A 57,105-nucleotide genomic window follows, 5' to 3' on the forward strand; every position below is an offset into this window, starting at 1 on the left:
AAATAGACGGCAGAAAGTGGCAGTAATACTGTCATTTTGATGCTGATTTGATCCTAGCACGCTTTGATCGAATGAGCACAAGAAGTCTATTTGTATTTTGTATTCCAGAACTGCCAGATGAAAAAAGAGGCGCACCGGGGCGCGCCTCTTTCCGAAAAGGGTGGGGGACGATGTCAGGCGGTTCTGGCGTTTCGCGCCCCGGCTTCCGTCGTGGTCTCGTTGCCGAGGATAAAGGCGCGCCGCATCGGCTTGATCACGAACAAGGCCAGCAACGCCGCGGTGGCATTGAGCGCAACGGCGACAACGAATACCGCCTGCCAGCCGTAGCTTGCGGCAATAATGCTCGCCAGCGGCACCAGCAGCGAGGCCGTGCCCTTCGCCGTGTACAACATGCCGTTGTTGGTGGTGGCGTATTTCACGCCGAACGTATCGCCGCTGGTCGCCGGAAACAGGCTGTAGATTTCGCCAAACACCCCGAAATACACGGCGGTCGAGAGCACGAACACGATCGGAATGTGACCGTATACCGACAGTGTCAGCAGCATCAGGGCGGCGGTGCCAAACGCGATGAACATCGTATGCTCGCGTCCGATGGTGTCGGAGACCCAGCCGAAGAACGGCCGGCCAAAACCGTCGAAGATCCGGTCGAGCGAAATCGCAAAGGTCAGCGCGGCCATCTGGAAGCCGACCAGGCTCACCGGTTCATTGGCGATCTTGAAGTCGTGGGCGATCGGCGCAATCTGCGCCGCCGCCATCAGGCCGCCGGCCGCGACCATCACGAACACCAGATACATCACCCAGAAGACCGGGGTGCGCAGCACCTGTGGTGGCGTGAAGTCGATCTTGGTCTGCGGAAGATTGAGCTGTTTCTTCTTCGCCGGCATCGCCCTGGAGGGCTTGCGAAGGAGAAACGCAAGGAGGCAGACGATGGCGCCTTGCCCGATCCCGAATGAGAAGAACGCGGCCTGGTAGCCGCTGACGGCGATCATGTTGGCGATCGGCACCACCGTGATGGCTGCGCCCGCGCCGAAACCGGCGGCGGTGGCGCCCGCGGCCAGGCCGCGGCGGTCGGGAAACCATTTGAGCGCATTGCCGACGCAGGTTCCGTATACCGAGCCAGCGCCGATTCCGGCGATGATCGCGGCGATATAGAGCAGCACCAGCGAGTTGGCGTAGGAGTTCATGACCCAGGCGATGGTGATCATCACGCCGCCAAACATGACGACGGCGCTCGGACCATATTTGTCGACGAACCACGCTTCGACCGGAACCAGCCAGGTTTCGGTCACCACGAACAGCGTAAAGGCGAGCTGGATCGCGGCACGGCCCCAGTGATATTTCGCGTCGATCGGATCGACAAACAGCGTCCAGCCATATTGCAGGTTTGCGATCATCGCCATGCAGACGATACCCATCGCAAGTTGCAGCCAGCGAAAGTTCTTGCCCTCTGCCATCGGGGTCGATTGTGTGCTAGCGGTCATGGTTCCTCCCCGGGGCACGCTTTTGTTTTGACATCGAGCGTTGCCGGTGCCGCATATTGGTATGTGATATGCCACAGTGCAAGCCATATTCTTGGGAACGTTTTGGCCTTGCCCAATATGCCGCAGTGGCGTTCCGGGATCGGAACGGGGGACAAAAAAGACCCCGGAAACCGGGGTCTTTGGCTAAGCAGATTCGCTTTTGGGCTCGATCAGGCGGCCGGAATCACGTTCGCTGCAAGCGGCTGTCAGAGGCCGGAATATGGCAGATCGCCATTGCGGATCGCGATGCGGGCGCTCGCCATCAGCAGGCGATCGATCGTCGCCATCAGGCGGCCGAATATTGTCGGGGCTGGCGCGAGGCCGAAAGTGGCAGTCTTGGACATGTCGTCCCCTTGTTGCGGGTAAACGGATCGTGGTTGTCCAAGCATAGGTATACCAGATGCCAGCGGCAATTCATTTGTTTGCATGGCAGCATGATATTTATTGCAATGCACCATGACGAGCTTCGAGAGAGGTCAGGCGCTTTGCTTCGGCTTAAAACAAAAGGGCCGCCGGAAAACCGGCGGCCCTGAGATGGCTGGAAACGCGCTTTGTCCGGTTATTCGGCCGCGACCTTTCGCGGCGGGTCGAGCGCGCCGGAATCGTGGATCTCCGCCACCTGATGGTCGGTAAAGCCGAGAACCTGGCGCAGGATTTCGTCGGTGTGTTCGCCCAGCAGGGGGGAACGCTTCACCTCGGTCGGGCTGTCCGACAGTTTGATGGGATTGCCGACCGACAGATATTTGCCACGCTCGGGATGGTCCACCTCGACCACGGTGCCGGTGGCACGCAGGGACTGATCTTCCGCCAGTTCCTTCATCGACAGGATCGGACCGCAGGGAATGTCGTCCTTGTTGAGGATATCCATCGCCTCGAACTTGGTCTTGGTCATGGTCCATTGCTCGATGCGCGCGAAAATCGCGTTCAGGCGCGACAGCCGGGCCGGGGGCTTGGCATAATCGGGATGGGACTTCCAGCCGGGCTCGCCGATGATATCGCAGATTTTCTCCCAGACCGGCGCCTGGGTGATGAAATAGATGTAGGCATTGGGATCGGTCTCCCAGCCCTTGCACTTCAGAATGCGGCCCGGCTGGCCGCCGCCGGAATCATTGCCGGCGCGCGGCACCGCATCGCCAAACGGAATGCCCTCGCCGAACTGGCTATATTCCTTGAGCGGCCCGTGGGCGAGGCGCTGCTGATCGCGCAGTTTGACGCGCGCGAGGTTCAACACGCCGTCCTGCATGGCGGCGGTGACTTTTTGTCCCTGGCCGGAGACGGTGCGCTGGTACAGCGCGGTGACGATGCCGAGCGCCAGATGCAGTCCGGTGCCGCTGTCGCCGATCTGCGCGCCGGTGACGAGCGGCAGTCCGTCGCGAAAACCGGTGGTGGAGGCGGCGCCGCCGGTGCACTGCGCGACGTTCTCATACACCTTGCAATCCTCGTAGGGACCAGGGCCGAAGCCCTTGATCGACGCCACGATCATCTTCGGGTTGATGGCGTGAATCTTTTCCCAGGGAAATCCCATGCGGTCGAGCACGCCGGGGCCGAAATTTTCCACCAGTACGTCGCAACTCTTGATCAGCGCGGTCAGGACTTCCTTGCCCTTCGGATTCTTGGTGTCGAGCGTGATCGAGCGCTTGTTGTGGTTGAGCATGGTGAAATACAGGCTGTCGACATTCGGGACGTCCTGCAATTGGCCGCGCGTGATATCGCCGACGCCGGGACGCTCGACCTTGATCACGTCGGCGCCAAACCATGCCAGCAATTGCGTGCAGGTCGGGCCAGACTGGACGTGGGTGAAATCGAGAATGCGAACGCCCTTCAGCGCCTTGGTCATCTGTTCTCTCCTAAGATCTCTAAATATGTTGTCGTCATGCCCGCGAAAGCGGGCATCCGGTATTCACCGTCGATTCAGTTGGGCACAGCCTTCGTCTCACGATAATTCGGTGGTTACTGGATTCCCCGCCTGCGCGGGGAATGACGCCGATGGGTTGCTTCTCACTTCTTCTTCAGCTTGCTTTGCGGGTTGAGGTTGCCGATGCGGCCGCTCTCGCTGCCGGCGGCCGGATCAAGCACCGCGTTGATCAAAGTGGGCTTGCCGGAATCCATCGCCGCGTTGACCGCGCGCTTCAGCTCGTCCGGTGTCGTCGCATTGACGCCGATGCCGCCGAACGCCTCCATCATCTTGTCGTAGCGCGAGCCCTTGACGAACACGGTAGGCGCCACATCCGGACCGCCTGTGGGATTGACGTCGGTGCCGCGATAGATGCCGTCATTGTTGAAGATGACGACGCAGACCGGCAGATTGTAGCGGCAGATGGTTTCGACCTCCATGCCGGAGAAACCGAAGGCGCTGTCGCCTTCGACCGCGAGCACGGGTTTGCCGGTCTCGATCGCGGCGGCGATGGCGAAGCCCATGCCGATGCCCATGACGCCCCAGGTGCCGACGTCGAGACGCTTGCGCGGCTGGTACATGTCGATGATGCCGCGCGCGAGATCGAGCGTGTTGGCGCCTTCGTTGACCAGGATGGCATCCGGCCGCTCCTTGATGATGGTGCGCAGCGCACCCAGCGCGCCGTGGTAGTCCATCGGCGCGTTGTTGTTCATCAGGCGCGGCGCCATCTTGGCGATATTATCGTCCCTCTTGGTCCGCACCGCATGGGTCCAGTCGGCCGGCGGCGCTGGCCACTTGCCGTCGATGCCTTCAAGCAAAGCCGACACGCAGGAGCCGATATCGCCGACCACGGGGGCGACGATTTCGACGTTGGAATCCATCTCCTTGGGCTCGATGTCGATCTGGATGAACTTCTTCGGTGCGTCCCCCCAGGCCTTGCCCTTGCCGTGCGACAACAGCCAGTTGAGGCGGGCGCCGATCAGCATCACGACATCGGCATCCTTCAATACCGTGGAACGCGCCGCCCCCGCGCATTGCGGATGCGTGTCGGGCAACAGGCCCTTGGCCATGCTCATCGGCAGGAAGGGAATGCCGCTTTTTTCGACCAGCGCGCGGATTTCCTCGTCGGCCTGCGCATAGGCGGCGCCCTTGCCGAGAATGATCAGCGGGCGCTTGGCGCTCCTGAGCACATCGAGCGCGCGCTTGACCGCTGATGGCGCCGGAATCTGGGCCGGCGCGGCATCGATGACCTTGACGAGGGATTTTTGGCCGGCCTCCGCGTCCATCAACTGGCCGAAAAGCTTGGCCGGCAAATCGAGATAGACACCGCCCGGGCGTCCCGATACCGCCGCGCGGATCGCGCGCGCCAGACCAATGCCGATGTCGGCGGCATGCAACACCCGGAACGCCGCCTTGCAAAGCGGCTTGGCGATCGCGAGCTGATCCATCTCTTCATAGTCGCCCTGCTGCAGGTCGACGATCTCGCGTTCGGACGAACCCGAGATCAGGATCATCGGAAAGCAGTTGGTGGTGGCATTGGCCAGCGCCGTGAGGCCGTTGAGGAAGCCGGGAGCGGAAACGGTGAGGCAGATGCCGGGCTTCTTGGTCAGGAAGCCCGCGATCGCAGCGGCGTTGCCGGCGTTCTGCTCGTGCCGGAACGAGATGACGCGAATGCCCGCGGCCTGGGCCATACGGCCGAAATCGGTGATCGGAATGCCGGGCACACCGTAGATCGTGGTGAGGCCGTTGAGCTTGAGCGCATCGATGATGAGGTTGAAGCCGTCCGTCTGCTCACGCTCGGCTTCGGCTTTGTTCACGTCAATGCTCTGTACTACTGCGGACATTCCGCTTCTCCCTGATCTTCTTGATGCGGACGAGTTCGTCGTCTGGTCGGTTGTCGTCCAGCACGGACGGTCGTTGATTAAAACAGCTCCTGGCCGTGCGCTTCGACGTAAGCGGCAAGGCCGAGGGTGTGGTCGCGGGCGCGCTTTTCCGCCAGTTCGGTATCACGCAGTTCAAGCGCCTCGATGATCGCCATGTGCTCGGGCAGGGACGTTGCGGTGCGGTCGACGCGTCCGATCGTCAGCTGCCGATAGCCGCGCACGTGCAGCAGGATATCGTTGGTCATATCGACCAGCACCGGCGACTCGCTCAGCGAAATCAGCGCCTGGTGAAAGGCGATGTTGGCTTTCGAATATTCCTCGACGTGATCCTGCGGCAGCCGATCCTTGCCGAAATCCTTGAAAAAGTCGCGCAGCGCGGAAATATCCTTCTTGCGCGCGGTGGTCGTGATCAACCGCGCGGCCATGCTTTCCAGCGCGGCCCAGGCGCGGATCATGTCGACGATCTCGTTCTTGGTGCGGCGCACGACGACAATGCCGCGGCGTGGCACGGTCTTGACGAAGCCGTCCTGCTCCAGCATCGCGATCGCTTCGCGGATCGGAGTCCGGCTGACGCCGAGGCGCTCGGACAACGCGCGCTCGTCGAGCATCACCGGCTCGGGCGTCGCGTAGATGTCCATCTTCAGGATGGCTTCCTTCAGGGCCTCATAGGCCTTGTTCTTGAAACTCGTCTCCGGCACGATCCGGACGATTGCAATGTCTGCCTCGGCCATGGTGGGCGGCGCCTTGGTTTGCTTCCGTATGGGCACGACGAATCTCCTCATTGGGAGACGTCTTATATCAAAACAATAAACTCAATTATTTTTGGCATACCAAATGCCAGAATGTCAAGTTACCTATGATTTCAACACTTCCGTGTCTTGACAAGTTCGTTTCTGGCATACCAAATGCCATAATGAGCTAGCTTTCAGCGGCCGGAAAACGACCGCAGCGGACGCGGACCCATGTCTGCCATCACCGTGGACCAATTGAACGTGCGCTGGCAAGTGCGGTCCTGATGCCCGCATCCGCCGCCGGCGAACCAAAAATAGACCTCAAGGAGGAAACTGATGTCGAATTCCAAAGATGCGGTGCGCAAAATACTCGATCTGGTCAAGGCGGACAAACGCACCAGCCTGACGGCTCCGGAAGGCAAGCTGGTGTGCGATGCTTACGGCATCCCGGTTCCGAAAGAAGGCGTCGCCAAATCCGCGGAGGAAGCATCGAAGATCGCGACTGCGATGGGTTTCCCGGTGGTCATGAAGATTGTCTCGCCGGATATCCTGCACAAGACCGAAGCCGGCGGCGTGATGGTAGGCGTGAAGACCGCCGCCGATGTCGCCACCAATTACGCGACCATCCTGGCCAACGCCAAGAAGTACAAATCCGATGCCAAGATCGAAGGCATCCAGGTCCAGCAGATGCTGCTGGGCGGCACCGAAGTCATCATCGGCTCGATCACCGACGCATCGTTCGGCAAGCTGGTGGCGTTCGGCCTCGGCGGCGTGCTGGTGGAGGTGCTCAAGGACATCACCTTCCGTCTCGCTCCCGCCACCAAGGACGACGCATTGTCGATGCTCGATGGCATCCAGGCCCATGACATGCTCAAGGGCGTGCGTGGCGGCGATCCCGCCAATCGCGACGCGCTGGCCGACATCATCGTCAAGGTGTCGCAGCTCGTCAGCGATTTCCAGGAAATCGTCGAGCTCGATCTCAACCCGGTATTCGCCACCAAGAAGGACGCGATCGCCGCCGACGTGCGCATCGTGGTCGACTTCGACTACAAGCCGCGTCCGGCGCCGCGCCCGACCGAGGAAATCGTCACCGCGATGAACCGCATCATGCAGCCCGTGGCGGTTGCCGTGATCGGCGCCTCGGCCGAGGATGGCAAGATCGGCAACTCGGTGATGAAAAATCTCATCAACGGCGGCTACAAGGGCGACATCTATCCGATTCATCCCAAGGCCGCCGAGATCCTGGGCTACAAGGCCTACAAGAGCGTCAAGGATGTGCCGGGTGTGATCGACACCGCGGTGTTTGCGATCCCCGCGAAATTCGTCGCCGGCGCGCTGGTCGAATGCGGTGAGAAGAAAATTCCTGGTGCTGTTCTGATTCCGTCGGGCTTTGCGGAAGCGGGTGCGCCCGAATTGCAGGCCGAGATCGTCGAAATCGGCAAGAAGTACAACGTCCGCCTGATGGGGCCGAACATTTACGGTTTCTATTACACGCCGGCCAACCTCTGCGCGACGTTCTGCACCGCCTACGACGTCAAGGGCCACGCGGCGCTGTCGTCGCAGTCCGGCGGCATCGGCATGGCTATCATCGGCTTCTCGCGCTCCGCCAAGATGGGCGTCTCCGCGATCGTCGGCCTCGGCAACAAGTCTGATATCGACGAGGATGATCTGCTCGCCTTCTTTGAGCAGGACCCCAACACCAACCTGATCGCCCAGCACTGCGAGGATCTCAAGGACGGCCGCGCTTTTGCCGAAGCCGCCAAACGGGTTTCCAAGAAGAAGCCGGTTATCGTGCTCAAGGCCGGCCGGACCTCGGCCGGTGCCAAGGCTGCGTCCTCACATACCGGCGCGCTCGCCGGTAACGACAAGATCTATGAGGACGTGTTCAAGCAATCCGGCGTGATCCGCGCCCGCTCGCTGCGGCAATTGCTGGAGTTCGCGCGCGGCGTGCCGGTGCTGCCGACACCGAAGGGCGAGAACATCCTGATCATCACCGGTGCGGGCGGCTCCGGCGTGCTGTTGTCGGACTCGGTGGTCGACAACGGCATGTCGCTGATGGCGATGCCGCCGGACCTCGACGCGGCGTTCCGCAAATTCATCCCGCCGTTCGGCGCCGCCGGCAATCCGGTCGACATCACCGGTGGCGAGCCGCCGATCACCTACGTCAACACCGTGAAGCTAGGCCTGTCCGATGAGCGTATCCATGCGCTGATCCTCGGTTACTGGCACACCATCGTTACTCCGCCGATGGTGTTCGCGCGCAACATGGTGGAAGTGAAGAAGGAAATGGAAGCCAAGGGCTTCGTGAAACCGATCGTCGCTTCGCTCGCCGGCGACGTGGAAGTCGAGGAAGCCGCCGAGTATCTCTACCAGAACGGCATCCCCTCCTATGCCTACTCGACGGAATTGCCGGTCGAGGTATTAGGTGCCAAGTACAAATGGGCGCGCGGCGCGGGCCTGCTGTAATATTCTGAAGTGACGCGCGCAAGAATGCCGCCCTGGTTTCCGGGCGGCATTTTTCATGCGCGTTGTTATGTGCCGTTGTTCCCGTGACGTGGAACTCAACGCGCCGCAATGACGTCGCGGTTCCCGATGGAACCGGGTTATTTTTCGGAACATCGCTCCAGTCCGACGGTTGACCGGCATCGTCAATTTACTGGAGGGTTAGGATGAAGAACCGTCTTACCGTTTCGTTGCTCGTGGCGTCATTGCTAGCGTCCAGCGCCGCGTTTGCTCAATCCACCACTGCGACAGGCGCGGTGAACGGCGCCCGAACGGGCGGCGAAGCTGCCGGCCCGGTCGGTGAGGTCGTCGGCGGAACCGTGGGTGCCGCTGTTGGTGCAGCCGTGGAAATTCCCAACGCCGTAATTACGTCGATCCTGGGCGAGCCCGCTCCTTCGGTGACAGTTCGGGAGCGTGTCGTGGTAGGCGGGCCTTTGCCGCCAACTGTCGAACTGCGGCCGGTCCCCAACTACACCGAATATCGCTACGCGGTCGTGAATGATCAGCGGGTGATCGTGGACCCGCGCACCCGCAGGGTGATCAGGATCATCGAATAACCGAGCGATAAACTTGTGCATCCTCGCGGGACCAGTTCCCGCGAGGATTTTTATGCCGGGAACTACAACGCTTCCCGTACGCCGAGGCCGAGCATGAAACGCTCCCGGATCTGCACCGGATCCCTGCGGGTGGCTCCGGTGCCCGGCCTGTCGTCGATGCGCACCCCGATCAGCGTCGGTCCGGAAGCCGACAGCGATTGATCGACCAGGCGTTCGAAATCCTCTTCATCCGCCGCCCAGGCGCTGTTCGCCAGACCGCAGCCGATCGCGATCGCGACGATGTCGGATACTGTCGCCGCCGGGGTCGGTTGCGCGCCGGTGATCTGGTAGATGCCGTTGTCCATCACGATCATGGTCAGGTTTTTCGGCTTGAGCGTCGCGATGGTCGACAGGCACCCCATCTGCATCAATATCGAGCCGTCTCCCTCAAGCGCAAACACGCGACGCTCTGGCTGGGCCAGGGCGACACCGAGCGCGATCGGGAAGGCGAGGCCCATGCTGCCCAGCATGTAGAAATTCTGCGGGCGTTGACCGGCGGCCCACAGGTCGAAATTGGTATTGCCGATGCCGCCGATAACGGCTTCCTCGTTCTTCAGTTTCGCGACCAGCCGGGAGGTGAGATCGAACCGGTTCATCACCTTGGTGTTGCGGGCAGCGGTGTTTGCTGGCTTGCTCATGCGATCGCTCACTTGTCGAACACTTTGCCGCCGGTCAACAGCGGCGACAGGATCAGCGCCACCGGCGCCTGCGTGGCGATCGCCTGCTTGATCGATCGATCGACGATGAACTCGAACTCATCGAGCCGGGTCGCGGTGTGATGCTCCATCGCCAGCGAGTCGAGCACTGGCCGCATGGTACGGCAGACCAGCGATTGCCCATAATTGAATTCGCCCAGCGTTCCGCGTTCGGACACGAACATGATCAGCGGAATCTGATAAGGGATCGCCAGCGACGCCAGCACGTTGGCCAGCGTCGCAAAGCCGGAGGTCTGCATCAGTACCGCGCCGCGCAAGCCCCCCATCCACGCACCGGAGACGATGCCGACCGCTTCCTCTTCCCGCGCGGTGGGAAATGTCGTGAAGAACGGGTCGGCGTGAATATCCCTGATCAGCGTCGTCAGCACGCGGTCGGGAACATAGGGCACAAGACGGATATCGTTGCGCTTGAGCGTTTGCAGCACCACCTCGTGCCAAGTCCTGTCAGGAGAAGTCCTCTCGTGAGAAGCCTTTTCATGCAGGGTCTGGGACGATTTTTGTCCCTCGGCAGCCGCCATCGAATTCTCCCTTAGCCTGCGAGGATCTTGGCCCGCAAATTGATCGCGACCGTCCGCTCAAGGCGCCGAAACTTGACGCGATCGGCGGGATTGTCAACATGTCCCGATCGTACCCGTGATCTGCGCCATACCGCGATGTCGCCGGCATGCGGGCGTGCGATAAGACGCGCGATAAAACAGATAAAAGAAAACCAGAATATCGGGAGGGATGCCTTGAAGAGGTGGTGCCAGATCGCGGCCGCGGCAATGGCGCTGTCCGTTGCGGGCGGTATCGCGTCTGCACAGTCGCCGTTTCCATCCAGGGCCGTGCATATTTTTGTGCCCTATTCTGCCGGCGGCGGCGTCGATATACTCGCGCGTACGCTGGGCGATGTGGTCTCCCGGCAATGGGGCCAATCGGTCGTGGTGGAGAACCGGCCGGGTGCGGGCGGCGTGGTGGCGTCGCAGGCGCTGGTGGCATCGTCACCCGACGGCTATACCCTGATGGTGGTGGCGAGCGGTCACGCCACCAATCCGTTTCTGTACCCCAAAATTCCCTACGACACCTTCAAGGATTTCACGCCGATTTCGCTGTTGGCGTCGTCGCCCAATATCCTGTTGGTGCGCGCCGATTCCCCGTTCAAGACGCTGGGCGACGTGATCGCGCTGGCGCGGGCGAAGCCGGGCAGCCTGTCCTTCGGTCACGCCGGGAACGGCACGTCGACGCATCTGGCCGGCGAGCTTCTGAAGGACCTCGCCCGGATCGATATTAATGCGATTTCCTACAAAGGCGGCGCGCCGGCGGTCAACGATCTCCTGGGCGGGCAAATTCCAATGTCGTTCAACAACGGGCCGGAATCGGTGGCACAGCTGGAGGCCGGCACGCTGCGTGCGCTCGCCGTCACCACAATCGCGCGGGCGCCGTTTCTGCCCGATGTGCCCAGCATGGCGGAGACCGTGCCCGGCTATGATACCGAGGTGTGGTGGGGTCTGCTCGGACCCGCCGGCATGCCCCCTGACCTGATCGCGAAACTCTCGCGTGATTTCGTTGCGGCGCTCAACACCGACACAGTAAAGGAACGTTTGAGCAGGCTGGGCGCGTCACCGATCGGCGGCTCGCCGCAGCAACTCGACGCCAAGATCCGCGCCGACTACGCAAAATGGGGCCCGATCATCAAGGCCGCCGGCATGAAGGCCGAGTAATTTGGAAACGCCGATGATTCCCGCCTGTCTGCCGCCGCGCGACGTAAGCCGTCCCAAGGTACCGCCGCCGCCGAACGCCTGCGACACGCATGCCCATGTGTTCGGGCCGTCGGAGCGGTTTCCCTATGCCGAGGACCGCAGCTACACGCCGCCGGATGCGCCGCTCGAAAAATACTTGGGCATGCTCGATACCATCGGATTTGCGCGCGGCGTGCTGGTGCAGGGCAGTGCCCATGGCCGCGACAATTCCGCCATGCTCGATGCGCTCACGCGTTGTCCTGACCGCCTGCGCGGGGTCGCGGTGGCGGACGCCGATATTTCTTGGGACGATCTACGCGCGTGGAACGACATCGGCGTGCGCGGCTTGCGCTTCAATCATTTTTTCCGCGACGGGCAGTTGCACTATCGCGGCGGCGTGCCGCTGTCGGCAGCCGAGAGGTTGGCGCCGGTCATGGCCGAACTCGGCTGGCATCTTCAGCTGTGGATCGATGTCAAGGATCTGCCCGGCACCATCCCGGTTCTGAAGCAACTCGGCCTGCCGGTGGTGATCGATCACATGGGCCGGACCGATGCGCGCGCCGGTACGGCGACCGAAGGTTTCCAGAGCCTGCTGCGCGCGGTCGGCGATGGCTGGTGCTGGGCCAAGCTGTCAGGCGCCTACCGCATCAGCCGCGAGGCGCCGGATTATTCCGACGCGCGGCCATTTCATGAAGCGCTGGTGCGGGCGAATCCGGAACGGCTGGTATGGGGCGGCGACTGGCCGCATCCGCGCGTCGAGGGCGAAGTGCCTGATGCCGGACGCCTGTTCGAATTGTTTCAGGCGTGGACGCCCGACCAGTCAGCGCTACATCGCGTCCTCGTGACCAATCCGGCCAGGCTCTATGGATTCCCGAACTGAAGGTCTCATCAACGATGTCCGTCAACAGCAAGCGCGTGTTCTACGTCAAATATCTGCCCAACGAGATCTATAGCAACATTCTTCGGGGGCGGCCCGATGTGCGGCTGGATCGGCTCGAGAATGACAGTCCCGACGAAGTCTCGGCACCGATCCTGGCCGCGGCGCATGCCTATCAAATCGGCGCGGCGCGCGACGAGCTGGCGAAACATTTCCACGTCGATCGGGATCTGCTGGCCCGCGCGCCGAACCTCTTGATCGTCTCCAGCAATGGCGCGGGCTTCGACCCCGTCGATGTCGAGGCCTGTACCGCCGCGGGTGTGCTGGTCGTCAACCAGTCCGGAGGCAACGCCAATTCCGTCGCGGAGCACGCCTTGGGTATGCTGCTGACCTTGTCGAAGCGCATTCTCGAGGCTGATCGCGCATTGCGGCGCGAGGCCAATGTGAACCGCAACGCGTTGATGGGGACGGAAGTGCAAGGCAAGACCATCGGAATTGTCGGGCTTGGCAATGTCGGCCGCCGTATCGCCGCACTCTGCAAGGGCCTGCTCGGCATGAAGGTGCTGGCCTACGATCCCTATCTTACGGCAAGCGAGATGGCGGAGCGCGGCGGCGACAAGGTCGAACTCGACGAACTGCTGCGCCGTTCGGACTATGTGTCGATTTCCTGCCCGCTGACCAAGGACAACCGCGGCATGATCGGTGCGCGCGAATTCGCGCTGATGCAACCGCATGCGTATTTCATCACCACCGCGCGGGGATTCATCCACGACGAGGCCGCGCTCACCGAGGCGCTGCGCAACAAACTCATTGCCGGCGCCGGCCTCGACGTCTGGGCCAAGGAACCGCCGCCGCCGGATCATCCGCTGCTGCAATTCGACAATGTGCTGGCCAGTCCGCATACCGCGGGAGTGACCAGGGAGGCGAGAATCAATATGGGCCGCATTGCCGCCGAGCAGTTGCTCGACGCGCTCGACGGCAAGCGGCCGCCGCGCCTGATCAACCCCGAGGTATGGCCGCGCTATGTCACGCGGTTCGAGCGGACGTTCGGATTCGTCCCGGGATAGCGGTTCGACGGAAATCGCGCGCCATTTTCGTAGAGAAGATTTCGACCGTTGCGGGTCAAATCCGGGCAAGAAAACCACTGCCGCGTCCGAGCCGGACGATGGCCATGTTGCTATTTTCGAGATGCCCTCGACTCTCCGGTAGAGCGGGATCATCTCTGTGGTGTGCGCGGCCGTTGGCTGGTTGGCCGTTTCGGTTCGCGCAGAGGGAAGCCGCGATATGCAAGAGTTCACTTCATTGCTGCGCTCCGCCCGATCCCGGATCGGACGTCGGCTGCGGCTGATCGTCGCCATCGCGGCCGCCAGCCTCCCGGCCGCCGGCGCCTAGCGTCAATACTGGTGCACTGATCCAGCTGCTGTTTCGTCCGCGCCTGATGGCATGCTACGCAGGAGTCGCGTCGGTCGGGTCGGAGAATCATGTTCGGTATCCACGGAATCTGGCTCTTCATCGCCTCCGGGCTGCTGCTCAACGTCACGCCCGGGCCTGACACGGCCTATATCGTCGGCCGCAGCATTCAGCTGGGATGGCGCGGTGGCGTGGTCGCGGTGCTCGGCATCGAAGCCGGCTGTCTTCTTCACGTGTTCGCCGCGGCGATTGGGCTCTCGGCGCTGCTGGCGGCGTCGTCGATGGCGTTCACCTTGGTGAAATGGGCCGGCGCGGCCTATCTCTGCTTTATGGGCGTGAAGATGTTGCTGGCACGGGCTCCGATGCCTGCCGCTACTACGGTAAACGGAACCGGCGCGATCTCGCTACGTCAGGTGTTCCTGCAGGGCGCGCTGACCAATGCGTTGAACCCGAAGGTGGCGCTGTTCTTTCTGGCCTTTCTGCCGCAATTCGTGGTGACGGATTCGCCGCACAAGGCCGCCGCCTTTACGCTGCTCGGCCTGATCTTCATCTTCAATGGCACGCTGTGGTGTCTGGGCGTTGCGGTGTTCGCCGCAGGCGCCGCCGGCCGGATCCGAAAATCCGCTCAAGCCTTCGCCTGGATCAATCGCGGATTGGGCGGGCTGTTTGTCTATCTGGGCTTCCGCGTCGCCATGACCCAGACACGCTGAAGCCCGGCGGCCCCGATTTCACCCTCATCCCGTCACGGGAACGGTGAGCCGCTCGATGGTTTGAATGTGACGCGCGAGCAGGCTGCAGGCCTGATCAAGGTTGCGCATGCGCAGCGCCTGCAGAATCAGGCGATGATCCTGATTGGAGCGCGGCCGCCAGCCGGCATTGCGCGCCATCGCGAATACCAACCGGGAATTGGCCAATTGCAATCCGTCGAGGCTGGCGAGCAGTCGCGGCATCGCGCAGGGCGCCACCAGCGCCTGGTGAAACGCGCGGTTGGCGGCCTCGAACTCCTGCAGCGTCTCGGCATTGTCGCCTTCGATCAGCGCGAGTTCGATCTTCGCCAGATGCGCCGGCGTCAGCTTCGGCGCGGCGTTGCGCAGCGCGACCACTTCCAGCGCGGCGCGCATCTCGGCGATCTCCTTCACCGAATTGGCATCGAGCGGCGCCACCCGCACGCCACGGCGCGGCACGCCGACGACAAGGTGTTGCGCTTCCAGCTGCCGAAATGCTTCCCGCACCGGGACGTGGCTTGAATTGAATTCCCGCGCGATATGATCCTGCCGCAGCGGCGCGTCGGGCGGGAGCGCGCCGCTGATGATCCGTTCGCCGATGTCATCGGCAATGCGGCTCGCCATCGTGGTGTTATCGTCGGCCATGATCATAGATTATCTATCGTAAAAACGGGTGCACTTGGGCAGTGTGTCGAGTAGCATCGATCCATCGGCGCATATTATAGATAATAGGTAACTTTATCTATAATAGAAAACAGAAGGGTGATCTGATGCTTGATGCTGCGGAGATGACAGGGAATGACGACCACAGCATCGACCCGGTCCGGCACGACTGGGATCGTTCGGAGGCCGAAGCTCTCTATGACCTGCCGTTTGCCGACCTGATGTTTCTGGCGCAGAGCCTTCATCGCCGCAATTTCGATCCGAACCACGTCGAGACCGCGAGCCTGCTCAGCATCAAGACCGGCGGCTGCCCCGAGGATTGCGGCTACTGCTCGCAGAGCGCGCATTACGACACCGGCCTGAAGGCGACCAAGCTGATGAAGCAGGCCGATGTGGTCGCTACCGCGCAGCGTGCCCGGGATGCCGGCGCGAGCCGTTTCTGCATGGCGGCGGCGTGGCGCAATCCGAAAGACCGCGATCTCGACGAGGTCTGCGGGATGGTGAGCGCGGTCAAGGGCCTCGGCATGGAAACCTGCGTCACGCTCGGCATGCTGACGCCGGCGCAAGCCACACGCCTGCATGACGCCGGGCTCGACTTCTACAATCACAACGTCGACACTTCTCCGGAATTCTACGACAAGATCATCACCACGCGCACGCTGCAGGATCGCATCGATACCCTGGCGCATGTGCGCGATGCCGGCATCAAGGTCTGCTGTGGCGGCATTGTCGGCATGGGCGAACAGGTCGAGGACCGGCTCGGCATGATGGTGCTGCTCGCCAATCTGCCGGCTCATCCCGAGAGCGTGCCGATCAATCTGTGGAACGAGGTCAAGGGCGTGCCGGTCAACGACACGGCCGAGCGTCCCGATCCGATTTCGCTGGCGCGCCTGGTCGCGGTCGCCCGCATCCTGATGCCGCGCAGCGTGGTACGGCTGTCCGCCGGACGACAATACATGACCGATGAACTGCAGGCGCTGTGCTTTCTGGCGGGCGCCAATTCAATCTTCATCGGCGACGTGCTGCTGACCACCAAAAACCCGCAGCGCGACCGCGATACCAATTTGCTGGATCGGCTTGGCCTCAAATCCCGCCTCAATCAGGTGAAACCGGAGAGCGCGCAGCCCGCGCGGGACTGACGCCTGCCCGAAGGCGAACCATGAACCATCCCCATACCGACAAGGCTGCAAGTTATGTCACGGCCCTGCGGGACCTGAAAGACGATGACCGTCTGCGCAGCCTCAGGCCGCGCGCAGGGATCGATTTCGCATCCAACGATTATCTCGCGCTCGCCAGCGCACCGCGGATGAAACAAGCCGTCGCGGCGGCGCTGCAGGCCGGCACTCCGATCGGGGCCGGCGGGTCGCGGCTGTTGCGCGGAAACTGCGAGGAGCATGAACTTCTTGAGGCCGATGCCGCGAGATTCTTTGGCGCGGAAACCGCGATTTTCTTTGGCAACGGCTATGTCGCCAATTTCGCCGTGCTGACGACGCTGCCACAACGCGGCGATCTCTTGGTTCTGGATTCGCTGGTGCATGCGAGCATTCACGAAGGCGCGCGCGCCGGCCGGGCCGATATTCGCGACAGCCGGCATAACGATCCGCAATCGGTCGAAGACACCATCCGCGACTGGCGATTGCAGGGCGGAGCGGGGCGGGTCTGGATCGTGGCCGAAAGTCTCTACAGTATGGACGGCGATTTCGCGCCGCTCGAACAGCTCATCGCGATCGCGGACCGGCATGATGCATTCCTGATGGTGGATGAGGCCCATGCCACCGGCGTCTACGGCCAGCAGGGACGGGGACTGACCGCTCTTTATGAGGGGCGCGAAAATCTGGTGGTCGTTCATACCTGCGGCAAGGCGCTGGGCGCGGCCGGTGCACTCGTTACCGCGACGCGCGTGCTGCGCGATTTCATGGTCAACCGCTGCCGCCCGTTTATTTTCTCGACCGCGCCGTCGCCTCTGATGGCGGTCGCGGTGCGGGAGGCGCTTCTGATCCTGCAGCAGGAGCCGGAGCGGCAGCAACGCCTGACCAACCTGATCGCGTTCACGCGTCGCCAGATCGGGGCGCGTGGCGGCTGGCATTCGCACGGCTCGCAGATCGTGCCCTATATCGTCGGCCACAATGCGCGGGCGATGGCATTGGCTTCCGCACTGCAGGCACGCGGGTTCGATATTCGCGGCATCCGGCCGCCGACGGTGCCGGCAGGCACGGCGCGGCTGCGAATCTCCCTGACCAATAACGTAAGTGAAGACGACGTGCGCGCCATGCTCGATGCCGTGATCGAGGAGACGAGGGAACCGGCTCGATGAATCAGCGGATCGTGGTGGCTGGCACCGACACCGAGATCGGAAAGACGGTGTTCTGCGCGGGGCTCACAGCACTTCTCGGCGCGAACTACTGGAAGCCGATTCAGGCCGGTCTCGAAGGCGAGACCGATTCACAGATCGTCGCGCGGCTCGGCGGGCTCTCTGACGACCGCATCATGCCGGAGCGCTACCGTCTCAAAACGCCGGCATCGCCGCATCAGGCCGCTTCCATCGACGGCGTGCGCATCGCCATGGAGACGCTCGATGTGCCCGATCCCGGCGAACGTCCGCTGGTGATCGAGGGCAGCGGTGGATTGCTGGTGCCGCTCGATGGCACCACGCTTTATATCGAGGTGTTTGCGCGGTGGCGACTTCCCATCGTGCTATGCGCGCGCACCGCGCTCGGCACCATCAATCATTCGCTGCTGTCGATCGAGGCGTTGCGGCATCGCCAACTCGACATTCTCGGGATCGCCTTTATCGGCGAGGGCAATCCCGAAAGCGAGCGCGTCATTTGCGAGATCGGACGGGTCAAACGGCTCGGACGATTGCCCCGGCTGTCTCCGCTCACCGGGAGCAAGTTGCGCGCCGCGTTCGAGGCCGCGTTCAAATCGGACGATTTCACGCCATGACATCCGGCAAAAAATCGCCGATCTGGCATCCGTTCACGCAACACGCGCTGCAGGACGAGATGACGAAGATCGTGCGCGGGGAGGGCGCGTATCTCTATGCCGCGGATGGCCGCCGCATCATCGATGCGATCGCGTCCTGGTGGGTCGTGACCCACGGCCATTGCCACCCCTATATCGTCAACGCCATTCAGCAACAGGCCGGGCAGCTCAACCAGATCATATTCGCCGGCTACACCCATGAGCCGGCCGAACAGGTCGCCGCCGCGATCCTGAAACTCGCGCCCCGCGGCCTCGACCATGTCTTCTTCTCCGACAGCGGTTCGACCAGCGTCGAAGTGGCGCTGAAAATGGCGCTGGGCTACTGGCACAACATCGGCCAGCCGCGAACGCGCATTGTGGTGATGCAGCACTCCTATCATGGCGATACCATCGGGGCGATGTCGGTCGGTGCGCGCGGCGTGTTCAATGCCGCCTATGGACCCCTGCTGTTCGACGTTACCACGATCCCGTTTCCGGCCGCCGGCCATGAACAGGCCACGCTCGATGCGCTCGAGGCCGCGGTTCGCCGTGAAAGTCCAGCGGCATTTATCGTGGAGCCGCTGATCCTGGGGGCGGGCGGGATGTTGATGTATCCCCCCTCCGTGCTCAGGGAGATGAAGCGCATCTGCGAGGGGTCGAACGTTCTGTTCATTGCCGACGAGGTCATGACCGGCTGGGGCCGCACCGGAACGTTGTTTGCCTGCGAGCAGGCGGAGGTGTCGCCGGACATCGCCTGTTATTCAAAGGGTCTCACCGGCGGGTCGCTGCCGCTGGCGGTGACGCTGTGCCGCGCCGAGATTTTCGATGCGCATTTTTCGAAAGACCGCACCCGCACGTTCTTTCATTCGAGTTCATATACCGCCAACCCGGTCGCGTGTGCCGCCGCCAAGGCGAACCTCGATCTGTGGCAAGAGCCGGAAACCCGAACCCGCGTCGCTGCCGTCGCAGCGATGCAGGAACAGGCGATCGAACCGTTTCGCATGGACGCGCGATTCAACAATGTCCGCCGCACCGGCACCATCACGGCGCTTGAACTCGAAGCCCGCGACGGCGGTTATCTGGCCGGCATCGGCCCCAAGCTTCAGGCGTTTTTCAACGGCCGCAATCTGCTGCTGCGGCCGCTTGGCAACACCATCTATGTGATGCCGCCCTATTGCGTCACCGCCGCGGATCTCGATGAGATCTATGCCGCGATCAGGGACGCGGCGGACGCGCTGGTGGCGTAAGCGGTGCTCGCCGTCGGCATCATTTTGCGGCCGCGGACATCGTCGGCGCGATCGAATGCAGCAAGACCGGATAGCGTGCAAAAACCTGGCCGATGCGTGTTGCGGCAATCCGCAAATCGTCGAGCCGCCGGTCGATCAGCTGGTCGACCGGCAGCTTGCCTGAATAGCCTGAGGTATTGACCGCGGCCACAACCCGGCCGGTCTGGTCGGTGATGGGAACCGCAAGCGCGGTGATGCCGTAGTCAAGCTGATCGACCACGGCGCTATAGCCGAGCCGCCGGGTTTGAATGAGTATCTGCCGGAGCCGGTCGATGTCGGTGACGGTGTGCTCGGTCAGTTTGATCGGCCTAAGATGGCGCAGATAGCCCTCGACCTGGTCGTCTCGCAGGCGAGAGATCAACACGCGGCCCATCGATGTCGCATAGGCGGGATAGGTGACGCCGATGCCTGCGGTGCGGCGGGCGGCGCGTTGTTCGGAGCAGTGCGCGATATAGAGGACGTTGGATCCGTCGAGAACGCTCACCGAGGAAGCATCGCCGAACAGGTCGACCAGCCGGCGCAGCTCCGGCATCAGCGCCTCGTCGACACCGGCGGCGCGGGTATAGGCGGCGCCGAGCGTGAGCACATGCGCGGCGAGAACGTATCGCTTGTTGACGAAGCGAAGGTAGCCGAGCGCTTCAAGCGTATGAAGGCTGCGCCGCGCCGTCGCCGGCGACACCCGGATTCGGCTCGCGACCTCCGAGAGCGTCATCTGCGAATAGGCTGCATCGAAAGCTCCGAGCACGGCCAGACCGCGCGCGAGCGCTTCGACGAACTCGACCTTGCCAGGTCGGGGGGCCGGTGTCTTGCGGCCACCGGGCCGTGAAATCGTGCTGGCTCTTTTAATGGCGGTTGCCCCTTGGTTTGGTCGCAGGAGACCGGCTGCGCCGGTGCCAGCCCGCCGCCGTGCTTGACAAGCCGGGGCCGGTTGGTAAGCGTATAACACATATCGAAGTTTTTTTCGCTAGGCGAAAACTAAAATAGCGGCCAGCGCCGGAGGAAAGTCGTGAAAATCGGTCCCGCCACCCAGCCGACCACCGGCATTTCCGGGTCCAACCCGGACACGATCGTGATCCGCGGTCACGACCTGGTCCACGATCTGATCGGGCGGATCTCGTTCACCGATCACGTCTGGCTGCTGGTCTGCGGGACGTTGCCCACCGAGGTGCAGCGCAGAATTCTCGATGCGACGCTGGTGGCGATCGCCGAACATGGGCTGGTGCCGAGCGTCCAGGCGGCGCGCATGACACTCGCCGCCGCACCGGAAGCGTTGCAGGGCGCGGTGGCCGCGGGCTTGCTCGGCTGCGGATCGGTCATTCTCGGTGCCTCGGAGGCCGCCGGACGCTTGTTCAGCGAGGTTGTCGCGCTTCATGACAAAGTTGGCGGAACGCTCGAGCAAGCGGCGAGCCAAATCGTCGGCCGTTATCGCACCGAAAAGCGCGCGATTCCGGGCTATGGCCACCCGCTGCACAAGGGCTTTGATCCCCGTGCGGCGCGATTGATTGAACTCGCCCGCGAACTCGGTGTGTTCGGCCGTCATTCCCAGGCCGCGCTCGCGGTCGAAAGCGTGCTGCCGTCCGCGATCGGCAAGCCTTTGGTGATGAACATCTCAAGCGCCATCCCCTGCGTGTTGCTGGACGCCGGCTATCCCCTGCTGGCGCTGCGGGGCGTGCCGATCCTGGCGCGCACCGCGGGCCTGATCGGCCACCTGCTCGAGGAGCAAACCCATCCCATCGGCTTTGCGATGTCGCATGCGGCGGCGTCCGCCATCACCTATGACGGCCCGGCCCCAGAGGGCTTTGTCGCCAACGAGAATTGAAGGAAACAGGTCGCATGTATGGCGTCCTCAATGGCGTACGCATCGTGGAGCAGGGAACCTTCATCACCGGTCCCTGCGCCGGCATGATGCTTGGCGACCTCGGTGCTGACGTCATCAAGGTCGAGAGCACGGGGAGCGGCGATCCCTATCGCAGTTTCAGGAACGGTTTCTACAGCGCGCATTTCCAGGCCTATAACCGCAACAAGCGCGGCATATCGCTCGACATGAAGCGCGACACTGACCGGGATGTGTTTTACGACCTGATCCGGCAGGCGGACGTCTATGTGCAGAACTTCCGCCCCGGCGCCGCGGCACGGCTCGGCGCCGATGCGCAGACGCTGCAGTCGATCAACCCGCGCCTGGTTTATTGTTCCATCAGCGGCTTTGGACCCGATGGGCCCTATGCGAAGCGGCCGGTGTATGATTCTGTGGCGCAGGCCACCAGCGGCTTTCTCGGGGTCGCGATCGATCCGGACGAGCCTCGCTTCATCGGACCGGCGCTCGCCGATGCGATCACCGGGATCTACGCCTCGCTCGGCATCGCCGGCGCGCTGGTCGAGCGATCGAGGACCGGCAAGGGCCGCCTGATCGAAATCTCGATGCTGGAAGCGATGATGCATTTTTCGGTCGAGCCGTTCACGGGTTATTTCGCGCTCGGCGAAATCCCGAAAGGCACGGATCGGCCGCGGCTCGCCCAGGCCTTCATTGTGTGCTGCCGTGACGGCCGTCTGTTCGCGTTTCATTTGTCATCGCTGGACAAATTCTGGGACGCGCTGATCGAGGCGACCGGCGCGAGACATCTTGCCGATGATCCGCGCTTTGCGGTCCGGCAAGGCCGCATCGACAATTACCGGGAATTGTCCGAGGCGCTCGGCGTGATTTTTTCCGCCCATGACCGCGATCACTGGGTCGCACGGTTTGAAGGGTTCGACGTGCCGTTCGGGCCGGTCAACTCGATACCGGAAGCGATCGGGGATCCGCAGGTCGCGCATCTTGGCATGATCGTGCCGGTGGAGGGGCGCAGCGAAGGCGCGCGCCAGTCGGTGCGGCCGGCCTTTACGTTTGACGGCGAGCGCGCCACGGGGGTTGATGCAGCTCCGACGATCGACGAGGATGGGCACGCCATCCGCGAGGCGCTTGCGCGCAATCGGGCGGCATGGCCGGAACGGATCAGGCCGGACACGCTGGCAAAGAGCGCATGAGGGCCGGGTCAACCGGCGACACTGAGGGGGAGGCGAATGGCGACGTTAGCGGCAGTCCTTGCCACGACACATCATCCTTTTTACCTGAAAGCGACGACCGCGCCGCCGGAGCAGCAGATGCCTCAGGCGATGGAGTGGAAGCGCAAGGTGGAGGCGTATCGCGAAACGCTGACGCGCGCCAAGCCGGACATCCTGGTGATGGTCGGCGCCGACCATTTTCACCAGTTCTTTCTCGACAATTACCCGACATTCCTGATCGGCAAGGCGCCGCGCTACGACGCCACCTTCTACAATGAAGAGCGTGAGTTCGGACTGCCGAAATACGTGCTGCAGGGACACGAAGAGCTGTCGAATTTCATGCATCAGGGGCTGCTCGATCGCGGTTTCGACTTCGCCTTCAGCCATGAGCTGAAGCTCGATCATTCGATTATCTGCCCGATCATCACGACGCGTCCGCAGGCCGATCTGCCGGTGGTGCCGATCTACACCAACATCTTCGCGCCGCCGCTGCCGTCGCCGAAGCGCTTCTGGGACCTCGGCCGCGCCATTCGCGAGATCATCGACGCCTATCCTTCCGACCAGCGCATCGCCGCGGTCGGCTCCGGGCATCTGTCACTCGAGCTCGGCGGTCCGCGCCAGTTCGGGGAGCATGGTCCCGATCCGGAATTCGACCGCCAGGCGATCGCATGGCTGGCCAGCGGCGACATCGAAGCCATTCTCGAAAATGTGACGCGGGACAATCTGGGGACGCACGGCAACGCGACGCATGGCTTTATGGACTTGATCCTGATGATGGGGATCGCCGGTCCGCAGAAGGCGAGCTATGTCGACAACCTCGATCTCTTCCACACCATGGAAGCCTATCTCACCTGGTATCCGGAAGGAGCCGCGGCATGAGCAAGTATTACGTCGACAAGTTCCTTTTTACGGTCGATCGCGATCCGCAGCTGCTGCGGCGATACAAGGAAGATCCGAGATCGCTGGTTCTGACCTGGGAACAGTCGATTGGGCCGAAGCTCAACGACGCCGAAACCTCCACGGTCCATTTCCTCACCGACAGGGAACGCGAGATCCTGATCAACCACGATTACGTCGCGCTGTTCGAGATGGGCGCGCATTTCTTCCTTTGCCTGACGATTTTCATTGCGCTGTATGACGAGGAGTGGACCAAAAAGCACGGTCCGCTGTCGTTCCAGCGCGAATACGGCGCCAAACTGAAGCACTGGCTGGGGCGTGACTATCCGTCGGTCGCCGTCTAGCGACCAGGCGCCGGATTCAAGACAAAAAACGCAGGCGAAACTGCCGCGATACGACAAAACAATTTGTCAGGGGAGAACGAACCGATGAGCGCGCAGAGCCTGGAATACGAGCAACCCGCCGCATTGACACGCTGGTGGCAGTTGGCCCTCGCGATGGTCGCGATGATGGCGGCGTCCAGCCCGCAATATGTGTGGGCGCTGTTTGTGCCGCCGCTGCAGGCGAAGCTCGGCGTCACGCTTTCGGCCCTGCAGGTCACGTTCGCGCTGTTCAGCATCTGCCAATGCGGCCTCGGGCCGATGCACGGATATTTTGCCGAAAAATTCACGCCACGGCAGTTTGCGGCGATGGGCGGCGCGCTGGTCGGCGCCAGCTGGGTGCTGTCGTCTTACGTTGTTGAGCTTCCGTTGCTGTATGTCACCTATGGTGTGCTCAGCGGCATCGGTACCGGCATGATCTATGTCGCCACGGTCGAACTGGTGAGCCTGTGGTTTCCGGAACGGCGGGGTTTCGCGATCGGTATGGTGGCCGGCAGCTACGGCTTCGGCGCTGTCATCACGACCTTTCCGATCGCTGCATCGATCCAGGCTTCCGGATACCAGCAAACCCTGATGATATACGGGCTGGTCCTTGGCATTGTCTCGATCCTGGTTGCGCTCGGTATGCGTCATCCCCCGATCGAGCCGGGCCGCCAGCATCGCGAGAATCTGGCCGCGGCTGATCTCGCGAAACGCAATTACACATCGGCCGAAATGCTGCGCACGCCGATCTTCTGGCTGATGTTTGTGATGATGAGCATGATGGCGACCGGAGGCCTGATGGTGATTTCGCAGATCGGCGCCTTTGCGCGGGATTTCGGTGTTACCAAGGACACCCTGGTTCTCGGCATGGCCGCACTTCCGCTGGCGCTCACCATCGATCGCGTTGCGAACGGATTGACCCGGCCGTTTTTCGGCTGGGTGTCCGACCGGATTGGCCGCGAGAACACCATGACGGCAGCTTTTCTGCTGGAAGGCGCGGCGATCTTCCTGATGCTGATGTTCGGCAGCAATCCGGTGCTGTTCGTGTTGTTGTCCGGCGTTATCTTTTTCGGCTGGGGCGAGATCTATTCGTTGTTCCCGGCGATCCAGGGCGACCTGTTCGGGCAAAAGCACGCGGCCAACAATTTCGGCTTTCTGCTGGTGGCGACAGCCGTCGGCTCGATCCTCGGCGGACCGCTCGCGGCACTTCTGTTCGAACAGAGCCATTCCTGGACTCTTGTCTTCTCCATCGTCAGCGCTCTCGACGTTCTGACCGCGGTGCTGGCCCTGGTCGTGCTCAAGCCGATGCGCCAACGGTTCCTTGTGGGAGATGCCGTCCGCCCTGAACCGGCCGCGTCGCTGCTCTGAAGGTTTCGAACTTCACGACCGGATCCGACGTCCGCGGTTACAATGTGAAATTAGCGTTCCGGTCGGGTGCGCGGTGGAGAAGATGTTGCAACGGCAGGCGGAGCGTTTTGCGATTGCGGCAGATGATAATGAAAGCCGTCTTTACCGGAAGGTGATCCTGCGGATCATCCCCTTCATCTTCATCTGCTACGTTCTGAACTATATCGATCGCGTCAATGTCAGCTTCGCCAAATTGCAGTTTCAGAGCGATCTGAACCTGACCGATGCGAGTTACGGACTGGGCGTTGGTCTGTTTTATGTCGGCTACATCCTGTTCGAAGTGCCGAGCAATCTGCTGCTGCAGAAAATCGGTGCGCGCAAGACCATCACCCGGATCATGTGCCTGTGGGGCCTCATTTCCGGCGCCATGGCATTCGTCTCGCGGCCGGAACAGTTCTATCTCGCCCGCATCCTGCTGGGCGCCGCTGAGGCCGGGTTCTTCCCCGGCATTATTCTCTATCTCACATTCTGGTTTCCAAACCGGATGCGCGGGCGGGTGATGTCGTTGTTCGTCCTCGCCATCGCGGTGTCTGGGATGGTCGGAGGGCCGATCTCCGGCTTGATCATGCAACACCTCGGCGGTTTTCAGGGGTTCAAGAGCTGGCAATGGCTTTTCCTGATCGAAGGAATGCTGCCGGTCATGATGGGGATCGCGGCTTTCTTCGTGTTGGACGACCGCCCGCGAGACGCGAGATGGTTGTCGGACGGCGAGAAGGATCTGCTCACGGCCAATCTGACGATCGAAAACCGGACCGATGGCCATTCCGGCGCTCAAGCCTTGCTGTCGGCGCTGCGGAGGCCGAAGCTGTGGATGGCAACCTTCGGCTATTTCTCGGTCACCTGGGCCGGGACGGTCCTCAATTTCTGGACGCCGACGATCATCCAGCGTTCGGGTGTGGCCAGTATATTCCAGGTCGGCATGCTGTCGGCGGTTCCCTATGCGATCGGCGCTGTCGGCATGCTCGCGCTGTGCCATCACTCGGATCGAGTGCTGGAACGGCATGGCCATTTCTTCGCCGCGGTGTTCATCGCGGGCTGCGCGGCGCTCGCCGTGGCCTATGCCTCCTGGAATTCTGCGCTCTCGATCATCTGTCTTGCGGTGCTGGCGGTCGGCTATCTCACAGCCATCGCCCTGTTTTGGACCATTCCGACCAGCTTTCTTTCCGAACAGGAGGCGCCAGGCTGCATCGCCTTTATCAGCAGCGTCGGCCAGATCGGAAGCCTGGTCGCTCCGACGCTGTTTGGCTATGTGTCTGACCGGACCGGAAGCCTTGCCATGGGCGCCGGCGTCGTTGCCGCTGTCCTGATCGCCGGCGGGTCCGCGGTTTTGAGCCTGAGGTTCTTCCGTATGAATACGGGCTGACCAACCACGGCTGGCGCCGCCGTCGCGCTCTTTCGGCTTCAAGAGTGAAGCTTCAGCAAGGTGACCGAATACCGGCCAGCATCATGGTTAGCCGTTTATGTTCCCGTTAGGGGCTACTTCATTAATTTGAGCTAATCACCAGGGGTCTGGCGCCACTCCGGCGACGGCTATTCCTGCGATAGGTGCTCAATGCTTGGCAATCTGCGAATTTCCTCCAAGCTCCTGATGATAGTGGGTCTTTCGGTGATCGGCATCGCCGCGGTGGCCGGCGTCGGTCTCTCGGCGCTCTGGGACAATCTGCTGGAGGATCGCAAGGCGAAGCTCCAGGATGTCGCTCTCATGGGCCGTCAGGCTCTCGAACTCGATTATCAGGCCTCGAAGAAGGCAGGGCTTTCCGAAGCCGAAACCCTGGAACGCGGCAAGACACTGCTGCGCACATTCCGTTTCGGCAAGGACGATTATCTTTACGCCATCAGCGGGCAGGGCGTGTCGCTGGTCAATCCCAACCCGAAGGTCGAAGGCAAGAATCTATATGACTCGGTAGATTCCGACGGCGTCTATTTTATCCGTGATCAGATCGCGCTGTCCGCCAAAGGCGGCGGCATCATGAGATACCGCTTTCCTCGGCCCTCAGGCGACGTGCCGCTTCCGAAGATGTCCTATGTCACCGACTTCAAGCCCTACGGCTGGGTCATGGGTGCCGGCATCTATATTGAGGACGTCTATGCGATCTTCTGGGCCCAGGCGCTCCAGGTGGGCATGCTGGTCGGTCTTGCATTGCTGGTGATGGGCGGCATGTTCTTCCTGCTCGGTCGCAGCATCGTGCAGCCGATCAACGCGATGACCGCGGCGATGCGAAAGATCGCCGATGGCGAGACCTCGACCGCTATCCCGGCTCAGGAACGGCGCGATGAAGTCGGCGCCATGGCGCAGTCGGTGCAGATCTTCAAGGACAATATGATCGAGGCGACCCGGCTGCGTGGCGAGCAGGACGTTTTGAAGGCTAAGGCGGACACCGACAGGAAACTTCTGCTCAGCAAAATGGCCGATGATTTCGAGAATGGCGTCCGCGCCTCGCTCGACACCCTGACCGGTGCTGCGACGGAAATGCAGGCGACCTCGAAGAGCATGTCCACCACCGCCGGGGAAGCCAGCCATCAGGCGACCACCGTGGCCGTTGTGGCCGAGCAGGCATCGGCCAATGTGCAGACGGTCGCTGCGGCGACCGAGGAATTGTCGTCGTCGGTTTCGGAAATCGGACGTCAGGTCACGGAATCAACCCAGATCGCGGGTCAGGCCGTCGCCGAGGCCAATCGTACCAACGTCACGGTGCAGGGGCTGTCGGCCGCAGCACAGAAGATCGGCGACGTTGTCAAACTGATCAGCGACATCGCCAGCCAGACCAATCTGCTGGCCTTGAACGCCACGATCGAAGCGGCCCGTGCCGGCGAAGCCGGCAGGGGTTTTGCGGTGGTCGCCAACGAGGTCAAATCGCTCGCCAGCCAGACCGCAAAGGCGACCGATGAAATATCGGCGCAGGTTGGCGCCATGCAGGGCGCGACCGCGGATGCGGTCCAGGCCATCGAGAGCATCGGCCGCACCATCGGTGCCATCAACGAGATTGCTTCGGCGATTTCAATCGCCGTCGAGCAGCAGGGTGCCGCGACCCGGGAGATCGCTCGCAGTGTTCAGGAAGCCGCGCAGGGGACCGGCCAGGTGTCGAGCAACATCTCCGGTGTCAACCAGTCCGCCGACAAGACTGGCGCCGCGGCCAACAAGGTATTGTCCTCGGCGGAGCAGCTGAGCGGTCAGGCAGCAACCTTGCGCGCCGACGTCGATCGCTTCGTCGCCAACATCCGCGCCGCCTGATTGTCGCTGCTCGAAACCGCCAAGCCTCTCATCCCCGGGGAATGAAGGGGAAGATCGTGCGTATCGGACCGTGTCCCTCGCCTGGTAGCGGCCGGCCTCGCTCGCGGTGACCGTTCCAGATACCATCGAGCGGTAACATCACGCTGTTCTCAAGGATTCGTTATCGCGAAGTCCGCGTGCCAATCCGTTGGCTCGGTGCCCACTGTTGTGATCCCTGCATCTGTCTATAACCTGAAGCCATGAACCTGATAGCCTGAGGCCTCGGTGCGCGTGTAGCACATCGCGGTGGAACCGCCCGGAGCTGATGGCGGTTCGGATGTACAAAGCTGTACACGGGTATCATAGACGCATGACACACCTGCGGGCTAACCCGATAGCTATCGCAGGCGACGAGCCACAAATGGTGCTCATAGCAGGGCGCTCATGAAAACGGCCGACGAGACTTTGCGAGGTGGGAAGTCGGTCGGCGCGGGACATGGCCGCAGCCGTGCCATGTCCTTGGGCGCAGTGGCCATTATTCTCGGCCTGGTCGCTTGCCTCCATCTTGGGTTCTGGGCCCTGAAAAATCCGGCGACAACCGCGGCGTCGGTAGAAGACCGGCTGGCGAGCGTTTCGTACAACCGGTTCGCGGGCGCCCCTTCCTCCGGGCTGACCGTGCCCGAGGCGCGGATTCGTGCCGATCTCACCGCCATCGCCGGGCAAGCCAGGGCGGTGCGTACTTATGCCTCGACGCAAGGCCTGGAGCGCGTTCCACCGATTGCGGCTGAACTCGGGCTCACGGTCACGCTTGGCGCCTGGATCGACAATGACAATGCCCGAAACGAGCGTGAGATCGTCTCAGCCCTCGATCTGGCAAGGCACAATCCCAACGTCACGCGTCTGGTCGTGGGCAATGAAACCGTGTTCCGGCACGAGCGCAGCGTGGCCGATCTGATCCGGATCATTCAGCGCGTGAAGCGCGACAGTCCGGTTCCGGTGGCGACCGCCGAAAACTGGCAAACCTTCATCCAGCATCCAGAGCTTGGCGACGCCGTCGACCAGATCTTTGCCCATATCATTCCCTACTGGGAGGGCGGGCCAAAGGCGTCGGCGGTGGAGCGGTCGCTGGAGATTTACGACAGGCTGCGGGCCACATTCCCCGGCAAGACCATCGTCATCGGAGAGCTCGGTTGGCCGAGCGCGGGCCGCAATTACGAGCAGTCGATGCCCGGCTCGATCACCCAGGCCGTGGTGTTACGGGATTTCGTTGCGCGCGCAACTGCACTCGGCATCGACTACAATATCGTCGAGGCAATCGACCAGCCAGAGAAATTGTTCGAGGGCAATGTCGGTCCCTATTGGGGCATCCTCGACGCGTCCTTGCGGCCCAAATTTGCCTGGACCGGGCCGCTGGTGGATGCCGAATACTGGAAGGCGGCCGCGTGCGCCGTCCTCGTCGGCCTGTTGCTGTCACTCTCTGTTCTGTTGCTTCCCGGGGCGACGGTCGGACAGGTGATGTTGCTGGCCGGCGCGGACCATGTGATCGGTGACTGGTGTGCCAGCGTGCTCGGATACTGGCATGCTCACTATTTCCTGCATGGTGAGGTGATCGCGTTTGGCGTCGGGTTGCCGCTGCTGGGGCTGCTAGCCCCGATCCTGCTCTCGCGCGTAGGCGAATTGGCGGCGGTTACCTTTGGTCGCAATCCTGAACGGCTTCTGGCGATATCGCCGCCACGCCCGGACGCTGCCACGCCAAAGGTCTCGATTCATATTCCCGCGTATCGGGAGCCGCCGGAGATGCTGTTGCGCACCATCGAGTCGGTGGCGCGGCTCGACTACCCGGATTTTGAATGCGTGGTTATCATCAACAACACGCCGGATCCGGCGTTCTGGCAGCCGATCGAGACGCGCTGCCGCGAACTCGGGCCACGTTTCAAGTTTCTGCGCGTCGAAAATCTCCAGGGGTTCAAGGCCGCAGCGTTGCGGCTCGCAATGGCAGAGGCTGCGGCCGATGCCGAGATTATCGGCGTCATCGATGCCGACTATGTGGTCGATCCAAGGTGGCTCGCGGATCTGGTCCCGAGCTTTGCCGATCCCGAGGTTGGCCTTATCCAGGCTCCGCAGGATCATCGCGACGGCGATCGCAGCCTGATCCACGCCGCCATGAACGCCGAATATGCCGGGTTCTTCGATATCGGCATGGTCGAGCGCAACGAGTTCAACGCCATCATCGTTCACGGCACCATGTGCCTGATCCGCCGCACGGCGATGGCAGCCGCCGGCGGCTGGTCGAGCGACACGATTTGCGAGGACAGCGATCTCGGGCTGACGATCATGGAACTCGGCTGGCGCGCCCACTACACCAACCGCCGTTATGGCTGGGGGTTGCTGCCGCAGGATTATCAGGCCTTCAGGGTTCAGCGGGCCCGTTGGGCTACAGGCGCGGTGCAGATCGTGAGGAAACACTGGCGCAAGTTCCTGCCGGGGACCAGCCGGCTCGACCATGATCAGAAACGCGAATTCCTGCTGGGCTGGCTCAACTGGTTCGTCGCCGAAAGCATTGCCGTCGCGGCGGCGCTGCTCAATCTGATCTGGGTTCCGTTCATCGCGCTTGATATCGTCGCCATTCCCGACGTGCTGCTGACGTTCCCGATCATCGCGGCGTTTCTGGTGACGCTGGTTCATTTTGCCTGCGCTTACAGAATGCGCGTCGCGGTCTCGTACTGGCAGATGCTGGGCGCGATGATCGTATTCATGTCGGTGCAATGGACGGTTGCGAGTGCGGCCTTCACAGCCGCGCTTCCGGCGAGCCGCAGCTACTTCCATCGTACCCGAAAGGGCGGCGGCGCGCCCGTAACTACGCGCATTGTGGCGATGCCGGAAATGCTGCTCGGCGCGCTGCTGGCCGCCGGCGCCATCACGATCTATGCCGTCAATATCTACCGTCATCTCGAGGCCGACCTGTTCGCGACGATCCTGCTGCTTCAGAGCCTGCCGTTCCTGTCGGCGGTGGCACTGGTCTGGCTGGAGCGCTTCGGCGATCAAAGATCAATATCGGCTGCGCGAGCGGCGATTTGAGACGCCGCTTCGGCGAACAGGAAGATCGTGCTACGCAGCGACACTGTCCGATGCTTCAGCGATTTCTGCTGCGCGGTACTTCACTCATCGTCTGCTTGAATTCGCGGAGCAGCCAGTCGACAAACGATTTCACCTTCGGCAGCTTGGCGCGATGCTCTTCGGTGACGATATGGTATGCCAGCGGAGACGGCAGCCGGATCGCAAACGGTTCGACCAGCCGACCCGTGGCGATATCGGACTTTACCACGGCGCTGCGCCCCATCACCACGCCCATGCCTTCGATCGCCATCTGAAACGACGGGTAGAGCAGATCGCAGGAGATTTCGTTGGCCGCCGAGATTTGCGGGATTCCGGCCTCTTCCAGCCACAACGGCCAGTCGTCCCGCAGGATTAAGGGCGACGAGGTGTGGATGCGGGTGTGGTGACGCAGGTCGCCGGGAACGCGCAGCGCATGGGTCCCGCGCAGCAGTCGAGGGCTGCAGACCGGAAATACTTCCTCGTCATTGATCTTCCATGTCGCCATTCCCGGCCAGTCGCCGAGGCCGTAGTGGATGGAGACATCGTAGTCCTCGTGCAGGGCGTTGCCGAACGGGACCAGCGTGCGCAATCGCACGGCAACATCAGGATTGCTCTTGCGATAACTCGGCAACAGCGGAATCAGGCATTTGATCGCGAAGGTGCCGAGGCAGCCGATCGTCAGTTCGTCGCCGCGGTGGCGACCGATGGCGCGATCGGTCGCCACCATGATCTCGGTGATCACGTTGCGCGATGAACGCAGATATTCATGGCCGGTCTCGGTCAGCCGTATGGTGTTGCTCTCGCGGACAAACAGTCTGTCACCCAGGAATTCCTCGAGGGCGCGGATGCGCTGGCTGATGGCGCCCTGTGTCAGGTTCAGTTCGATCGCGGCCCGGCTGAAGCTGAGGTGGCGCGCTGTCGCCTCAAAGGCGTAAAGTGCTGACAGGCTTGGCAAATTTTTCCGCATGATGTCAAAATCCAATGAGGTATTAGTATTTCTAATACCTCCGTTAGAATTTGTCGATTGAGCCGCCACCCCTGATCCGTCAGAACCGAAGGGCAGCCGCGAAGGAGTTCGCGGTGTTAACTGCTGCCTGGATCGGATCGACGGGTGAATTCACAAACCACGCATCGGGCGTCGCTCATCGTTCGCGACGGAACCTCGATTTCATACGCTATGACAGGCGCGAGCCGGCATCGCCGGGTCGCACTGATACATTCTCTGGCGCTCGACGGTGAGTTCTGGCGCCCGGTCGCCGATATCCTCTCTAAGGATGCCGCCGTCCTGACGATCGACTGCCGCGGCCACGGCGCCTCCGGAACGCCGCCCGGGCCTTATTCCGTCGAGCAGTTCGCCGACGATCTTGCTGACGTGCTGGACGGCATCGGCTGGCCGACGGCGGCCATCGCCGGCGCATCGATGGGCGGCTGCGTCGCGATCTCATTCGCGGCACAATATCCGTCGCGGACGACGGGCCTCGGACTTTTTGACACCACGGCCTGGTATGGCGCCAACGCGCCGAAGCAGTGGGAACAACGGGCCGAGCGCGGCGTCGCCGACGGTATGGCGAGCCTCGTCGAATTCCAGAAGACCCGCTGGTTTGGTGACGCCTTCCGGGCGGAACATGCGGACGTGGTCGAACGGACAATTGCCACTTTTGTGAAAACCGACCCGAAGGCCTATGCGGAAACCTGCCGGATGATGGGCGCCTTCGATCTGCGGGCAAAACTTGGTGCGCTGCGGATGCCCACACGGGTCGCCGTCGGCGAACAGGACCAGGCGACGCCGATCGCGATGGCAAGGGCGATCCATGAGGGAATACCCGGCGCGACGCTGAACGTCATTCCCGGCGGCCGTCATCTGACGCCTCTGGAGTGCCCGCTGCGGATTGCCGACGAGATCCAGATGCTGCTCGAAAAGGTCAACGCATGAAATTCACGGGCAAGATCGACGTTCCGGCGCCGCGCCAGGCGGTGTTCGAGAAGTTGCGCGATGCGCATTTCTTCGCATCATGCGTCGATGGCGTGCTGGACCTGGTCGAAATCGACGACCGTCACTACACCGCGACGCTGGAAACCCGGGTGGCCTATATCAAGTTCAAATTCGCCGTCACCGTGGAGATCGTCGAACTGGACGAACCCGTCCGCGTGGTCGCACGGGTGGAGGGCACGCCGGTCGGCATGGTTGGGCGCCTCACCGCGACCTCGGCCGCCAATCTCGTGGAGCAGGATGGCGGCACCGCCGTCAATTATGAACTCGACGTGGCATTGACCGGCAAGCTCGGCAGCCTCGGCCAGCCGGTGCTCAAATCCAAGGCCAAGGAAATGGAGCGCCAGTTCGCCTCCCGCATCCAGGCCAAATTTCAAGCCACGAATGCCGGGAGCGAAACATGATATCGTTCGAACTGGCGGAGCCGAAGACGCTCAGCGAAGCCATCGCCCTGCTCGACGCGGAAGATCCGGAAGTCCGGCCGATTTCGGGCGGCACTGCCCTGATGCTGATGATGAAGTCGGGTGTTTTTCGTCCGAGCCGCCTCGTCAGCCTGCAAAAGGTCGAACCGGATTATTCACGCATCGAACGCGGTGGGGATGGAAGCCTGCGGCTCGGCGCGCTGGCCAGCCTGTCGCAGATCGAGCATTCCGATGAAGTCCGCCGCGTAGCCCCCGTGATCGAGAAGACCATGCGTCATTTGTCGAATGTGCGCGTGCGCAATGTCGCGCGGCTCGGCGGCAACCTGGCGCACGGCGACCCGCATATGGATCTGCCGCCGGTGCTGTCGTCGCTGGGCGCGAAGGCCATCGTTGCCGGCCCGTCGGGTCAGCGCCAGATCATGATCGAAGAGCTGTTCAGCGGCTATTACGAAACCGTGCTGCAACGCGACGAACTCATCACCTTCGTCGACGTGCCGCCCCAGGCCGCCTGGTCGTCGACCTATATCAAATGCACGACGCGGTCGGCCGACGACTGGCCGGCGCTCGGCATCGCCTGTTCGCTCCGCATCGAGGGCGGTATCATCGGCGACGTCAGGCTCATGATCAGTGCCGCGACTGAAAAGCTGACGCGTCTCGTTGCAACCGAAAAAGTCCTGCGCGGCCAGAATGTCAACGAGGCGACATTCGAACGCGCCGGTGAATCCGCCATGACCGAAGCCGAAGTCATCGGCGATTCCCGCGGTTCAGCCGCGTATAAATCCGAACTGGTGCGGGTCTATGTACGGCGCGCGTTGCGGCAGGCCGGCCTTGCGGGAGTGCCCCAGTCATGACGATTCACAAGCCGATGCCCGCGGGACAGGTGGGCCGCTCGCTTCCCCGGCTCGAAGCTCGCGCCAAGGTCACCGGCCGGGCCGACTACGTGCACAATATGCGCGTGCCGGGCATGCTGATGGCGAAGGTGGTGCGCAGCACCGTGGCGCATGGTCGCATCGTCAGCATCGATACCAGCGCGGCACGGCAGCTCGAGGGCGTGTTTGCGGTCTACACCGGCGAGGACATCCGCAAGATCATCCCGGAGCCCTATTACGGTCCCGCGTTTCACGACCAGCCGGTCCTTGCGCTGGGCAAGGTGCGGCATGTCGGCGAGCCGGTGGCCGTGGCATTGGCCAGGGACGCGCATGTCGCCGAGCAGGCGGCGCAGTTGGTCGAGGTGGTGTATGAGGAACTGCCTGCGGTGTTCGGCGAAGTCGAAGCGATGGATTCGAAGGCCATCGTGCACGACGTCCTGAAGCCGGCCGGCACCTTTCCCGATCTCAAGCATCTGCACGGCAAGAAGAACACCAACATCGCGCTCGATTTCCATCTCAAGCGCGGCGACGTCGAAAGCGCATTCGCCAGCGCGGCGCATGTGTTCGAGCATGAATTTCACACCCAGCAGGTGATGCATACCCCGCTGGAGCCGATGGTTTCGCTGGCCGAGCCGACGCGGGACGGCCTGACGATTCACACGGCCTCCCAGAGTCCGTCATTCGTCCGGATCGAGATCGCCCGGCTGCTCGGATGGCCCGAAAACAAGGTGCAGGTGAAGGTGCCGCATCTCGGCGGCGGGTTCGGCGCCAAGCTCTACATCAAACTGGAGGCGCTGGTCGCCGCACTCGCGCTTCTGACCAGGCGGCCGGTCAAGTGGTCGCTGACGATGGAGGAGCAGTTCTACACCATCAGCAAGCATGCCACCACGTTCCGGATCAAGAGCGCGGTCGATGGGGCCGGCAAGGTCACCGGACGCAGTTGCACCGTCTATTGGAACGGCGGCGCCTATGCCGATATCGGCCCGCGCGTCACCCAGAAATCCGGTTTCACCGCGCCGGGACCCTACGATATCGAGAACGTCGCGATCGATTCCTACTCGCTCTATACCAACCGGCCGCCGGCCGGCGCGTTGCGTGGCTTCGGCATTCCGCAGCTGGTCTGGGCCTATGAAAGCCATACCGACCTGATCGCCCGCGAACTGAACATCGATCCGGTTGAATTTCGCCGCAACAATATCCTGCGGGAAGGCCGCCCGCAGGCGACCGGCACCGCGATGAAGGACGCCGCGATCGATCTGGTGCTGGAAAAGGTCGCCGAACGGATGAACTGGTCGGCGCCGTTTGATCGCGGCAGTGGAACGATACGCCGCGGCCGCGGTGTCGGGATCGGCTTCAAGGCCTCGATCTCGCCGACGACGTCGGTGGCCTTCGTCAATATCTACGCCGACGGCAGCTGCGCGCTTTACATGAGTACGGTGGACATGGGGCAGGGCTCCGATACCGCAATGGCGCAGATCGTCGCCGAAGTGCTGCAGGTGCAGGCCGAGAACGTCAGGGTGATTCATCCCGACACCGACGTCACGCCCTACGACATGGCGACGCTCGGCTCGCGGTCGACCTTTCACATGGGCAACGCGGTGAAACTGGCCGCCGAGGACGCCAAGCAGAAGCTCGAGGCGATGGCACGCAGCGTCGGCGCCCCGGAAGGCTCAAATCTCGAGACCCGCGAGATTTTCAAGAAAAAATACGGCATGCAGGCCGGCAATGTGATGGGCGTCGGCAGCTACATTCCGACCTACAAGTCGCCCGACTCCGTGACCGGCATGTCCGACAATATCACGCCGTTCTGGATGATCGGCGGCACCGGCGTCGAGATCGAGGTCGACACCGAAACCGGGCATGTGAAGCTGACGAAGCTCATCAACGCCGCCGATATGGGGCGGCCTCTCAACCCTCACATCGTGGAAACGCAGTTGTCGGGCGCGGCGATCATGCAGCTTGGTTTTACCATGTTCGAGAACATGGAGTTCGACGCGGGGCAGGTCACCAACGCCTCCTTCGCCGACTACAAGATCCCCGGCATCCATGACATTCCGCCCGACATCGAGAACCACATCGTGTTGGCCGAGCAGGGCGGCGGACCGTTCGGCGCCAAGGGCGTCGGAGAAAGCGCGACCTTCGGCGTATCGCCTGCGATCGCCAACGCGATTCACGATGCGGTCGGCGTTCGCCTGACCGACCTGCCGCTGACTGCGGAGAGCGTGCTGAGAGGCATTCGTCTCAAGGCCGGAAATCCGATCGGAGATTGAAATGGATCAGCACGCCAAGTCGATCAGCTTCGTGCTGAACGGAAGCACGACCGAGATGCTGGTGCAGACCCACGAAAATCTCGTCGAGCTGTTGAGCCGGCTGGATTTGTACGGCGCCCGCGAAAGCTGCGGCCAGGGTCTGTGCGGCTGCTGCACCGTGATCGTCGATGACATCGCGGTGTCGGGTTGTCTGTACCCGGCCGCGTTCGTTGACGGCAAAACCGTCACCACGATCGAGCATCTCGATCACGACGTTCACTTAAGCCCGGTGCAGCAGGCGTTCATCGAGGAGGGCGCGTTCCAGTGCGGCTTCTGTACGTCGGGCTTCATCCTGATGACGCATCAGTTGCTGGAACAAAAGCCGATGCCCACCGATGAAGAAATCAGGGACTATCTGGCAGGCAATCTATGCCGCTGTGCGGCTTATCCGGAGATCATCAACGCTGTGAAAAGCGCTGCAAACAAGATGGCGCGCACATAAGCAGAATTTGGGGGGATCAAGGATGACGACTTCCACAGTAACTTCCGCAATGGACGGCCCGTGGTACAGAGCGCTGTCGCGTTCGCAATGGAATGCGTTGATTGCCTCGAATCTCGGCTGGCTGTTCGATGGCTTCGAAACCTACGCGTTGATTCTTACCGCGGGCGTTGCACTGCGCCAACTGCTCGATCCTTCGCAATATGGACAAATCCCGTCCTATGTCGGCACCGTGATTGCAATCACTCTGCTCGGCTGGGGCATCGGCGGCATGCTGGGTGGAATTCTGGCCGACTATATCGGCCGCAAGCGCACGATGGTGATCGCGATCATCGCCTATTCGATCGCGACCGGGCTCAGCGCATTCGCGTTCGACTGGATATCGTTCGTGGCGTTGCGGTTTCTGGTCGGCGTCGCCATCGGATCGGAATGGGCTACCGGCAGTTCCATGCTGGCCGAACTCTGGCCGGATCGCGCCCGCGGCAAGGGCGCCGGCATCATGCAATGCGGGCTCGGTCTCGGGTTTTTCCTGGCGTCGTTCACTTGGCTGTTTCTCAGTCAGGCCGGCCCGGATGCCTGGCGCTATATGTTCGCGTTGGGGGTGCTTCCGGCGCTGCTGACACTGTGGATCCGGCGCGCCATTCCGGAATCCAAAATTTGGGAAGAGGCTAATCGGAATCGGCGCGCGGCGGTTGAACAAAAACGGTCGGGGGTCTCGCTCGGTGAAGGGGCCGAAAAGCTGACGCGGTTCACGCTGTTTGATCTCTTCACCGACGCTTCGCTGCGCCGCCGGACCATCGTCGTCTTTCTGATGTCGCTGACGACCACGGTGGGATTCTGGGGTATCTCGACCTGGGTGCCGCCGTTCATCGGTTCGCTGGCCGCCAAGGAAGGCTTCAACGCGGCGCAGTGGGCGAGCTATGCCGGCATGGCCTACACCATCGGCTCGGTGCTCGGCTATCTCAGCATGGGCTTCCTGATGGATGGGGTCGGCCGCAAGCCGGTCACGATTGCGTTTTTTGTCGTGGCGTTGTTGATGACGCCGGTGCTGTTCTTCGTGACCACCGATCTGAAGCTGCTGCTGCTGCTTGCGACGGTCAATGCGTTCTTCAGCAACGGGCAATATACATGGATGCCGGTCTGGCTGCCTGAGCTGTATCCGACCCGCATGCGGGCGACCGCGCTGGCCTTCGCTTTCAACGCCCCGCGCTTCATTGCCTTCCTGGGGCCATTGCTCGCCGGCACGATGATCACCCAGTTTGGCGGTTTCGGTCACGCCGCTATGGTGCTGGCATCGATCTATGTGGTGGGAATTATTGCCGCGTTCTTCCTGCCCGAGACCAAGGGGTCTCCGCTGCCGGACTGAGCCGGCAGGGGGATTCGGCGCGGGCGCACCTCTTTCCAAAATTATCTCCAGCCCGAACGACGACACCACCATGATCAGGAGCCGGCTCGCGGCCGCAGGTCCACCACTCTAGCTAACCGCCGAATGCTCTCGAATGGTTGGGTTGGAGTGGAACCGTCCGCAGCAGTTCCACAGTCCGGATCGATTTAGCTGCGCGGCGCCGGACGATCGCGGGATCCATCCGGAAGGCACCCATTGAGAAACAGCCTGACCGCGGCGCTGATCCGCTCGCGCAACTCTTTCTCGGATTTCGCGGTCTTGCCGGTGAGGACCAAAGCGCGGTTGGGGCCGTCGACCACCGCATAGGTGAACTGCTCGGCCAGGTAGCTGGCGTCGGCCGATCGTATCTGTCCGCTGCGCATCGCGTTGGAGAAGACGTTGGCGATCAGGCTTCGCGCGTGGAGGGAGTTCTCGTGATAGGCCAACGCCAGTTGCGGGAATTGATGCGCTTCGGACGTGATGAGCCGTTCGTGCGCGATAGCCGCCGGCGCCAGCGCGTGCTTCGAAAAGTCCACTCCGATCCTGACCAAGGTCGCTTCGATCGGACTGTCGCGCTTGGATTCGGTGACGGCCGGCAGCAGCAGATCATTGGTTCCTTTCCGGATCACCGCCGCAAACAACGCCTCCTTGGAAGGAAAGCGGGCGTAGAAGGTCTGCTTCGAGATCCGGGCCGTCGCCGCGATGAGATCGACGCTGACGGCCTCGAAGCTCGACTCCAGGAAGAGCCGCATCGCAACGTCGATGATCTGCTCGGTGATGCGGCTGGCTTGTTCCTTCGTCGGCCGCCCGCTGCTTCGCCGTACGGTTCTGGCCGGCTTGGCCTTGGCCACAGTCATTTTGGGTTTCTCTCCGAGCCTTGCCCTGAGCGTCTCCGGGCTGATTTCACCGTCCGGCCCGCCGTCTCGATCGTTCGATTTCTCCGCATATAGGCTTGCGGCGGCGAACGATAGCGTATAAATAGTACGGTATCGTTTGATTAATGAATTGGGAATATTAACCGCGTGGCGGTGGTCCGCGAGTGGCGGGCGCCTCTGCTTTGGTGTCGTGAAGGACTGGATATGAGACATATGACGTTGGTTTCTCGAATAATTATGCGTTCCGTTATCGCCGCGTGCCAGGTGGCTCTCGCCGGCCCAGGCGCCGCGGCAACCCCAACCGATCCGAGCGGAACCTGGCTCACGGAAGACGGCCGCGCCCGCGTTCGCATCGAGCGCTGCGGAGCGAAGCTGGAGCAGATCTGCGGCTATGTCGTCTGGATGAAGGAGCCGGCTGATGCGAATGGGCAACCGCTGCGGGATCAAAATAATCCGGATCTTGCGAAACGGTCCCGGCCTCTGTTGGGTCACCAGTTGATCCTGGGTCTCAGGCCAAGCCCGGAGGGGCACTTCGATGGCCAGATCTACAACGCGGAGAACGGCAAGTCCTACGAGATCTCGGTATCGCGCGGGGCGACGGATCTGAAGGTCAAGGGCTGTATGCTGTCGGTTTTCTGTGCCTCGCAGACCTGGACTCAAACCATGAACGCCTTGCCCGGGCAGTTGGTGGGGATGACGGGCGACCCGACCGGCCCCAGGGCGGATAAGGAGTGGGCGCCGCCGATCCAGGTGACCCAGGCGAAACCGCCGACGGTGGCAAAAGCCGCCAAATAGCGACGAGAGCGCTTCCGGCCTCGCTTCGAAGCGGTCCGGTCCTCTGCGTTGACGCTTTCCCAAAATATCTGAACTGGAGTTTGAGATGCCCACACTCTGGCGGGTGGAATGTCGCCTGGTGGTCCTGGCGCTCTGCGCGGCCTTGACCGGATGCGCCAGCGTGACGCCGATCCCCTATTCGGAAGTTGCTTCGTCGTCTTATCTGGTCCCGAATCCAACCGACGCGTCCGGACGCATTCCGTATCGCTACGCCACCACGGTGGATTGGCGCGCCTACAACCGGATCATCATCGAACCGGTGGTGATCTACCGGGGGCCGGATCAGCAATTCGGCGACATGTCCGAAGCGGACAAGGCGTCGCTCGCGAGCTACATGCAGACGCGGTTCGCGGAGAAACTGGGCCGCCGCTTCACGATCGCGAATTATCGCGCGCCAAACATGCTGCGCGTAAGGCTGACGTTGACGGGCGCGGTTATCAACACGCCGGTGCTCGGCACCCTGTCACGGTTCGACGTCGCCGGCATCGTCTATAACGGGGTGCAAACCGCCCGTGACGGGGAGGGATCGCTGACAGGCTCGGTCATTTATGCGGTCGAGATCTTCGATGCCGGGACCTCGCGGCTGCTCAGCGCGTTCGTCACCAAGCAATATCCGAGCCCGTACGACATCAAGGCCAGCGTGGGACCGCTGGCCGCGGCAGAGGCCGGGATCGACAAGGGCGCGGAGGCGCTGATGGCGCAATTAAGATAATGCCGGATCGGTTCGACCTTGCCCCCTCGCTGGCCCCCTCATTCGACATGCAGTTTCAGCGGTCCGCGGATCATGACGTGATCGACGGACATCAAGGCCTGAAACAGCGGCGCGCACGGCAGATCGTTCAATGGATCATCGAACAGGCGACGGCACTCGATGACGGTCTAGCTTTGCTCAACGGATTCTGCAGGGCGCTGGGAGATGCCGGGCTGCCGCTCTGGCGCATGAGCGTGGTAACTCCGGCGATCGATCCATCCGTGCGCGGGTTCAGCGTCGACTGGCGGAGCGACCGTGGCGCCTCGCCGGTCCCGGCCGCGTTCGGCGTCGAAGACATCGGCGCCTTCGAACGCAGTCCGCTCCATGCCCTTCTGGCGGAAGGCCGGACGTTCGCCCGATGGCGTCTTCGTGATGGTCCGGATGCGGCAAAGGCTGTTCCTGAGTTGCTCGACCTGCGTGCGGAAGGCGCCACCGACTACGTTCTGCACCTGATATGGTTCGCCCCCGGCACCGCGCTGAAGGGCGTCGCGGTTTCCTTCACGACCGACATCCCGTCGGGTTTCAGTGACGACGACCTTGCGATCCTGGCCGAGGTGCTTCCGGCGCTCGGGCTCGCGATCAGCAAACTGGGCCTGTCGCGGACGCTGCACGAGACGCTTGCGATCTATCTCGGTTCGGCAACGAGCACGCGCGTTCTCAACGGCCATATCCGGCGCGGCGAGGGGGAGACGGTCGCCGCCGCGATCCTGCTGGCTGATTTCCGCGCCTTCACGGCGCTCACCGACCGCGATGATCCCGTCAGCGTCGTCGGCTGGCTCGACGAGCACTTCGACGCCATCGGCGAGCCCGTCATGCGGTGTGGCGGCGAAATCCTCAAATTCACGGGTGATGGATTCCTGGCTATCTTCCCCGTTTCGGATCCCCGAAATCAGCCATGTCCCACCTGTGGCATCGCCCTGGATGCGGCCGAGCAGGCGCTGGCTCTCAATCGCGCGTTAAATGATCGGCGCCGATCGGCAGGCTTGCCGGGACTGGAAGTGGATCTGGTGCTGCACTTCGGCCAACTGGTCTATGGCAATGTCGGGACCGGCCGGCGGCTGGACTTCACGGTGATCGGGCGGGCGGTCAACGAAGCCAGCCGTATCGAGGAGCTATGCGACGAAGCGGATCGCTCGATTCTGGTGTCCGATACGTTTGCGGAACGTTGCGGACGTCGGCTGGAACCGGTCGGCACCTTCGCCCTGCGCGGGCTTGAACGAAAGCAGCAGATCTGGGCGCCGTTGCGGTCGCCATGATTGCCGTGGTGCCACGGCGGGTCAAATCCCCCCACAGCGACGTCCACAGCGTGATCACCGCGACAACGGTGGCAAATTCGACGACTTGCCTGATTGTTTGAAGCATGAAAGGCTTCCGGGTGCATAATTGCGCCGGCGTCTGTTGGCATCGGGAAGCGGAGAGGCATGATGCGGATGGTTTCGAGATGGATTGTGACGGTTGCGGCGGGGGCAGCGGTTGTTGCCGGCGTCAATTCAGCCATCGCCCAACAGACGATCCGTGTCGGCTGGACCATTCCGGCCGAAGAATCGAAATACTGGATGATGCGTCGGCCGGCGGAATTTCCCGATCTCGGCAAGACCTATAATATCGAATGGACCCAGTTCCAGGGCACCGCACCGATGACGCAGGCACTGGCGGCCGGTGCGCTGGATTGTGCGACCCAGGGGCCTCTGTCACTGGCGAACGGTGTCGTCGGCGGCAATCTGAAGGCCTATATCGTCGCCCAGCATGTGTTCGAAAAGCCCGGCGGGTTCTCGGTCTATTGGGCGGTGAAGGACGATTCGCCGATCAAGACCGTCGCGGACCTCAAGGACAAGACCGTCGGCATCAACGTGATCGGCGGCGGCACCTATGGTCCGTTCGCGATGCTGTTGCAGAAGAACGGCGTAGATCCGAAGAAGGACATCAAGCTGGTTGAGGTTGGTTTCGCGGTTTCCGAGGAAGCCCTGCGCCAGGGACGCATCGATGCCGTCAATATGAACCAGCCGTTCGCCGCGCGCGCCGAGGCCAAAGGCGGCATCCGGAAACTGTTTTCGCTGTCCGAGGCGATGCCGAACATTGTCCACATTGTGGAAGCCTGCCGCGCCGACTTTGTCGACAAGAATCCGGAACTGGCAAAAGCCTATGTGCGCGATGTCACTTCGGGCATGAAAAAGGCGCTGGCCAATCGCGAGGAAACCCTCAAGGTGGTTTCCGAAGTGCTGAAAGCGCCGGTGCCGGTGCTGGACACCTATCTGCTCAAGGACAATGATTTCGCCCGCGATCCCGGCGCCGCGCCGAATTTCGATGCGATCCAGAAGATGCTCGATATCTATGCCGCGACGGGAATGCTGCCGAAGATGGACGTCGCGCAGTTCAAGCATCCGACCATCGTGGCGCCGCTGCAATAACGCCTCCCGAAGTGGTGGCCGTGCCGCACGAAACTGCCGTGAAAAGAAGCGAGAATGAAGCTGTTGCCACTGCGCTTGGACATTCCAACTGAATCTGCCTCGCGGCGCGGGCCGGCGATGGCCATGATCGAGATCGACCGGGTTTCGCAGATTTTCCAGACCTCCGGGCGTCAGCAGCATCTGGCGTTATCGGAAATTTCGTTGACCGTCGCGGACGGCGCCTTCGTCTCCATTCTTGGCCCATCCGGCTGCGGAAAATCGACACTACTCTATATCGTCGGCGGCTTTGTCAGCCCGACGCAGGGCGTCGCCACCATGAAGGGCAAGCCGATCACCGGGCCCGGTCCGGATCGCGGACCGGTATTTCAGGAGTTCGCGCTGTTTCCCTGGAAGAGCGTGCTCGGCAATGTGATGTATGGCCCCCGCCAGCAGGGCGTGAAGCCAGCGGAAGCCGAGGCGCAGAGCCGCGCGCTGATCGAGATGGTCGGGCTCAAGGGTTTTGAGGATTTTTACCCCAAGGAGCTGTCCGGCGGCATGAAGCAGCGCGTCGCGCTGGCGCGAACATTGGCCTATCACCCCGCGGTGCTGCTGATGGATGAGCCGTTCGGCGCGCTGGATGCGCATACCCGCACCCGGCTGCAGAATGATCTGCTCAACATCTGGGAACGCGATCGCAAGACCGTGCTGTTTGTCACGCATTCGGTCGAGGAGGCAGTGTTTCTGTCCGACAAGGTCGTGGTGATGACGCGCTCGCCGGGCCGCATCAAGGAGGTCGTCGACATCGACCTGCCGCGTCCTCGGCGGCGGGCGGAACTGCTGCTCGATTCCCGTTACCAGAAATATGTGGTCGATATCGAGGGGATGATCGACGATACCAGCGAAGACGAGTTGCGGCCATGATTGTTGTGCGTACGGTACTCGCGCGCTCCGCGCCTCTGCTCGCCTGCCTCGGTCTGCTCGGCATTTGGCAGATTGGCGCGCTGATCCTCAATACCGAAAGCTTTCCGACTGCGCTGGAAGCGCTGCGCGCAATCCCCTCGATCCTGGGTGACAAGGAAGCGCTGATCAATATTGCTGCTTCGCTCCGCCGCATGGCTGTCGGCTTCGCTTTGGCGCTGGCGGTTTCGATTCCGCTGGGATTGATGATGGGCCGCAGCCGCGCCGTCGCGTCGTTTTTCAATCCGCTGCTGATGATCATCTATCCGGTGCCGAAGGCCGCGCTGATGCCGATCATCATGCTTTGGCTCGGCGTCGGCGACATCGCGAAAACCCTGGTGATCTTTCTCGGTGTCAGCCTTCCCGTGATTTATCACAGCTTTCAGGGCGCCAAAGCCGTCGAAGAGAAGATGCTGTGGTCGGGCGCGGCGATGGGGCTGTCGGCGCCGCAGCGCATGATCCGGATCGTGCTGCCGGCGGCGCTGCCGGAAATTCTCACCGGTTGCCGCACCGGCCTGGTGCTGGCGCTGATTACGATGATCACGAGCGAGATGATTGCCCGGCAGTCGGGTGCGGGAAATATCCTGTTCAACGCGCTCGATATGGGACAGTACGACACGGTGTTTGCGATGATCATCATCGTCGGTGCGATGGGCATCGGTCTCGATGCCGCGTTCGAGAACCTGCGCGGCAGGCTGGTCAAATGGTCGGAGCCGCGCTTCGATCTGCCATTGAGCTTTTCATGAACGCGCGCGCGCTTACATCGGATGTTCTGCTGGGGATCATTCCGATCGCGCTGCTGATCGGCGTGTGGCAGGCCATCGACTCGCTGGGGTACGCGCCGCTGTCGCTGCTGCCGCCGCCCGGTCTGGTATTCACGCGTCTGGCGCAGCAACTCCTGACCGGCACCTTTCAGCAGGAGATCGGGATCACGCTGTTGCGGCTGTTCGCGGGATTCTCGATCGCGGTCATTCTCGGCGTCGGCATCGGGCTTGCCGCGGCGGCCCATCCGGCGGTCAATGCCGTGGTCCGTCCCATCGTGCGGGTGCTGGCGCCGTTGCCCAAGGTCGCGTTGTATCCGGCGCTGCTGTTGTTGCTGGGATTCGGCCATGCGTCGAAGATCACGCTGGTCGCCGCGGATGCGCTGTTTCCTATACTGCTATCGACCTATTACGGGGCATCGATGGTCGAGCAGAAGCTGATCTGGTCGGCGATGGCGGCGGGCACGCCGCGCCGTCAAGTGCTGTTCAAGGTGGTGCTGCCGGCCGCCGTGCCGTCGATCCTCACCGGCTGCCGCATCGGGCTGGTGATTTCGTGCATTGTGGTGTTTCTCGCTGAAATGATCACCTCGAGCGACGGTCTCGGCCATCTCCTGGTGACGGCGGCGCGGACCTTTCAGGCCGTCGACATGTTCGTGCCGCTGATCACGATTTCGCTGTTGGGGCTGATCCTGAACGGAATGTTGCAGGCGGTGCGATCCTATCTGCTGCGCGGGTTTCCGGAAGTCTGATGCAATTTTTGAAGTGGAGATGAGTGATGTTGGCGGACCGCATCGAAGCAAAATGGATCGACGCGTTTTGCGAAATTTTCGAGCGTTGCGCCGTCAAGTCCGGCGATACCGCCGCGATCCTTTCGGAAACGCAGTCGCGCGCGCTCAACGTTCATCTGGCCGAACTCGCGCTGTTGCGGATCGGTGCGAGGCCCTTCCACGTCATCGTGCCGACGCCGCGCAATCGGCAGATCGTGCCGATCCGCTCCACCGGCGCCAGCGAGGCGATCCAGCGGCTCGGGCCTGTCGTCACCGCGCTGCAGCAGGCCGGCTTCGTGGTCGATTGCACCGTCGAGGGCCTGATGCATGCCGTCGAGACGCCGGAAATACTCAAGGCGGGCGCGCGGATTCTCAATATTTCCAATGAGCATCCCGAAGCGCTGGAGCGCATGGTGCCGGATCTGGCGCTGGAAAAGCGCGTGCGGGCGGCGGCTAAAATGCTGCGCGGGGCCAAGCGGATGCGGGTGACCTCGAAAGCGGGCACCGAGCTCGATGTCGACATGGTCGGCGCCTCCACGGTCGGCGTCTGGGGCTGGACCGACAGGCCGGGAACGCTGGCGCACTGGCCGGGCGGTATCGTGGTGAGCTTTCCCAAGAGCGGCACCGTCAACGGCACGCTGGTGATGGCGGCCGGCGACATCAATCTTACCTTCAAGCGCTATCTGACGTCGCCGATCCGGATGACATTGAAGGATGACTACGTCACGGATCTCGAGGGCGAAGGCGCCGATGCCATGATGATGCGGGCCTATCTCGCCGCGTGGGGCGACCGTGAAGCCTATGCGGTTTCCCATGTCGGGTTCGGCATGAATCCCGCCGCGCGCTACGAAGCGCTGGCGATGTACGACCAGCGCGACACCAACGGCACCGAGCTGCGCGCGGTGGCCGGCAACTTCCTGTTTTCCACCGGCGCCAACGAATTCGCCGGGCGCTATACCGCCGGGCATTTCGATCTTCCTGTCATGGGAACCACGATCGAGCTGGACGGCGTTGCGGTGGTTCGCGAAGGCGTGCTGCAGGATGTGTTTGGCTAAATGACAGGCGGCCGTGCCAGCTTGAAATGCCGGAGCAGTTCGACCAGCGTTGCGAGGCGCTGCTCGCGGTAGTGCTCGATATCGAGGCCGGAATAATCGAGGAAGCCGGCGCCGGTGCGCATGCCGATACGGCCCTCATGCATATTGCGCGAAATCACCTCGGGTGCGCGATAGCGGTCGCTGCCCAGTGCGCCTTCGAGATAGCGGCTAGCGTAATACAGAATATCGCCGCCGCCCCAATCGATGAATTCCAACAGACCCATCACCGCGTAGCGGAATCCGAAACCGTAACGAATTGCCTTGTCGATATCTTCGGCGCTGGCGACCCCTTCTTCGACCATCCGGGCCGCCTCGTTCATGGCGAGTGCCTGGATCCGCGGAACAATGAAGCCCGGCGTTGCGGCGCATACCACCGGCACCTTGCCGATGCCCTCCAGCAGCGCCTTGACCCGCGCGGTGATGTCCGGATCGGTCGCGGCTCCCGGCGAAATCTCGACCAGCGGAATCAGATAGGCCGGGTTCAGCCAGTGCACGTTGAGAAATCGCCTGATATGCTCGACCGAGCCGGAGAGGTCGTCGACCAGAATGGTCGACGTGGTCGAGGCGATGATCACGTCAGGTCCGACGCATTTCGAGGCGGCCGCCAGCACGTCGCGCTTCAGATCGACCACTTCGGGCACGCCTTCGAACACCATGCCGGCGTCAGCGAGCGCGGCAGGCATGTTCTGCGCAGGCACGACGGTAACCCGCGCAGAGATGGCTTCGGCATCCTTTTCGCTCAGCAATCCGAACCGGGCCAGACTTGCCAGCGTTTTGCTGACTTCTCCAAGCGCCTCGGCCTCAAGGGCCGCAAACTGTTCCGCGGGGCGCGGCTTGACGTCGATCATGGTGACGCCGTGCCCGGCATAGGCAAAGGCGACGGCAATGCCGCGGCCCATACGGCCGGCGCCCAGGCAGGCAATGGCGGGCAGGGCGCCGGTCATTTGGCAAATCCCTCGCGCAACAGGGTTTGCAACTGGTCACGGTTGAGGTCGCCGAGGCCGAGAGCGCCAAGGGAGCGGCCTTCTGCCATGAAATCCTCGCCGCAGATCGCGCCGCCGATGGCGAGAAAGGCCTTCGCCAACGGCGTCGCGACCTCGGCCAATTCAGCAACCGAGACCAGCAGGGACAGGCCGAGCCGCAGATCTTCTCGCATGTAGCGATGCTCCCTGAGCACGATCCGCTCACGCCAGTCGCCGGAGTCAGTCAGGCGATCGTGCGATCCGCGGCCATACATCCATTGCTCGCCCTCGGTCGCGTAATGATCGGCCAGCGGAAAATGCGGGCCGCGATAACCATAACCCTCGCGGACCACGATCCGTTCGGTATCGAGTGCGTCGGTCACCCTTCGGATCGACGCTTGCGTGCCTTCCTTGTGAATGTCCCAGCGCTCGAAGTGCTCGATCGGGCCCGCATTCATCACGATCAGCGGCGGATGGATGATTGGTCCGGCATTCATCAGCGCCGCCGACAGCGCGTCGCCGCACGGCTCGGTCACGCCGGGAAAGGCGCGGCCGATGACCGCAAGCGCGCGATCGGCGGCATGAAGCGGAAATACCCCGACCGGCAGCCGCTTGGCGCGGATCGTGATCGCGACTTCGAACGGCGCGTGTTTGCGCGTCAGCCATGGCAGTGTGCCGGTTTCGGCGAAGCTGACCGTGGCGCGATTGCCGGCGTCGCGCGCGGCTAAAGCGAATATCATCGATCCGAACGTTGCCGGCGGCAGAAACACCACCTGTCCGTCGCGCAGATGCGGCGCGATCCGGCTTGCGATATCGGGCTGCGCAAACGCCGGGGCAGGGCACAGGATCAGCTCGGCGTCGTGGATCGCGGCGGCGACGTCCGATGTCACCAGCGCCAGTTGCACCTCGTGCCGGCCGTTGCTGTCCTTGAGTACGATACGCGAGCCGGCCGCGCGGTGTTCGGCAACTTGGGCCGCATCGCGCCGCCACAGCCTGACCTCATGGCCCTGCAGCGCAAAATCGCCCGCGGCTGCGAATGAGCCGTTGCCGCCGCCAAGCACCGCGATTTTCAAGACGTCTCTCCTTGTGGGCGTGCCGGCTGGTCGAGCTGTCGCAACAGGAAATGCTGGACCTTGCCCAAAGCCGTGCGTGGCAGATCGTCGACAAAAACGATATCGCGCGGCACCTTGAAGCGGGCGAGCTGCGTCAGCACATGCGCCTTCAATTCCTCCGCCTCGATCGAACACCCCGCGCGTCGGATGACATAGGCCACCGGCACCTCGTCCCATCTGGGATCGGGCCGGCCGATGACGGCGCATTCCACGATCTCGGGATGTTCCATCAGCACGCGTTCGACTTCCGCCGGATAGATGTTTTCGCCGCCGGAAATGATCAGGTTTTTCTTGCGATCATGCACCCAGAAATAGCCATCCGCATCGCGGCGGCCGATATCGCCGGTGTGATACCAGCCGTCCTGGAGCGCTTCCCGTGTGGCTTCCGCGTGGCCCCAATATTCCGAGAATACGTTGGGGCCGCGCACGGCGATTTCACCCGGAGTGTCCGGCGGCAGCTCCGTGCCGCTATCGTCGATGATGACAGCCTCGCAGCACAGGCCAGCAAGGCCGGTTGAACCCGCCCGTGAAAGATCGCCGCCAAGACGGGTGTAAATCGCGACCGGGCAGGTCTCGGTTGAACCATAGACCTGAAGTACCGGCACGCCGCGGGCGACGAAGCGGTCGATCAGATGCGGCGGCACTATGGTCGATCCGGTCGAGACGGCCCTCAGCGATGACAGATCGGCGGAAGCCCAGCCGGGATGATCGGTCACCGCCTGAATGATCGCCGGTACCAGCACGGTCAATGTCGGACGTTCCTGCGCGATCGCCGACAGCGTTGCGTCAGGCTGGAAACGTCGATGGATCGTCACTGTCGCACCATGGTGCAACGCCGGCGTGGTCTGAATGTTGAGGCCGCCGACGTGGAAGAAGGGCAGTACCGTGAGGACGTGATCTTCTGACGTGAGGCCATGCATGTGCTGGCTCATCACCCCGTTCCACAGCAGCGCTTCCTGTCGCAGCACGGCGCCCTTTGGTCTTCCGGTGGTGCCGGACGTATAGACCAGCAGCAGCGGACAGCCGAGATCGCTGTCCGGATTGCGGCCGTCGCCGCGCGCGCGCGCTAGCGGCGCGTCGAATACGATTCCTCCCGGAGGCGCGAAATCGAGTCCCACGATGCTGGCGTCGGGCAGGCTTTGTTTCAAGGCCGGCAGAATTTCCGCAAACGCCTGTTCGAGCACCAGCACTTTCACAGAGGCGTCCGACAGGATGAACAATTGTTCGGCCGCCGCGAGCCGCCAGTTCAGCGGCACCAGCATGGCGCCGAGCCGTGCGCAGGCGTAGAGCAACACGAGGTAGTCGGGCCGGTTCAGGCTCAGGATCGCGATGCGATCGCCACGGCCGACCCCGTATTCGGCTTTCAGCGCGCGTGCTGTCTGTTCGATGCGGGCGCTGAACGCCGCATAGCTCAAAGTATTGCCTTCGAAAATAATCGCGGCCTTGTCGGGCGCGAAGGCGGCGTTGCGCTCGATCAGGCTGCAGAGATCCACCTTCTACTCGTCCGATTCGCCGGTCTCGTACAGCGCTTCGCGGCCGATGCGGTCGAGACAGAGTTCGGCGGTCCATGGCAGCATCAGCGAGCCGCAACGGCTGTCGCGATAAATTCGTTCCAGCGGCAGCGATTTCAGCATCGCCTGGCCGCCGCAGGTGCGGATCGCCAGCGTGGCGATCTCGTTGGCGCCTTCCATCACGGAATACTGCGCGGCATAGGCGCGCAGCACCTGTTCCTTGCTCGGATTGGCACGGGCTTCGGTGACGGCCTGAAACCAGATCGCCTTGATCTGCTCGAGCTTGATCTGCATCTGCGCCACCGCGATCTGCTTGGTCGGATACATCCGGCGCTTCACCGGCGGCGTGCCCGGCACCTCTCCACGCAGATAGCGCACCGTGAAATCATAGGCCGCCTGTGCCAGGCCGACATAGGTCGGCGACAGCGTCAGGAACATATGCGGCCAGCGCATCGCCGCCTGAAAATAGACGCCGCGCGGCATCAGCGCCGCATCCTCTGGCACGAACACATCCTTGAACAGGAGCGTCCGGGATACCGTGCCACGCATCCCCAGCGGGTCCCAGTCGCCGACCACCGATACGCCGTCGGACTTCGCCGGCAAGGCGAGATAAAGCGTGTTGCGGCGTGAGGCCTTTTCCCCTTCGGCGATCTCGGTGCAGAGCACGCCGTAATAATCGGCGTGGCCTGACAGCGACGCGAAGATCTTCTTGCCGTTGACGATCCAGCCGCCCTTGACGGGTTTGGCCTCGGTGCCGAACGCGACGCCACCGGCCGCCGCTGCACCACCTTCCGAGAACGGCTGCGAATAAACCGCGCCGTCCTCGACGATGCGCCTGTAATGCACGGCGCGCCGGCGCTCGTGTTCGGCGCGGGTCTCGGCGTCCATGTCGAGATCGTCGGCCAGCGGACCGGACCACAGCGTCGAGCAGACGTGCATATTCCAGGTCAGCGCGGTCGCGCCGCAATAGCGGCCGATCTCGGCGGCGGCCAACGCATAGGTCTGGTAGTCAGCGCCAAGACCGCCATGTTTCTTCGGAATTGCAATGCCGAGCAGGCCCGCGCGATGCAAATCCCGATAATTCTCGCTCGGGAATTTTGCTTCACGATCGTATGCCGCGGCGCGGCCGGCGAATACGGTCTGGCCAAGCTCACGTGCGGACGCGATGATCGCGGCTTGTTCGTCATTCAGCCGGAACGCGCCGGGATCGAAGATCGGCACGTCCAGATTGATCTTGCCGATTGCGGTTGCGCTTTTGCTGACTTGTACCGTCATCATGCCGTCACTTGTGTTGCAGCTACATTTGCTTCGAGAAACTGATCGAGCGCGGCGTTGAAGGCTTCGGCGCGCTCGAGATTGACGAGGTGGCCGGCGCCTTCGATCTCGACATATCGCGCCGAAGGAATATAGCTCGCCATCTTCGCCATCATCGGCGCCGGCGCATTGTTGTCTTTCGATCCCGACAGCACCAGCGTCGGCACGGCGATATTCTTTAGCGCATGGCGCAGGTCGAAGCCCATCAGCGCCAGCATCGTCGCACGATAGGTCGCTTCAGGTACCGCCGCCATGCAGTCGCGTGCAAGCTGCATACCGTTCGCGTCCGCATCGTCGCCTACCAATTCCCTCACCAGTGACGGGGCGAGGGAAGCGAGTGTTTCGCCGCGGTCGAGCGGGCCGAGCCGCGCGTCGATGAAGCTCTTCTGCCAGTCGCCGTCTGGCTTGCCAAATGCCGGGCTGGTCTGCGCTAGAACGATGGCCCCGGCGATGCCGGGGCTTGTCGACAGCACCTGCTGAACAATCATGCCGCCGATCGAATGGCCGACCAGGATCGGGTTGGTCGCGCCGACCTGCAGCAGGAACTCCTGCAAGGCGTCGGCGAGGGCGGAAATGCTGACGACCGGCAACGCCGCGGAGCCACCATAGCCCGGCATGTCCCATGCGATTGCGCGGTAACGATCGCCGAAGGCGTCGAGCTGGCCACGCCATGCCCGCGCCGCGCCGCCGATTCCATGCAGAAACACCAGCGGCTTTGACGCATGATGGCCGGCGGCCTCGTAGCCGAAGCGGCGGTCTTTTGTCATCATGGGCACGGCAGCGGGCACGCAGTTTCTCCTGAAGTATCGTATCTGTCGATGCTAACATGACCTGTGGGCATGAAAAGCGATAATTTTATGTTTAAAGCAATTTGTGGAAAGCTTGCAGGCCACCGGCGGAGAGTCGATCGCGATGACTGATACGACAAGAACATCCCTGGCAAACCTGCCCGTCACCCTTCGCGACATCGAGAGAGCCGCGGGTGTACTCGGCGACTTCGTGAAACTGACGAATTTCGATCGCAGCCGCACATTGTCCGACATCACCGGCGCCAGCGTGTGGCTCAAATTCGAGAATCTGCAGTTCACGGCGACGTTCAAGGAGCGTGGGGCGCTCAATCGGCTGTCGGCCTTGTCTGCTGATGAGCGGCGGCGAGGCGTGATCGCCGCCTCGGCGGGAAATCACGCGCAAGGTGTCGCGTTTCACGCGGCCTGCCTTTCAATACCTGCAACCATCTTCGTGCCCGTGGGAACGCCGACCGTGAAGATCGAGAACACCCGCCGGCACGGCGCCAATGTGATCGAAGGTGGAGCGACTCTCGAGGAAGCCACCACTCTGGCCGCCGAGCTTGGCAGGGAACAGGGGTTGACGTTCATCCATCCCTACGATGATCCCATGATCATCGCCGGTCAGGGCACCATCGCGCTCGAGATGCTTGCGGCCGTGCCCGACCTCGACGTCCTGCTGGTGCCGATCGGGGGAGGTGGCCTGATCTCGGGCATGGCGGTTGCCGCCAAGACGCTCAAGCCCGGTATCGAGGTCATCGGCGTGCAGGCCGCGCTTTATCCTTCAATGTACAATGTCATCAAGGGGCAACAGCTTCCGATGCGCGGCGACACGCTCGCGGAGGGCATTGCGGTCAAGGCGCCCGGCCGTATCACCTCAGGGATCGTACGCGCGCTGGTCGATGATATCGTGCTCGTGACCGAGCAGCAGATCGAGCAGGCGCTGAGTCTTCTGATCACGATCGAGAAGACCGTGACGGAAGGCGCCGGGGCCGCCGGCCTGGCGGCGATCCTCGCCAATGAGGCCCGCTTCAAGGGCCGCACGGTCGGCCTCGTGCTCAGCGGCGGCAATATCGATACGCGGCTATTGTCCGGCGTGTTGACCCGCCAGCTCGCGCGGGAGGGTCGTTTGTCGCAACTGAGGTTCGACATTGTGGATCGGCCGGGTCAGCTTGCCACGGTGGTCGCTTTGCTCAGCAAATCAGGCGCCAACATCGTTGAGGTATCTCATCAGCGCATCTTCACCGATCTGCCGGCCAAGGCGGTGGTCCTCGAAGTCGTGATCGAGACCAGAGATCGATCCCATCTTGAGGCCACCATCGCCTCACTGCGTGCGGCTAACGTTGACGTGGAGGTGGGTGGCCACTAACGGTCCCGGTTGTTTGCGGCGGAGCGAGCTAGTAAGAAGTCGCTTCCGCTTGGACAGGTAAATCTGATGAAAGTCGCGTCGATCGGCGAATGCATGGTGGAACTGTCCGACGGCGGCGCCGGACTGTTCTCGCGGGCCTTCGGCGGCGATACGCTGAACACCGCGCTCTATCTCGCCCGCCTGGGAATCGAGACGTCCTATGTCACCGCACTGGGCGACGATTCCCTGAGCAGCGCAATGCTCGACGCCTGGCGCGCCGAGGGCATCCACGTCGACGAGGTGCTGCGGTTACCGGGACGTATGCCCGGCCTGTACATGATCGAGCGAAATGCCCTGGGCGAGCGAAGTTTTCTCTATTGGCGCGACCGCGCGCCGGCGCGCGAGTTTTTCGATCTCGTCGACGACGCTGCGCTGGAGCGTCTGTCTCGTTTCGATTGGCTCTATCTGTCGGGCATCACCCTGTCGCTTTATGGCGACCGCGGGCGGGCCCGGCTGATCGAACTCCTGACCATGGCCCGTCGCAACGGTGGCCGCATCGCATTCGATGGCAATTATCGCCCCCGCGGCTGGAGCGATGCGGCGGCGGCGCGGCGGGCGTTCGATAGCCTGCTGCCCCATGTCGACCTGGCACTTCCGACACTGGAAGACGAGCAGCTTCTTTTTGGTGACGCCGATGCCGACAGCTGCGCCGCGCGCCTGCGCGGCGCTGGCGTTGCCGAGATCGTCGTCAAGACCGGCGCGCGCGGTTGTATCGTCTATGCGAAGGGCATACGCACTGAAGTCCCGCCCGAGGCGGTGCTTCAACCGGTCGATACGACCGCTGCTGGCGATTCCTTCAACGCGGGTTATCTTGCGGGCCGCATCAGTGGCGCCTCGGTAACCGAGGCGGCGCGCGCCGGCCATCGCCTTGCCGGGGTCGTGATCCGCTGGCCCGGCGCCGTGATCCCTAAGGACGCGATGCCGACTTCCGGCTTGAGGAAAGGAATGATCACATGAGCTCCGACAAGGCCCGCGCCCGGCTTGACGCGATGTTTGCCGTCGCTCCCGTGGTGCCCGTCATCACCATCGACAACGCCGATGACGCGGTCCCGCTTGCGCGGGCGCTGATCGCCGGCGGGCTGCGCGTGGTCGAAATCACGCTGCGCACGGATGCAGCCCTGGCGGCGGCGCAGGCAATCCTCAACGCAGTGCCTGACGCCATTGTCGGGTTGGGAACGGTTGTGACTGCGCAGGATATGGCCAACGCAGCCAGGATTGGCGCCGCGTTCGCCCTCAGCCCGGGTATGTCGCCGGAGCTGCTGCAGGCCGCGGCAGAACTGGACCTGCCTTTCGTGCCGGGAGTCCAGACGGCCTCGGAGCTCCTCGCGTGCACCACGCGCGGCTTCGAACTGGTGAAGTTCTTCCCCGCCGTTCCGGCCGGCGGTCTTGCGGCGCTCAGCGCACTGAGCGGGCCGTTCCCCACCGTGCGCTATTGTCCAACCGGCGGCATCAATGAGACCAACGTCACGGAATGGCTCGCGCATCCGCAAGTCGTCGCTGTGGGCGGATCGTGGATTGCACCGGCTACGGACATTCGCGCTGGCGCCTGGTCCATCATCGAAGCACGCGCTCGCGCCGCTGCGACGCTGCGGCGGGCTTAGGGCAGAGGACCCGAGATTGCTTGTGGACCCAGCCTGGCGAGACGTTCGATCGTTTGCCGGCTGCCCGCCGAATAAAGACGGGTCAAGGCATCGCTGACCGCCTGCCGGAAGCGTTGATCGGCCGGCAGGTCCTCGCCGAAGATGGTCTTGAATTCCAGCAATGCGCCGACGATGCGCGGTACATCGCGACCAGCGTCCTTAAGGACATCGCGGAAGGATTTCAGCAGCGGATCGCGGACGTCGATTGGCTGGCCACGTTCGTCAATGCCGGTGACGTAGCGCATCCAGGCGGCAACCACGAGCGCGTGACGTTCGATCGGCAACCCCTTTGCGAGACGATCACGGATCGGTCCGAGGATACGCTGCGGCAGCTTCTGGGAGCCGTCCATCGCGATCTGCCAGGTGCGGTGACGCAGCGCCGTGTTGCGGTATCGCGCCAGCAGCGATGTCTGATAGGCGCCGACGTCGATATTCGAGGGCAGGTCGAGCGTTGCTATCGCGTCGGTCATGAGACCTGCCGCGAAGGTGGCCAGCGCGTCGTCGCCCATGGCTTCCGCAACGGTTTCATAGCCGCAGAGATAGCCGAGATAGGCTAGCGCCGAATGGCTGCCGTTGAGCAGACGCAGTTTCATCGATTCGAACGGGGCCACATCCCCAACGAATGTCGCGCCGGCTTCATCCCAGGCCGGACGGCCGCTGCAAAAGCGATCCTCGATCACCCATTGGGTGAACGGCTCGGCGACAACGGGCCACAGATCGTCGATGCCAAGGGTATCGCCGAGGCGTTGCCGGTCGTCATTCGCCGTGGCCGGAACGATCCGGTCGACCATCGTGTCGGGACAGAGAATTTCGTTGCGCACGAAGCTGCCGAGGTCGGCAGATACGAGCTCTGCGTAACGGGACAACAGCCCATGCAGCGTGCGGCCATTGGCAGGAAGGTTGTCGCAGGACAGGACCGTAAAGCATGGCAGACCAAGCTCGCGGCGACGGGTGATGGCCGCGGCCAGGAAGCCAAACGCGGTGCGCGGCGCGTTGCGATGAGCGAGGTCATGCTGGATATCGACATCCGCTTCATTGAG

Annotated in this window: 52 protein-coding genes; 35 read left to right on the forward strand and 17 right to left on the reverse strand. The window is 62.6% G+C overall.

Features of this window, described 5'->3' with window-relative positions; genetic code table 11:
- Positions 1-173: 173 nt before the first annotated feature.
- From oxlT (ABR948_RS01480) to ABR948_RS01500, 5 genes are all read right to left on the reverse strand, one after another.
- Positions 174-1,481: an oxalate/formate MFS antiporter gene (oxlT, locus tag ABR948_RS01480; RefSeq protein WP_428113511.1), complete on the reverse strand. Its 1,308-nt coding sequence runs from the start codon at positions 1,479-1,481 to the stop codon at positions 174-176.
- A 245-nt stretch (positions 1,482-1,726) separates the two neighbouring features.
- On the reverse strand, positions 1,727-1,864 hold the full coding sequence (locus ABR948_RS01485; protein WP_428113512.1) for a hypothetical protein: 138 nt from the start codon (positions 1,862-1,864) through the stop codon (positions 1,727-1,729).
- A gap of 215 nt (positions 1,865-2,079) precedes the next feature.
- Positions 2,080-3,357 carry a formyl-CoA transferase gene (gene frc, locus ABR948_RS01490; protein ID WP_428113514.1) on the reverse strand — a complete coding sequence of 426 codons (1,278 nt, stop codon included), beginning with the start codon at positions 3,355-3,357 and terminating at the stop codon, positions 2,080-2,082.
- Between the two features lie 161 nt (positions 3,358-3,518).
- On the reverse strand, positions 3,519-5,258 hold the full coding sequence (oxc, locus tag ABR948_RS01495; RefSeq protein WP_428113515.1) for an oxalyl-CoA decarboxylase: 1,740 nt from the start codon (positions 5,256-5,258) through the stop codon (positions 3,519-3,521).
- Positions 5,259-5,335: 77 nt separating this feature from the next.
- A complete protein-coding gene (locus tag ABR948_RS01500) occupies positions 5,336-6,028 on the reverse strand; it encodes a GntR family transcriptional regulator (RefSeq protein ID WP_428113583.1) in 693 nt (230 codons plus the stop codon).
- 336 nt (positions 6,029-6,364) lie between these two features.
- Here ABR948_RS01500 and ABR948_RS01505 point away from each other — a divergent pair, with 336 nt between their 5' ends.
- Positions 6,365-8,494, forward strand: coding sequence for an acetate--CoA ligase family protein (locus tag ABR948_RS01505; RefSeq protein ID WP_428113516.1), 2,130 nt, complete (start codon positions 6,365-6,367; stop codon positions 8,492-8,494).
- A gap of 203 nt (positions 8,495-8,697) precedes the next feature.
- On the forward strand, positions 8,698-9,087 hold the full coding sequence (locus ABR948_RS01510) for a DUF1236 domain-containing protein (protein WP_428113517.1): 390 nt from the start codon (positions 8,698-8,700) through the stop codon (positions 9,085-9,087).
- 62 nt (positions 9,088-9,149) lie between these two features.
- On the opposite strand, the gene ABR948_RS01515 is transcribed toward ABR948_RS01510, so the two are convergent.
- Together ABR948_RS01515 and ABR948_RS01520 are read right to left on the reverse strand one after the other, a co-directional pair.
- Positions 9,150-9,764, reverse strand: coding sequence for a thiamine pyrophosphate-dependent enzyme (locus ABR948_RS01515; protein ID WP_428113518.1), 615 nt, complete (start codon positions 9,762-9,764; stop codon positions 9,150-9,152).
- 8 nt (positions 9,765-9,772) lie between these two features.
- A complete protein-coding gene (locus ABR948_RS01520) occupies positions 9,773-10,360 on the reverse strand; it encodes a thiamine pyrophosphate-binding protein (RefSeq protein WP_428113520.1) in 588 nt (195 codons plus the stop codon).
- Positions 10,361-10,573: 213 nt separating this feature from the next.
- On the opposite strand from ABR948_RS01520, the gene ABR948_RS01525 reads away from it, so the two are divergent.
- From ABR948_RS01525 to ABR948_RS01540, 4 genes are all read left to right on the forward strand, one after another.
- Positions 10,574-11,542 (forward strand): Bug family tripartite tricarboxylate transporter substrate binding protein, encoded by a 969-nt coding sequence (locus ABR948_RS01525; RefSeq protein ID WP_428113521.1) that lies wholly within the window; start codon positions 10,574-10,576, stop codon positions 11,540-11,542.
- Between the two features lie 13 nt (positions 11,543-11,555).
- Positions 11,556-12,440 (forward strand): amidohydrolase family protein, encoded by an 885-nt coding sequence (locus ABR948_RS01530; RefSeq protein WP_428113522.1) that lies wholly within the window; start codon positions 11,556-11,558, stop codon positions 12,438-12,440.
- Positions 12,441-12,454: 14 nt separating this feature from the next.
- A complete protein-coding gene (locus ABR948_RS01535) occupies positions 12,455-13,504 on the forward strand; it encodes a hydroxyacid dehydrogenase (protein ID WP_428113524.1) in 1,050 nt (349 codons plus the stop codon).
- Positions 13,505-13,918: 414 nt separating this feature from the next.
- Positions 13,919-14,557: a LysE family translocator gene (locus tag ABR948_RS01540; protein WP_428113525.1), complete on the forward strand. Its 639-nt coding sequence runs from the start codon at positions 13,919-13,921 to the stop codon at positions 14,555-14,557.
- Between the two features lie 24 nt (positions 14,558-14,581).
- Here the strand turns inward: ABR948_RS01540 and ABR948_RS01545 are convergent, their stop codons facing one another.
- Positions 14,582-15,217 (reverse strand): GntR family transcriptional regulator, encoded by a 636-nt coding sequence (locus ABR948_RS01545; RefSeq protein ID WP_428113526.1) that lies wholly within the window; start codon positions 15,215-15,217, stop codon positions 14,582-14,584.
- 125 nt (positions 15,218-15,342) lie between these two features.
- Between ABR948_RS01545 and bioB the strand changes: the two genes are divergently transcribed.
- From bioB to ABR948_RS01565, 4 genes are read left to right on the forward strand one after another with little or no spacing between them, the layout of a single operon-like run.
- A complete protein-coding gene (gene bioB / locus ABR948_RS01550) occupies positions 15,343-16,374 on the forward strand; it encodes a biotin synthase BioB (RefSeq protein WP_428113528.1) in 1,032 nt (343 codons plus the stop codon).
- 20 nt (positions 16,375-16,394) lie between these two features.
- Positions 16,395-17,549 carry an 8-amino-7-oxononanoate synthase gene (locus ABR948_RS01555; protein WP_428113530.1) on the forward strand — a complete coding sequence of 385 codons (1,155 nt, stop codon included), beginning with the start codon at positions 16,395-16,397 and terminating at the stop codon, positions 17,547-17,549.
- Positions 17,546-18,178, forward strand: a complete 633-nt coding sequence (gene bioD, locus ABR948_RS01560) for a dethiobiotin synthase (protein ID WP_428113532.1) — start codon at positions 17,546-17,548, stop codon at positions 18,176-18,178. Before ABR948_RS01555 ends, bioD begins: the two co-directional genes overlap by 4 nt.
- Entirely contained in the window at positions 18,175-19,443 is a 1,269-nt protein-coding gene (locus ABR948_RS01565; protein WP_428113533.1) for an adenosylmethionine--8-amino-7-oxononanoate transaminase, read from the forward strand. Before bioD ends, ABR948_RS01565 begins: the two co-directional genes overlap by 4 nt.
- A 19-nt stretch (positions 19,444-19,462) precedes the next feature.
- Here the strand turns inward: ABR948_RS01565 and ABR948_RS01570 are convergent, their stop codons facing one another.
- Entirely contained in the window at positions 19,463-20,329 is an 867-nt protein-coding gene (locus tag ABR948_RS01570) for an IclR family transcriptional regulator domain-containing protein (protein WP_428113585.1), read from the reverse strand.
- 159 nt (positions 20,330-20,488) lie between these two features.
- On the opposite strand from ABR948_RS01570, the gene ABR948_RS01575 reads away from it, so the two are divergent.
- The 8 genes from ABR948_RS01575 to ABR948_RS01610 all read left to right on the forward strand — a co-directional run bounded on the left by ABR948_RS01575 (position 20,489) and on the right by ABR948_RS01610 (position 31,476).
- Entirely contained in the window at positions 20,489-21,301 is an 813-nt protein-coding gene (locus ABR948_RS01575) for a citryl-CoA lyase (RefSeq protein WP_428113534.1), read from the forward strand.
- Positions 21,302-21,315: 14 nt separating this feature from the next.
- Entirely contained in the window at positions 21,316-22,503 is a 1,188-nt protein-coding gene (locus ABR948_RS01580; RefSeq protein ID WP_428113535.1) for a CaiB/BaiF CoA transferase family protein, read from the forward strand.
- 36 nt (positions 22,504-22,539) lie between these two features.
- Entirely contained in the window at positions 22,540-23,400 is an 861-nt protein-coding gene (locus ABR948_RS01585) for a DODA-type extradiol aromatic ring-opening family dioxygenase (RefSeq protein WP_428113537.1), read from the forward strand.
- A complete protein-coding gene (locus ABR948_RS01590; protein ID WP_428113539.1) occupies positions 23,397-23,762 on the forward strand; it encodes a hypothetical protein in 366 nt (121 codons plus the stop codon). The genes ABR948_RS01585 and ABR948_RS01590 overlap by 4 nt, the downstream gene beginning before the upstream one ends.
- A gap of 84 nt (positions 23,763-23,846) precedes the next feature.
- Entirely contained in the window at positions 23,847-25,148 is a 1,302-nt protein-coding gene (oxlT, locus tag ABR948_RS01595; RefSeq protein WP_428113540.1) for an oxalate/formate MFS antiporter, read from the forward strand.
- Between the two features lie 82 nt (positions 25,149-25,230).
- Positions 25,231-26,550: an MFS transporter gene (locus tag ABR948_RS01600; protein ID WP_428113541.1), complete on the forward strand. Its 1,320-nt coding sequence runs from the start codon at positions 25,231-25,233 to the stop codon at positions 26,548-26,550.
- Positions 26,551-26,739: 189 nt separating this feature from the next.
- On the forward strand, positions 26,740-28,419 hold the full coding sequence (locus tag ABR948_RS01605) for a methyl-accepting chemotaxis protein (protein ID WP_428113542.1): 1,680 nt from the start codon (positions 26,740-26,742) through the stop codon (positions 28,417-28,419).
- A gap of 492 nt (positions 28,420-28,911) precedes the next feature.
- A complete protein-coding gene (locus ABR948_RS01610; protein WP_428113543.1) occupies positions 28,912-31,476 on the forward strand; it encodes a glycosyltransferase in 2,565 nt (854 codons plus the stop codon).
- A gap of 55 nt (positions 31,477-31,531) precedes the next feature.
- On the opposite strand, the gene gcvA is transcribed toward ABR948_RS01610, so the two are convergent.
- Positions 31,532-32,461: a transcriptional regulator GcvA gene (gene gcvA / locus ABR948_RS01615; RefSeq protein ID WP_428113544.1), complete on the reverse strand. Its 930-nt coding sequence runs from the start codon at positions 32,459-32,461 to the stop codon at positions 31,532-31,534.
- Positions 32,462-32,605: 144 nt separating this feature from the next.
- Here gcvA and ABR948_RS01620 point away from each other — a divergent pair, with 144 nt between their 5' ends.
- Genes ABR948_RS01620 through ABR948_RS01645 form a run of 6 tightly spaced genes read left to right on the forward strand, consistent with a single transcriptional unit; the run spans position 32,606 to position 38,889 of the window.
- Complete coding sequence (locus ABR948_RS01620; protein ID WP_428113546.1) at positions 32,606-33,427, forward strand: alpha/beta fold hydrolase; 822 nt, start codon at positions 32,606-32,608, stop codon at positions 33,425-33,427.
- Positions 33,424-33,888: an SRPBCC family protein gene (locus tag ABR948_RS01625; protein WP_428113547.1), complete on the forward strand. Its 465-nt coding sequence runs from the start codon at positions 33,424-33,426 to the stop codon at positions 33,886-33,888. Before ABR948_RS01620 ends, ABR948_RS01625 begins: the two co-directional genes overlap by 4 nt.
- The gene (locus ABR948_RS01630) at positions 33,885-34,757 is read left to right on the forward strand and encodes an FAD binding domain-containing protein (RefSeq protein WP_428113549.1); all 873 of its coding nucleotides are present in this window, start codon (positions 33,885-33,887) and stop codon (positions 34,755-34,757) included. The genes ABR948_RS01625 and ABR948_RS01630 overlap by 4 nt, the downstream gene beginning before the upstream one ends.
- Entirely contained in the window at positions 34,754-37,045 is a 2,292-nt protein-coding gene (locus ABR948_RS01635; protein WP_428113551.1) for a xanthine dehydrogenase family protein molybdopterin-binding subunit, read from the forward strand. Before ABR948_RS01630 ends, ABR948_RS01635 begins: the two co-directional genes overlap by 4 nt.
- Position 37,046: 1 nt before the next feature.
- Positions 37,047-37,526, forward strand: a complete 480-nt coding sequence (locus ABR948_RS01640) for a (2Fe-2S)-binding protein (protein WP_428113553.1) — start codon at positions 37,047-37,049, stop codon at positions 37,524-37,526.
- Between the two features lie 22 nt (positions 37,527-37,548).
- Positions 37,549-38,889, forward strand: coding sequence for an MFS transporter (locus tag ABR948_RS01645; protein ID WP_428113555.1), 1,341 nt, complete (start codon positions 37,549-37,551; stop codon positions 38,887-38,889).
- A 185-nt stretch (positions 38,890-39,074) separates the two neighbouring features.
- Here ABR948_RS01645 and ABR948_RS01650 read toward each other — a convergent pair whose 3' ends face one another.
- Positions 39,075-40,274, reverse strand: a complete 1,200-nt coding sequence (locus ABR948_RS01650) for a TetR/AcrR family transcriptional regulator (protein ID WP_428113557.1) — start codon at positions 40,272-40,274, stop codon at positions 39,075-39,077.
- On the opposite strand from ABR948_RS01650, the gene ABR948_RS01655 reads away from it, so the two are divergent.
- The 8 genes from ABR948_RS01655 to ABR948_RS01690 all read left to right on the forward strand — a co-directional run bounded on the left by ABR948_RS01655 (position 40,155) and on the right by ABR948_RS01690 (position 47,294).
- The gene (locus ABR948_RS01655; protein WP_428113587.1) at positions 40,155-40,577 is read left to right on the forward strand and encodes a DUF2147 domain-containing protein; all 423 of its coding nucleotides are present in this window, start codon (positions 40,155-40,157) and stop codon (positions 40,575-40,577) included. The two genes, ABR948_RS01650 and ABR948_RS01655, sit on opposite strands and share 120 nt — an antisense overlap.
- Positions 40,578-40,662: 85 nt before the next feature.
- The gene (locus tag ABR948_RS01660) at positions 40,663-41,328 is read left to right on the forward strand and encodes a DUF3313 domain-containing protein (RefSeq protein WP_428113559.1); all 666 of its coding nucleotides are present in this window, start codon (positions 40,663-40,665) and stop codon (positions 41,326-41,328) included.
- Between the two features lie 260 nt (positions 41,329-41,588).
- Positions 41,589-42,623 carry an adenylate/guanylate cyclase domain-containing protein gene (locus tag ABR948_RS01665; RefSeq protein WP_428113561.1) on the forward strand — a complete coding sequence of 345 codons (1,035 nt, stop codon included), beginning with the start codon at positions 41,589-41,591 and terminating at the stop codon, positions 42,621-42,623.
- Positions 42,624-42,791: 168 nt separating this feature from the next.
- Complete coding sequence (locus tag ABR948_RS01670; protein WP_428113589.1) at positions 42,792-43,775, forward strand: ABC transporter substrate-binding protein; 984 nt, start codon at positions 42,792-42,794, stop codon at positions 43,773-43,775.
- A gap of 54 nt (positions 43,776-43,829) precedes the next feature.
- Entirely contained in the window at positions 43,830-44,675 is an 846-nt protein-coding gene (locus ABR948_RS01675) for an ABC transporter ATP-binding protein (RefSeq protein ID WP_428113563.1), read from the forward strand.
- A complete protein-coding gene (locus ABR948_RS01680) occupies positions 44,672-45,457 on the forward strand; it encodes an ABC transporter permease (protein WP_428113565.1) in 786 nt (261 codons plus the stop codon). Before ABR948_RS01675 ends, ABR948_RS01680 begins: the two co-directional genes overlap by 4 nt.
- Positions 45,454-46,221 carry an ABC transporter permease gene (locus ABR948_RS01685; RefSeq protein ID WP_428113567.1) on the forward strand — a complete coding sequence of 256 codons (768 nt, stop codon included), beginning with the start codon at positions 45,454-45,456 and terminating at the stop codon, positions 46,219-46,221. The genes ABR948_RS01680 and ABR948_RS01685 overlap by 4 nt, the downstream gene beginning before the upstream one ends.
- A 26-nt stretch (positions 46,222-46,247) precedes the next feature.
- Positions 46,248-47,294, forward strand: coding sequence for a 2,5-dihydroxypyridine 5,6-dioxygenase NicX family protein (locus tag ABR948_RS01690; RefSeq protein WP_428113569.1), 1,047 nt, complete (start codon positions 46,248-46,250; stop codon positions 47,292-47,294).
- Here ABR948_RS01690 and ABR948_RS01695 read toward each other — a convergent pair.
- From ABR948_RS01695 to ABR948_RS01715, 5 genes are read right to left on the reverse strand one after another with little or no spacing between them, the layout of a single operon-like run.
- A complete protein-coding gene (locus tag ABR948_RS01695) occupies positions 47,291-48,232 on the reverse strand; it encodes a 3-hydroxybutyryl-CoA dehydrogenase (protein ID WP_428113591.1) in 942 nt (313 codons plus the stop codon). The two genes, ABR948_RS01690 and ABR948_RS01695, sit on opposite strands and share 4 nt — an antisense overlap.
- Before the next feature lie 41 nt (positions 48,233-48,273).
- Positions 48,274-49,368, reverse strand: a complete 1,095-nt coding sequence (locus ABR948_RS01700) for an NAD/NADP octopine/nopaline dehydrogenase family protein (RefSeq protein WP_428113571.1) — start codon at positions 49,366-49,368, stop codon at positions 48,274-48,276.
- On the reverse strand, positions 49,365-50,900 hold the full coding sequence (locus ABR948_RS01705; RefSeq protein ID WP_428113573.1) for a class I adenylate-forming enzyme family protein: 1,536 nt from the start codon (positions 50,898-50,900) through the stop codon (positions 49,365-49,367). The genes ABR948_RS01700 and ABR948_RS01705 overlap by 4 nt, the downstream gene beginning before the upstream one ends.
- A 3-nt stretch (positions 50,901-50,903) precedes the next feature.
- Positions 50,904-52,193 (reverse strand): acyl-CoA dehydrogenase family protein, encoded by a 1,290-nt coding sequence (locus ABR948_RS01710; RefSeq protein ID WP_428113593.1) that lies wholly within the window; start codon positions 52,191-52,193, stop codon positions 50,904-50,906.
- The gene (locus ABR948_RS01715) at positions 52,193-53,002 is read right to left on the reverse strand and encodes an alpha/beta fold hydrolase (RefSeq protein WP_428113595.1); all 810 of its coding nucleotides are present in this window, start codon (positions 53,000-53,002) and stop codon (positions 52,193-52,195) included. Before ABR948_RS01715 ends, ABR948_RS01710 begins: the two co-directional genes overlap by 1 nt.
- A 142-nt stretch (positions 53,003-53,144) precedes the next feature.
- Between ABR948_RS01715 and ABR948_RS01720 the strand changes: the two genes are divergently transcribed.
- The 3 genes from ABR948_RS01720 to eda all read left to right on the forward strand — a co-directional run bounded on the left by ABR948_RS01720 (position 53,145) and on the right by eda (position 56,026).
- Positions 53,145-54,386 (forward strand): threonine ammonia-lyase, encoded by a 1,242-nt coding sequence (locus ABR948_RS01720; protein ID WP_428113575.1) that lies wholly within the window; start codon positions 53,145-53,147, stop codon positions 54,384-54,386.
- A gap of 66 nt (positions 54,387-54,452) precedes the next feature.
- Positions 54,453-55,382, forward strand: coding sequence for a sugar kinase (locus ABR948_RS01725; RefSeq protein WP_428113577.1), 930 nt, complete (start codon positions 54,453-54,455; stop codon positions 55,380-55,382).
- On the forward strand, positions 55,379-56,026 hold the full coding sequence (gene eda / locus ABR948_RS01730) for a bifunctional 4-hydroxy-2-oxoglutarate aldolase/2-dehydro-3-deoxy-phosphogluconate aldolase (protein ID WP_428113579.1): 648 nt from the start codon (positions 55,379-55,381) through the stop codon (positions 56,024-56,026). Before ABR948_RS01725 ends, eda begins: the two co-directional genes overlap by 4 nt.
- Here the strand turns inward: eda and ABR948_RS01735 are convergent.
- Positions 56,023-57,105: mannitol dehydrogenase family protein (locus tag ABR948_RS01735; protein WP_428113581.1), on the reverse strand; the 1,083-nt coding region annotated here is incomplete at its 5' end. The genes eda and ABR948_RS01735 overlap by 4 nt on opposite strands.

It is taken from the genome of Bradyrhizobium sp., assembly GCF_050014615.1.
GTDB lineage: Bacteria > Pseudomonadota > Alphaproteobacteria > Rhizobiales > Xanthobacteraceae > Bradyrhizobium.

Excerpts from the sequence above, each read along its gene's own strand:
- oxlT (WP_428113511.1), bottom strand. The coding sequence starts at position 1,481 with ATGACCGCTAGCACACAATCGACCCCGATGGCAGAGGGCAAGAACTTT.
- ABR948_RS01485 (WP_428113512.1), bottom strand. The coding sequence starts at position 1,864 with ATGTCCAAGACTGCCACTTTCGGCCTCGCGCCAGCCCCGACAATATTC.
- frc (WP_428113514.1), bottom strand. The coding sequence starts at position 3,357 with ATGACCAAGGCGCTGAAGGGCGTTCGCATTCTCGATTTCACCCACGTC.
- oxc (WP_428113515.1), bottom strand. The coding sequence starts at position 5,258 with ATGTCCGCAGTAGTACAGAGCATTGACGTGAACAAAGCCGAAGCCGAG.
- ABR948_RS01500 (WP_428113583.1), bottom strand. The coding sequence starts at position 6,028 with ATGGCCGAGGCAGACATTGCAATCGTCCGGATCGTGCCGGAGACGAGT.
- ABR948_RS01505 (WP_428113516.1), top strand. The coding sequence starts at position 6,365 with ATGTCGAATTCCAAAGATGCGGTGCGCAAAATACTCGATCTGGTCAAG.
- ABR948_RS01510 (WP_428113517.1), top strand. The coding sequence starts at position 8,698 with ATGAAGAACCGTCTTACCGTTTCGTTGCTCGTGGCGTCATTGCTAGCG.
- ABR948_RS01515 (WP_428113518.1), bottom strand. The coding sequence starts at position 9,764 with ATGAGCAAGCCAGCAAACACCGCTGCCCGCAACACCAAGGTGATGAAC.
- ABR948_RS01520 (WP_428113520.1), bottom strand. The coding sequence starts at position 10,360 with ATGGCGGCTGCCGAGGGACAAAAATCGTCCCAGACCCTGCATGAAAAG.
- ABR948_RS01530 (WP_428113522.1), top strand. The coding sequence starts at position 11,556 with ATGATTCCCGCCTGTCTGCCGCCGCGCGACGTAAGCCGTCCCAAGGTA.
- ABR948_RS01535 (WP_428113524.1), top strand. The coding sequence starts at position 12,455 with ATGTCCGTCAACAGCAAGCGCGTGTTCTACGTCAAATATCTGCCCAAC.
- ABR948_RS01540 (WP_428113525.1), top strand. The coding sequence starts at position 13,919 with ATGTTCGGTATCCACGGAATCTGGCTCTTCATCGCCTCCGGGCTGCTG.
- ABR948_RS01545 (WP_428113526.1), bottom strand. The coding sequence starts at position 15,217 with ATGGCCGACGATAACACCACGATGGCGAGCCGCATTGCCGATGACATC.
- bioB (WP_428113528.1), top strand. The coding sequence starts at position 15,343 with ATGCTTGATGCTGCGGAGATGACAGGGAATGACGACCACAGCATCGAC.
- ABR948_RS01555 (WP_428113530.1), top strand. The coding sequence starts at position 16,395 with ATGAACCATCCCCATACCGACAAGGCTGCAAGTTATGTCACGGCCCTG.
- bioD (WP_428113532.1), top strand. The coding sequence starts at position 17,546 with ATGAATCAGCGGATCGTGGTGGCTGGCACCGACACCGAGATCGGAAAG.
- ABR948_RS01565 (WP_428113533.1), top strand. The coding sequence starts at position 18,175 with ATGACATCCGGCAAAAAATCGCCGATCTGGCATCCGTTCACGCAACAC.
- ABR948_RS01580 (WP_428113535.1), top strand. The coding sequence starts at position 21,316 with ATGTATGGCGTCCTCAATGGCGTACGCATCGTGGAGCAGGGAACCTTC.
- ABR948_RS01585 (WP_428113537.1), top strand. The coding sequence starts at position 22,540 with ATGGCGACGTTAGCGGCAGTCCTTGCCACGACACATCATCCTTTTTAC.
- ABR948_RS01590 (WP_428113539.1), top strand. The coding sequence starts at position 23,397 with ATGAGCAAGTATTACGTCGACAAGTTCCTTTTTACGGTCGATCGCGAT.
- oxlT (WP_428113540.1), top strand. The coding sequence starts at position 23,847 with ATGAGCGCGCAGAGCCTGGAATACGAGCAACCCGCCGCATTGACACGC.
- ABR948_RS01600 (WP_428113541.1), top strand. The coding sequence starts at position 25,231 with ATGTTGCAACGGCAGGCGGAGCGTTTTGCGATTGCGGCAGATGATAAT.
- ABR948_RS01605 (WP_428113542.1), top strand. The coding sequence starts at position 26,740 with ATGCTTGGCAATCTGCGAATTTCCTCCAAGCTCCTGATGATAGTGGGT.
- ABR948_RS01610 (WP_428113543.1), top strand. The coding sequence starts at position 28,912 with ATGTCCTTGGGCGCAGTGGCCATTATTCTCGGCCTGGTCGCTTGCCTC.
- gcvA (WP_428113544.1), bottom strand. The coding sequence starts at position 32,461 with ATGCGGAAAAATTTGCCAAGCCTGTCAGCACTTTACGCCTTTGAGGCG.
- ABR948_RS01625 (WP_428113547.1), top strand. The coding sequence starts at position 33,424 with ATGAAATTCACGGGCAAGATCGACGTTCCGGCGCCGCGCCAGGCGGTG.
- ABR948_RS01630 (WP_428113549.1), top strand. The coding sequence starts at position 33,885 with ATGATATCGTTCGAACTGGCGGAGCCGAAGACGCTCAGCGAAGCCATC.
- ABR948_RS01635 (WP_428113551.1), top strand. The coding sequence starts at position 34,754 with ATGACGATTCACAAGCCGATGCCCGCGGGACAGGTGGGCCGCTCGCTT.
- ABR948_RS01640 (WP_428113553.1), top strand. The coding sequence starts at position 37,047 with ATGGATCAGCACGCCAAGTCGATCAGCTTCGTGCTGAACGGAAGCACG.
- ABR948_RS01645 (WP_428113555.1), top strand. The coding sequence starts at position 37,549 with ATGACGACTTCCACAGTAACTTCCGCAATGGACGGCCCGTGGTACAGA.
- ABR948_RS01660 (WP_428113559.1), top strand. The coding sequence starts at position 40,663 with ATGCCCACACTCTGGCGGGTGGAATGTCGCCTGGTGGTCCTGGCGCTC.
- ABR948_RS01670 (WP_428113589.1), top strand. The coding sequence starts at position 42,792 with ATGCGGATGGTTTCGAGATGGATTGTGACGGTTGCGGCGGGGGCAGCG.
- ABR948_RS01675 (WP_428113563.1), top strand. The coding sequence starts at position 43,830 with ATGAAGCTGTTGCCACTGCGCTTGGACATTCCAACTGAATCTGCCTCG.
- ABR948_RS01680 (WP_428113565.1), top strand. The coding sequence starts at position 44,672 with ATGATTGTTGTGCGTACGGTACTCGCGCGCTCCGCGCCTCTGCTCGCC.
- ABR948_RS01685 (WP_428113567.1), top strand. The coding sequence starts at position 45,454 with ATGAACGCGCGCGCGCTTACATCGGATGTTCTGCTGGGGATCATTCCG.
- ABR948_RS01690 (WP_428113569.1), top strand. The coding sequence starts at position 46,248 with ATGTTGGCGGACCGCATCGAAGCAAAATGGATCGACGCGTTTTGCGAA.
- ABR948_RS01695 (WP_428113591.1), bottom strand. The coding sequence starts at position 48,232 with ATGGGCCGCGGCATTGCCGTCGCCTTTGCCTATGCCGGGCACGGCGTC.
- ABR948_RS01710 (WP_428113593.1), bottom strand. The coding sequence starts at position 52,193 with ATGACGGTACAAGTCAGCAAAAGCGCAACCGCAATCGGCAAGATCAAT.
- ABR948_RS01715 (WP_428113595.1), bottom strand. The coding sequence starts at position 53,002 with ATGATGACAAAAGACCGCCGCTTCGGCTACGAGGCCGCCGGCCATCAT.
- ABR948_RS01720 (WP_428113575.1), top strand. The coding sequence starts at position 53,145 with ATGACTGATACGACAAGAACATCCCTGGCAAACCTGCCCGTCACCCTT.
- ABR948_RS01725 (WP_428113577.1), top strand. The coding sequence starts at position 54,453 with ATGAAAGTCGCGTCGATCGGCGAATGCATGGTGGAACTGTCCGACGGC.
- eda (WP_428113579.1), top strand. The coding sequence starts at position 55,379 with ATGAGCTCCGACAAGGCCCGCGCCCGGCTTGACGCGATGTTTGCCGTC.